The sequence below is a fragment of the Nocardia sp. NPDC059180 genome (genome assembly GCF_042754945.1).
Taxonomy (GTDB): Bacteria; Actinomycetota; Actinomycetes; order Mycobacteriales; family Mycobacteriaceae; genus Nocardia.
The window spans coordinates 1-56,397 of sequence record NZ_JBHZBU010000011.1; the positions used below are offsets into that span (position 1 = coordinate 1).

Sequence of the window (56,397 nt, forward strand, 5' to 3'; positions counted from 1 at the left end):
TTTTTTTTTTTTTTTTTGTATGTCGTTCATCAACGGTGGGCGGGTGGGGGGGGGGGTTCGGGGGGGGGGGCCGCCCCCACTTCTATCACCTACAGCTGACGGGTCTCGCGATCCCCTCGACTTCCAGCCGCGCTACGCCACCGATACACCGGGCGACCACCCGCCCGTGGTCAGTTCTGTCCTTGCGGGATATCCTGGCCCACTTTTGTAACCTGCTGCCCGGTGCTCTGGTCGGTCTCGGTCAGGTTCGCAATCGACTTGGCAACAACCTGTTGGATCAGCTTGACAGTCTCGATGTGCTCCAAGAGCACCGCATCGATCGACTGCGTAGTCCCGCTTCCCTTCTGCGTGAACTTTTCCGTTAAAGCATCGCCAGATGGGAATGTTCCGAAACCCTCGACCCTCGCCACCCTGCCTGCGGTTCGCAGTATCTCGTCCAGTTTGTCGAGGTAGTCCGTGCATACCTTGTCCAAGCCAGCTCCGACATCGGGATCCAACGTCAGCTCGCCGGAATTCGCCTGGTCGAGAAGGTGACGCCACTGTTGTGGGTCCACGCCTCCGAGATCTAACACGCTCATGTCCGCTCCCACTGTGTTCTCGAGCAGTCAGTCGCACTCCAGCAGCTTGTCGAGGAGACCGGGCGGTGAGTGGCATCGTCACCGAACTGCATAGGTTCCCTAGTTCTCGGGTAGGTATTCAGCGAGGTCCGCGACATGTCGGTCCAGCACCGCGCAGGGGTCCTCTTTTGCGCCGACAGAAGCTCGAGCCTGAACGTCGAACATCACGATCCCTTGGCTGACTTCTACTGCTATCGCACACGTCAGATGGGCAGTCGCGCCGGTATCCCGGTACTGCACGGCCTGATGTGAGCCGACAGTGCGCGCTTGGAACGATGTGGAGTCAGGGCGAGCACGAACATCATCCAAGGTTGGTGTCCCCGAATACATCCCGAAGTTGTACCACCCAGCGGTCGCGCGCCAATCGCACGTCTTCCAGCCCGCATCAGTGAAATCCACGTTGGCGATTCCGGATTCCTTACTCGCGGGATCCAGCCCCGTCCCGCTGATCGCCGATTCCGGCAGCGCACACGGATCCCACAGATCCGCGCCCTCCGATGCGGCAGTAGTGCTCGCCGCCGCACTGCCCGTTTCCGAGCCTTGCCCGCTATCAGGACTGTTCGCCACACTCTCCACTGCAGTCGGAGAGCCTTCGGTCGACCCCGAGCACCCGGCTGCTCCGAGCATCGCTGCCGTCAGCAGCACTGCCGCCGGGATCAGACCGGCGCGCCTGATCCTTCTGTATTCCACGGACACAAAGCCCCCTTCAGTACCCACCGGCCGCCCAACCGTCCACACCGGACAGCCAGCAGACCCATTTCACCAGCACGCTACCCGCGCCCACGCACCCTCAACAACCGCAGTCCGGCGCCGGTAGTTCACACCCCAGCTGATGACTTCACACATCTATTTGCCCCACGCGTGGCGGGCGTCTGGTGTGAGGTGCGGTACCGGTGGGAGGTTGGTGCCGAGGCTTCAGGAGAACACCACTGTGCGCCGTCCGTGCACAAGCACCCGGCCCTCCAGATGCCAGCGCAGCCCGCGAGCCAGCACGACCCGTTCGATATCGCGGCCCTGTCGCACCATGTCGCGGACCTCGTCGGCGTGATCGATGCGGATCACGTCCTGTTCGATGATGGGGCCCGCGTCCAGTTCGGGCGTCACGTAGTGGCAGGTCGCGCCGATGAGCTTGACCCCGCGCACGAACGCCTGGTGGTAGGGGCGTGCGCCGACGAACGAGGGCAGGAAGCTGTGGTGGATGTTGATGGCCTTGCCCGCCCAGTGCTCGCACAGTTCCGCAGGCAGCACCTGCATGAAACGGGCCAGCACCACCGCATGCGGATCGTGCGCGTCGACCAGAGCGCGGACCTGTTCGAAAGCGGGACCGCGTTCGGCCGGATCCTTCGGGAACGGCACGTGATGGAACTTCACCCCGTGCGCCTCGGTGATCTCGGCAAGATCGAGATGATTGCCGATCACGGCCTCGATGGTGGCCGGTAGCTCACCGGAGGCCGCCCGGCCGAGCAGATCGTGCAGGCAGTGCCCGTCCTTGCTGACCAGCACGACCGCCCGCCGCCGCGCCCCTGAGTCGAGCAGTTGCCAGTCGGTCTCGGAGCCGAGGCTCGCGGCGACGTCAGCGAAGCGGGTGCGCAGCTCACCGAGATCGAACGGCACCGTCGAAGCCTTGATCGCCTGCCGGGTGAAGAACCAGCCGGTCTCCAGATCGGAGTGATACCCGGCCTCCATGATCGACCCACCGAAACCCGCGATGAACGAGGTGATCTCGGCGATGATGCCCGGACGATCCGGGCAGCCGAGAGTCAGCACGTAGCGACGTTCGTCGGAGACGGATGGTGTAGCACTCATGCGCCCATCCTCGCAGGTGAGAAAGTCTCACCCGCACCGAGTGCGCCACCGGATCGGTAATCAGCTGTAGAACGGTTCGGCGTAGTGGAACTCGCCGAGGATCTGCGCGTCGTAGGCAGTGAGGGAACGGACCTGGAAGTGACTCGCCCAGCTCGGCTCGTCGGGTGCGATGCCGACGCGGGTGCCAGGGACGAAGCCGAAGCGGGGGTAATAGTCGTGGTGGCCGACGAGTCCGATGAGCGGTTCGTCGAGTGCGTCGGCGGCGCCGATGACGGCGTGCATGAGCGCAGCGCCGACACCGTCACCCTGATGGTCGCCCAGCACCCCGACGGGGCCGAGAGCGAGCACCGGGAACGGGCCGACGGCGGCGCGGGTCAGGCAGACGTGCCCGATGACGGCGTCGTGCTCCACCGCGACCATCGACAGCGTCGGTATCCAGCCCGGATCACTGCGCAGGCGCTCGACGAGATCGACTTCGGGGGGTTGTTCGGCGTCCCGGCCGGTGTACTGCGGGCCGAAAGCGCTGCGGTGGACTGCGGCGATGGCGTCGATGTCGCCGGCGCGTTCGCGTCGGATCAGCACGGTTGTCCTCTCTTCCCGAACAATAGAAGTGTGCGTGAACCGATCCTGGCGCGCAATCCGATTCCTGCCCGGCTCGGACGATATCGTCGATATGCCAGACTCGGCGCATGGCAGATTCCGCGTCGCTGACCCGGGCCGTAGTGGCCGACATGATCGACCACACCCTGTTGTCGCCGGAGGCGACCACCGACGATGTGGCGGAGCTGGTGCGCGAGGCTCGCGAGCTCGGGGTGTACGCGATCTGCGTGTCCCCGTCGATGTTGCCGGTGCGGGCGCCGGGGCTCGCGGTGGCGACCGTGGCCGGATTCCCGTCCGGCAAACATCATTCGCTCGTCAAGGGCGCCGAGGCCAGGCTTGCTGTCGATCAGGGCGCGGCCGAGGTGGATATGGTCATCGACGTCGGCGCCGCCGTCGTCGGGGACTATACGGCCGTGCTCGCCGATATCGTGACGGTGCGTGAGGCCGTCGGCGACCGGGCGCTGCTGAAGGTGATCATCGAATCCGCCGCACTGCCGGATGAGGCGATCGTGCAGGTGTGCCGGGTCGCCGAACGCGCGGGCGCCGATTTCGTGAAGACCTCCACCGGATTTCATCCCGCAGGCGGTGCCAGCGTGCACGCGGTCGAGCTGATGGCCGAGGCCGTCGGCGGCCGGCTCGGGATCAAGGCCAGCGGCGGCATCCGCACCGCGGCGGCGGCGGCGGATCTGATCGCGGCGGGCGCCACCCGCCTCGGACTGTCCAAATCCCGTGCGGTGCTGGAGGGTTTCGCGGCCTGACCGCACCCGTGCGGCAATAATGTGCTGTCGGTGTGTGGCCTCGGCGCTCAGCAGGACGAGCTGCCTTGGTCCCCGGCGGGCAACTCGGCACGGCCGCCGGCCAGCTGCACCCGGAGGCCGTCGTCGGTGACCTGCAGGCCGGTCGGCTGCATCTCGAACGGGTAGACCTGCAGGCTCTGCGACAGCACATCGGCGATGTCCTGAACCAGGTCGGTCGGCAAGCCGATGCCGAGCACATGCGCGGATTCGATATCGACCTGCACCGTGCCGTTGGCGACGAGCGGCTGCACCGCGACCTGGGCGAAGCCGCCGAGCACGTCCATGGGCAGTTTGCCGTCGGCGGACGAGGAGCTGACGTTGCTCACCAGTCCGCCGAGGGTCTTGCCGATACCTTCGTTGCTCCAGGTGACGTCCGCGGTGGAGCGGCCGATCGCGGCGCCGCCGCGGCCGTTGTCGGTGACCTCGATATCGTGGAACTTCGCGTGCACCCGCATGCCGACGGCCGGACCGAACTTCACGTCGTCACTGTTGACGTTCACCTCGGGCAATTTGCCGTCGACCCAGGTCACCAGCATCGGCTTGGCGCCGAAACCGACGTCGATCTTGGAGCCCATCTCCTTCTCGAACTGGCTGCTGACACAGCTCGACACCGCGTGCCGCGCATACGCCTCGCCGCCGACCAGCACGGTGGCCAGCAATGCGGCCACCGCGATCAGGGCGATCACCAGGGTGCGGCGACTGACCGTCAGTGCGGAGCGGATCTTCGTGGGCATGCGGCAGATTCTTCCCGACGTTTCTGTGTCGGCTCTGAGGGTGCGGTGAGGGATGTCTTGTAGGCGAGCCGACCCGATTGTGACATGTGCCACAAGATTGCCCGGTAGCCTGGTTCCCATGGCCGGTGAAGCGGCGAGGCGCAGTCCTGGATTCCTTCCCGATCCTCTCGCGCCCGCAAGCGGGGATTCCGGTCGCGGCTGGCGGGTGCTGTGCCGCCTGGCCGGTCGCCACGCCGGCTTCTTCACCACCCGTCAGGTGTTGCGCACCGGTTGCGCCGATCGAGTGCGCGCCTGCCTCGGCAACGGATCGGTGACCAGAACCGGCGTCGGGATGCTGCGCATCGCGGACTGGCCGGAGGGTCCGCTGGACGAATGCGCGATGTGGGCGGCCTGGTTCGACGGCGCGGTGGCGGTATCGCATCAGAGCGCCGCGGATCTGCACGGGATCGGACGGTTGCATCCGACCTTCCTGCATCTGTCAGCGGCCGCCGGCCGTCCGCCCGTCACCCAGCGGGTGGTGGTACTGCGCAGGCGGCTACGGAGCGCCGACCTCGAATCCGCGGGCTCGTTCATGGTGACCACACCCGTGCGCACCGTGCTCGATCTCGCCGAATCCGATATCGCCCAGTCCGCGCTGGACGAGGTGGTGGTCGACGCGCTGGCCATTCACCGCTGCGACGCCGACGAGATCCGCGCGGCGGGAGAAGGTCTCGGCACCTGGGCGTCGGTGCGGGTCCGGCGCGCACTCGCCGCCGGATAGCCCGACGCCGAGTAGTCGGACAAGGTGCATGGAAGCCTCACTCGCCACGAATTCCACAAGCATGCATAGAATTTCCTGAGATCACCTCAATGAATCCCGCGAGATTTAAGTATCTCGAAATCCTCAGCAATCGGCCCCGAGGCTGGAATTCTGAGCCACCACCATCCGCGGTGAGAAATATCAACATCGGCGATAACAGACACTCTCTTGCCCGAGTCGGATACCGTGTACCCGCGAAACCGCTCGTCTACGGGTTCTATCAGGCCCGTCAGCTTGCCTCTCAGCTCCTCGGGCAATATGTCGAGTGCGCCCTGCAGGTAGTCGCGCATCGTAAGTGCTGCTACGAAATCATACTCGGTCCAGACTGTTCGATCGGTCCGTGGAAGCTCTCGGTCTCGGTCAATCTTTTCAACATGAGCAGCCCAAGCCGCAGCAAGATCTAGTACCGTTACTTCGGTGGAACCGAGGCGATGCGTACGACTCTCTATATCGCGAAGACCGTCTTCACTAAAATTCCGGGCCAGATCATCTGGAGTAATCGTCATTTCTGACGCCAGACGGGGAGATACTCTTCCATCGATTGCCTCATTACGACGATTTGGTCAGCTGGAAGCCTGACGCGGCGTTCCTCGCCAAGGATCCCCATACTTCTCGTATGGGTTACCCAGCTCGGCCAACCTTTCTTCACCATCCTCGATCAATTCGGCTCGAAATATTTCGTTCGAGCCGATTTCGTCGTCCGTGATATCCAAATACCCACGAACACCGTTATATCCGTGAGCAATTCGATCGATTGCTTCATCTATCGAAACACCCCACGGTTCCCATGATCTGCCACCCCCGGGGAAGGATCCGAATCGGATGAATCGGCTGGCCGCCAAGCTTCGAATAAGGTCGAGTACCGCATATCGCGAGTAGGACTCTGGCGCGATCCTCGCGAACATCCCATCGAATGCGGCGATAGCAGCCCAATCATCGGACAGCTCATACAGAATGAAGTGTTCGAGTTTCTCGTTCATTTCTTTGGCAGGTGCACTTTCACTGGAACTGGATTGTCCGGGTACTTGATATCAACTGTAACACCACGTGATTTGCTTTCCTCCCTGATTCGCACCTCGGTGCCATCGGGAAGCCGCTTACCTTCTCCCGGGTATGTGCCGACGTCGATCGCCTCGCGAGCCTGATAGTTGTCCGCTGTCACGCCCAGCTTTTCGGCCATACCCGTAAACGCCGCGATGATCTGCACACCACCATCACGCAATTCGGTCCAACCCTCGGTGAACTGGGTCGCTGCACCGCCACGCCAACCACCATCGGTCAGCGAATCGACATCCCGAGCCGCTGACTCCAACGCCGACCGCAGCGCATCCGCCACCCCGTAGACGTATTGACCGACCGCACGCACCTGCTCGGGCACCACCATGACAGCGTCACCGGACACCGGCACATCCCCCGCACTCACGATTCAATACGGTACCGGCCGGCCGATCGCGCGGTCCACTGCGGGCGCGACCGTCCTCCCACGCGGACGACTTGTCTTCATTATTTAGTTGGAGGTCGGATTCCTTCGTCGTCGTTCGAATCCTGCGGGCGAAGTTGGGATTTCGGCCAACTGGGCACGACCTACCGTCCGGGCATGCGTCACCTTGGTGGCGGATTGGATCCCGGTCCGCGTGCGGGAAGATCAGCCGACGGCTTCGACCGGCTGATGCACCGCGTCGAGTACGCGCGCGAGTTCCTCGTTGAACCGCTCGTAGGCCTCGACATTGCCGAGGTGGCCGGTCGGCAGGACCTCGTAGCGGACCAGGTTGCCTGCTTCGGCGAGGATCTCGGCGAGCTGGTCGGAGTGCACGACCGGGGTCATGTCGTCGAATTCGCCGGCCAGCAGGGTGGTCGGGACGACCAAGTTGCGGGCGGAATCGCCGAGGTGCATATCGGCGAGCAGGAAGCCGAATTTCGCTCGGACCGAAGCCGGGCACGTGCGCACGACCGCCATGCTGAAATCGACCAGTTCGCGCGGCGCGTTCAGGGACATGATCTGGCGGGCGAAGACCCAGCGGACCGGGGCGATCGGCGGGAAGACGATCGGGGTGCCGAGGCCTAGGCGGCCGAACCAGAACGGCAGCGCGATGGTGCGGCCGCCGAGCCAGGACAGCGGCTTGTTGAACGGGGGCACCACGGTGGTCTCGGCGACCAGCGAATGCGGGCCGGTATTGCTGAGCAGCACGGCCTCGGCCTGCGCGGTGACCCGGTCGGGGTGCTTGCCCGCCCACGCCTGCAGCGTCATACCGCCGAGGCTGTGGCCGACGAGCACGGCGCGCTGACCGGGACGCAGGGCGGCGTCGAGCACCGCGCACAGGTCATCGGCGAGCAGATCGCAGTCGAGGGGGCTGGACCCGAGCTCGCTCTCGCCGTGGCCGCGCTGGTCGTAGGCGACGACGCGGTAGTCACCGGCGAAGGCATTGATCTGCGGGTACCAGTATTCGATGGCGCAGGTCCAACCGTGCACCAGCACGATGACGTCGCCGTCGGCAGGTCCATACGCGTGCACACGCAGCCGAGCACCATCCGAGGCCGTCACCGGGATGACGTCGTGCGGGACGGTCGGCGGATTCAGCGCGGCGTCGTCGTAGGTGCGCGACCGGAGGTTCGCACGGTGCACATCCAGCAGGCCCCGAAGCTGGTTCGAGACGCTCGCCAACGCATTCGGCAACATTGCACGCATTGGACACTCCTTTGTGTTACTGCGAGATACAGTAACCAATGGAGCGCGTGCTAGCTAGTGCTAGCACCGAGGAAATTCGGGAGAACAGTCGTTCACCAGCGGGGACGGCGCCGAAATTTTCTTCGAACCGGTGGCACGCCCCAGACCGCGCATGGCCGCAGTGGACGCGGAGATCCACCTACCAGCGCGGACCGCGCTGAACCTCGTCCACCTTCGGACGCACATCGGCCAAGTAGATGCCCGTCGCGATGATCGCGATGAACGCGAACAGGCCGAGCCCGGCGAACGACAGCAGCAGCAACAGCACCGCCACGCCGAGGATGGCCAGCCAGATCGGCTTGGTCAGCTTGTCGACCGCCGTAAACGCGTCCGGCCGCTGCCGTAGGGCGTGAATCAGCGCGAACATCGTCGCGCCGAAAGCCAGCAGCCACAGCACGAGCACGATCAGGCCGGTAACACCCTGCGCAATTTCCACTCCACCATGATAGAAGCAACCCCCACTACCAAGCCGTTTCCAGCCCAGGAAGGGCTGCGAACGCAGCGACCCCGCGCACCAGGTGCGCGGGGTCGCGGTGAAGCGTGACCGGTCAGCCCGTCAGTGGGCCCCCAGCCTGGCGATCAAGCCTTCTTGGCGGCAGTCTTGCGCGCCGGAGCCTTCTTCGCCGGGGTGGCGGGGGCCTTGGCAGCGGCGGCCTTGGCGGGAGCCTTCTTGGCCGGCGCCTTCTTGGCGGCCGGGGCAGGCGCGGACTCGGTGGTGACCTCGACGACCTCGGCGTCGACGACAGCCTCGGCAGCCGCGTCGGCCTCGTCCTCGACGGCCGTGTCCGAGCGGCCGATCAGGTCGTTGACCCGACCGAGCACGTCCTCGGCCCGCTCGGCGGCGTCCTTGTACAGCGACTCGACCCGGCCGACCTGCTCCTCGACCAGGTGGTTGGCGCGCAGGCGGTCCACGGTCTCCTCACCGCGCACGGCGAGGTCTGCGTACAGGTCGACGACCTGGCGGTAGTACTGCTCGGCCAGCTTGCGCAGCTCCTCGGAGGTGAACTTCTCGCGCAGTTCGGCGAGGTCCTCGGGCAGCTCGGAGGGCAGGCCCGAGAGCCGATCGCGCAGCGAATCGAACTGGCCCTGCACGTCGGCAGGCAGGTTGGCGATGCGCTCGCGGGCTTCATCGACCCGGCCGGTCACATCGGCGGACTGAGCGCGCTCGCGGACCTGGGTCACGGCATCGAGGACGGCGGTGTAGACGGCGTCACCCGCACCGACGGTGGCGTAGAGCGGCTTGGTGGTGGCGTTGTCGGTCATGTTTCGTTCTCCTGGCGTGGCGGAGTGTCGGTCGTAATATGCGGAACGGCGTTGTCCCAGTCATCCCCCCCTGATTCGTTCCCTCCGTTTTCCCGGCGAAACGATTCATAAATTTCCAGCAGGACCTGCTTTTGCCGTTCACTGATCGATGTGTCGGCAAGCAGGGCATCCCGGACCGGGCTGTGCGGCCGCTGCTCGAGATAGCCGGCCCGGACGTACAGCACCTCCGAGGACACACGCAGTGCCTTCGCGATCTGCGCGAGCACCTCGGCGGACGGGTTACGCAATCCGCGCTCGATCTGACTGAGATACGGGTTGCTCACCCCCGCCAGTTGCGCGAGCTGACGCAGTGAGACCTGAGCGGCCTCACGTTGCGACCTGATGAAACCTCCGATGTCGTGCGCCGCGTTGGTCACGCGGCCCGCCCGTTCCCCGAGACCGGTGCCATCGTCCGGATCCTCGGCGTGCTGGGCGGAAACCTCGGGCTGGTCTGCCATCACTCACCTTCTGGCGGTAGTACGTAACCAATGCTAGGACAGGGTGCTAACTATTGCAAGCACTTGTGTTAGCACGCTTCGGGCAAACGTCCGGCGCTGCTGTCTCAGCCGCCGAACATCAGATGCGAAATCGTGTAGATCGCCAGCCCGGCAAGCGAACCCACCACCGTGCCGTTGATCCGGATGAACTGCAGATCGCGCCCGACCTGCAATTCGATTTTCTTACTCGCTTCTTCCGCATCCCACCTGGCAACGGTATCGCTGACGATCGTCGCGATCTCGTCCGCGTAGTTGGCCGCCAGATACCGTGCGCCACGCTCGATCCAGCCGTCGACCTTCGCGCGGGTCTGTTCATCATCGCGCAGTTGCTCGCCGAGCGCCTGGACGTTTTCGGCAACCTTGCGCCGCAATGTGCTGTTCGGGTCGTCGGCCGACTCCAGGATCAACCGCTTGGCCGCGCGCCAGGTGGCCTCCGCCATCCCGGTGATCTCCTCGCGGCCCATGATCTGGGACTTGATCCGCTCGGCCTTGGCGATCATCGCCTCGTCGTGTTGCAGATCGTCGGCGAACTGCTCGAGGAAACGATTGGCCGCCAGCCGGACCTCGTGATCGGGTGTCGAACGCACCTTCCAGGTGAATTCGACCAGTTCACGGTAGATCTTCTCCGACAGCATGATGTTGACGAACTTCGGCGCCCACTGCGGCGCATCCCGCAACACCACGCGATCGATCGTTTCCTGGCTACCGAGCGCCCACTGATGCGCACGCTCTGCGAGCAGATCCAGCAGCGGCAGCTGACGGTTGTCGGCCAGCAGTTCCGTGAGCACCCGCCCGATCGGCGGCCCCCACTGCGGTTCGGCGATCCGCTTGACGATCGTGTTGTCGATGACCTGCTCGACGTCCTCATCGCGCAACACCCCGACCACGGCGCGCAAGATCGTCGAACTCTCCTGCGCCACCCGGGCGGCATTGCCCGGATCGGCCATCCACCGGCCGACCCGCCAGGACACTTGCGCCGAATTGACCTTCGCGGTCACCACCTCGGGCGAGAGGAAGTTGGTGCCGACGAAGCTGCCGAGGCTGGCGCCGAGCTGGTCCTTTTTGCGTTTGATGATGGCCGTGTGCGGGATGGGCAGCCCGAGCGGATGCCGGAACAGAGCCGTTACCGCGAACCAGTCGGCAAGTGCGCCGACCATGCCCGCCTCGGACGCGGCCCGCACATAGCCGACCCAGTCACCACCGCCGCCGCGCGACTCGAGCCAGCGGCAGCCGAGATATATCGCGGTTGCCAGCACCAGCAGGCCGGTGGCCAGCGATTTCATCTTCCACAGGTCGCGCCGTTTGCTCGCGTCATCGGTGAAGGACGCGAAGCTGCTCGGCATCTTCGCCTGCGCATCGGCGGCGTCGGAACGGCGGTCACCGAGGACCGCGGTATCGCCGGGAGCGTTCTGCATGCCCTCCATTCTGCTGGCGTTTTCCGGTTCCGGACCGGCGCCGTGACCAACCGGAGGGTCGCGAACGGCCGCAGAGGCGTGACTTAGCTCGCATCGACCCCCCGAATGCGGTGATCGGCACCCCAAACCGGCCTGCCGGGAGGTAATGCGACCTAAGCTGGACCAAAGGATCCGCCTACGAACGAGGGAGCCCACCCTGTCCACCGAAGACCTTGTCGACGTCGGCGAGCGCGCCGAGCGACCGGCGGCGGTGCGCACCGGCCATACCGATGGCCGCAAACGCCGGTGGCGACAGCACAAGATCGACCGCCGCGAGGAGCTGGTCGACGGCACCCTCGCCGCGGTCCGCGCCCGCGGCAGCAGCGCGGGCATGGATGAGATCGCCGCCGAGATCGGCGTCTCCAAGACCGTGCTGTACCGCTATTTCGCGGACAAGAACGATCTGGTCCACGCCACCATGCAGCGATTCATCGAGATCACCCTGATGCCACGCGTCTACGGCGCGATCAGTCTCGACGCCGACGAATACCAACTGGTCCGCACCGCCCTCGGTGAGTACGTCGGCGCGGTCGACGAGGACCCCGAGGTCTATCGCTTCATCATGGGCAACGGCTCGGCCGACCAGTCCTCGCTCGCCGAGTTCGAGAAGCTGTTCGCCGAGGTCGTCGCGGCCGCCATCATCAGCAGGGCCGCCGATCTCGACCTCGAGACCGAGGGCGCGATGCTGTGGTCGTATGTGCTGGTCGGTGGCATCCAGCTGGCCACGCACTGGTGGACCACCGACAAGACCATGTCGCGTGAGGAAGTCATCGACTACCTGTCGATGATGGCCTGGAGCGCTATCGAGGGCATGGCGCGCGCGGGCGGTTCTCGCAGCAAATTCAACGCGATGCCGCATGTGCTGCCGGAGCAGGCAGCCACTGCCGAGACCGCCGCGGAATCCGCCGAAGGCACCGTCTGAGCCAGTACCGGCGCCGACGCGTACCGGATGTGACACGGGACTCGACATCGTCGCGCGTTTGGTTAGTCTGAACCCCTAGCGGGGCGCCGCAGAGGGGTTGCGTCTCCGTTCGCGCGTCGGCACCAACGGAGGTACCTCGATGGCGAAGCAAGTGCCGACATCCCGGCTCGCTCGCGGGACGAAGCTCGGTGCGGTCGCGGCCGGATCCATGCTGCGCACCCAGCGCGCGCGCATGTCCATGCGCGGCCGCTCGGAAGCAGTGCGCGCGAAAATGGCCGAGGAATCGATGATCCGCACCACCGAACAGGTGGTCATGGTGCTCGGCACCATGAAGGGCGTGGCCATGAAACTGGGCCAGATGATGTCGGTGCTCGATATGGATCTGGTGCCGCCCGAACATCGCGAACGCTTCCAGAAACGTCTCGCCGTGTTGCGCAACGCCGCGCCGACGGTGTCGTTCGAGGCCATGCGCGCGGTGATCGAGGAGGATTTCGGCCGCCCACTCGAGGACGTGTTCGCCGAATTCGAGTCCGAACCTGTGGCGGCCGCCTCGATCGGCCAGGTTTATCGTGGGCGACTGCACGACGGACGCAGGGTCGCGGTGAAGGTGCAGTATCCGGGCATCGATATTGCCGTCCGCGCGGACCTGAAGAACCTCGCCATGTTTCGCCGGGTACTGCAATCGGCCATGCCGTGGGTGACGCCCGCGGTGCTGGACGAGCTGCGGCTCAATATGGAGGCCGAGCTCGACTATCACGCCGAGGCCGAGACCCAGCGCCAGATCTCCGAGCTCTACGCCGGCCATCCGTTCATCGTGGTGCCGCAGCCGGTGCTGGAGTTGAGCACGCGGCGGGTGCTCGTGAGCGAATATCTGGACGGCAGCGGATTCGAGGAGATCAAGGAGCTGCCGCAGGCCGATCACGATCGGATCGGCGAGATCATCTACCGCTTCTATGTCGGTTCGCTGTTCGTGTTCAACGAATTCTGCGGTGATCCGCATCCGGGCAATGTCATGCTCACCACCGACGGGCGGGTCGGTTTTCTCGATTTCGGCCTGTTCAACCGGATGGACCCCGACCACGTCCGGTTCGAGGCGGCCTGTCTGCGGGCGGCCGCAGAGGATCGGGCCGAGGATCTGCGGCAGTTGATGATCCAGCGCGGGGTGATCGACTCCCCCGACGAGATCGGGCCGGATGAATGCCTCGAGTACGTGCTCGCCGCCTCGGAATGGTGTCTGATCGACGAGGAACTCACCATCACTCCGGAGCTGGCCAGCGGCGCTTTCCTACTCGCCGTCGACCCTCGGGCCAGCGAGTTCACCGGGATGAAGCAACAGAATCTGCCACCTGAGCACCTGTTCTCCCGGCGCGCGGACTTCCTCACCTTCGGCATGCTCGGCCAGCTCGAAGCGACGGCGAATTGGCATCGCATCTCCCGTGAATGGCTGTACGACGAGCCGCCGGTCACCGAACTCGGCAAGGAACATCAGCGTTGGCTGGCCGAGCGCACCGGCGGCGACCAGTCCGGTAAGACTCGACACAACAAGGCATGAGGGCACCCATGGCGGACAACCGCGAATTCGATCTGACTCTCTTCGGTGCGACGGGCTTCGTCGGAAAGCTCACCGCGCAGTATCTGCTGGATGCGGCGCCCGCGGGCGCCAAGATCGCGTTGGCCGGGCGCTCGGTGGACAAGCTGAGCCGGGTGCGCGATGAGCTCGGCCCCGCTGCCGCGGGCTGGGAACTGGTGGTCGCCGACGCGGCCGATCAGCCCGCACTCGACGCACTCGCCGCCCGCACCACCGTCGTGGTGACGACGGTGGGTCCGTACCTGCGCTACGGTCTGCCGCTGGTCGCCGCCTGCGCGAAGGCGGGCACCCACTATGCCGATCTCACCGGGGAGCCGCTGTTCATCCGGGAGGCGATCGACCGCAATCACGACGAGGCCGCGCGCACCGGCGCCAAGATCGTCAATTCCTGTGGCTACGACTCGATTCCGTCGGATCTGAGCGTGTATCAGCTGTATCGGCGTTCGGTAGAGGACAACACCGGCGAACTCACCGACACCACCTTGATCGCCTCGCTGAAGGGTGGGGTCAGCGGCGGAACCATCGATTCCGGGCGCGCGATGATGGAGGCGGTGGCCGCCGATCCGTCCAAGCAGTCCGTGCTCAGCCACCCGTATTCGCTGAGCCCGGACAAGTCCATGGATCCCGATGTCGGCAGGCAGTCCGATCAGGCCTTGCAGCGCGCCAGTGCCATCGACCCGAGCCTGGACGGCTGGGTGGGTACGTTCGTCATGGCGATGCACAACACCAAGATCGTGCGCCGCTCCAATGGTCTGCTCGGTTGGGTGTACGGCAAGAACTTCCGCTATCGCGAGGTGATGAGCGCGGGCAAGTCGGCGGCCGCACCGCTGGTGGCGGCCGGTATGTCCGGTGGGATCGTGGCCACCATGGCGGCGGGTGCACTGCTGTCGCGGGTGGGCGCAGGTCGCAAGCTGCTGGATCGGGTGCTGCCCAAGCCGGGGACCGGGCCGAGTGAGCAGGCGCGCACGAGCGGCTGGTTCACCATGAAGACCTATGCGCACACGACCTCGGGCGCGAAGTACGTCGCGACCTTCGCCGGTCAGGGCGATCCGGGGTACCAGGCGACGGCGGTGTTGCTCGGTGAGAGCGGCTTGTGCCTGGCGTTCGACGGTGCGAAGCAGCCGGAATTGGCGGGTGTACTCACCCCCGCGGCAGCGATGGGTGACGCGCTCACCGAGCGTTTGCGCGCAGCCGGGATGACGATCGAGGTGGACCGGGCCTGAACGCACGCCCCTGATGACGGATCTCTCGCGGACAACGGAGTCGGCACGATGAACCTCGCTCGGCGCACCATGAACAATCCGGCCTTGGCCGCGGTGTACGAGCGGGCGTGGCGGCCTGCGCTGTTCTATCTGGCCAGTGGCCGCACGACCGAGTCGGATCGTCGTTTCGCGGCCGAATCGCTGCGATTGCCGAGCGCGCACCGGGTTCTCGATATCGCGTGCGGGCCCGGCAATTTCACTCGCTATCTGAGCGAGCAGTTGCCCGGTGACGGCTATGCCGTTGGTGTGGATTTCTCGCCGCCGATGCTGGCCAGAGCCGTCGCCGACAATTCGGGGCCGCGGGTGGGCTATCTGCGTGGTGACGCGCGGTTTCTGCCGTTCGCGGATGGATCTTTCGACGCGGTGTGCTGTTTCGGCGCGCTGTATCTGATCCCGGATCCGCTGGCGGCGGTGCGGGAGATGATCCGAGTGCTTGCACCGGGCGGGCGGATCGCGATCACCACGAGTCATCGTGGTGATTCGACATTCGGGCAGGCGACGCGGATCGTCGGCGGCTGGTCTGGTTTGCGGGTCTTCGATACCGATACCTTTCCCGTGCTGTTCGCCGAGCACGGGTTGATCGATATCGATCAGGAGATCCATCGGCTGTTGCAGTACGTATCGGCGACGCGTCCGGGGTGAGTTTCGTAACCCCCACTATCGTGCGCGACATCACAGCCGGGGCCCGGTTCCGGCCTGCGAACGGGCCGCCGCCGGGTATTTCGGACCGGTAGAGTCCGAATCGGCGCGGCGGGGATGTAGACCTAGGGGAAGGGGGAGCCAGATGGCGGTACCGGAGACCGGGCAGAGCCGGGCTCGGCAGTTGTATGTCGCGGCACTCGACGGTGGGACGGCATCGTTCGAACTCGCGGAAGACGTGGCATCGAATCTGGCCGCGGCCTGCGACTTACTCGTCGACGATCTACAACGCGCCAGAGCCGAATCACATCTGATCACCGAGGTTTCCGGCTTCCCGGATCTGCCCACCGGCCATGCGCTCGCCAGGGGATTCGGCGCCAAGGGACGCGAATACCTGGACACATTGACCGCACTGCAGGAGACCGCGCTGCTCTACAAGGCTGCCTATCTGGCGGCCGGTAAGAAGTTCGCCGACGCCGACGCCGCCAACAAGGCCGCGATCGACCTCGTCGCCGCACATCTGGCGCCGCGATGACGCCGGGCATCGAGTGAGGAGCGTAGCGCCCCATGGCAGATCACGCCGAACCCGCAGGCCCCTCCGGTGACATCGACCCCGCCTACGCGCCGGAGCGTGAACACTTCATCGGCTACACCCACCAGGAGATCTGGGATCGCGTGCACGAGGTGATGGACCCGGCCGCACTCGACCGGGCCGCGGCCGTATGGCAGGCGAACGCCGTCGCACTCGGCGAGGCGTTCCGCGCCTTCGGCGACGCCACCAACCGCGAGTTCGCGCGCTGGTCGGGCCACACCGCCGACGCCGCGGCGCAGGCCACCCGCGAGTTCGTCGCCGCGGGCGCCGACGCGCACGACGTCTGCACCGCGGTCGCCGCACTGCTCGAGCTCGATCGCGATGCGGCACAAACCGTTCGAGCTGCGATCGCGCCGCCACAGCCGTATCGTCCGCTCGACGATCCGGCCGCCGAAGCCATCCACGGCGGACAACGGAGGATGGATCACGACATCGCGGCGGCGGCCGTCACCGCCGACGTCCAGGACCTCATGACTCACGTCTACTCCCCCGCCATCCCCGCTTCGGGAGATCGGGTGCCCCGCTTCGCGGTAACCCGCATCGACCCCACCGGCGGCGGGAGCCAACCACTGTGAAATGGGTACTCACCCCGGACGAATTCAGCTACGTCTGGCAGAACGAAACCGATCTCGATCGCCGCCCCTACCCGGTCAATATGGCACCCGGCGCCACCGTGCGCACCGATGCCGAACACCTCGGATTGCGATTACCGCAGCGGTTCGCCAGACAGGCCGACCCCGATCTGGCTGCCGCGCTCATGTTGTGCGCCCGCGCCGACGCCACCACCATCACCGTGTCCGGCGAGCGCACCGCCTCCGCAGACGGAGGCGGCCCCGAACGCATCCTGGCCTTCGCCGCCCTGGTCCATCAGCACGCCGCCATCCTGGTCGCCGCGCCGACCGGCGTGACGGTGCTGATGTGCCACGCGCGCGGCCTCGGTGAGCACCTGGTCGAGGTCATCGGGCCGGCACAACCGGGCCGATCCGGCACCCTGCGCGAACCACAGGACGCGGTGCTCGGCGCCACCGACCACGCGGGCAACGGTCAGGCTTTCTCCGCCAACGGTGAGCGCGGCGCCGCCCGATTCCGCCGCGCGCTGCGCAAACCGGTCGACGGCCGCGGCTTCATTACCGTCACGGTGGAGCCGGACAACCCGATGTCGCCGCCCACCCGTCATCGCACCTGGCTCGACGTCACCGGCGACGGCCGCTATCTGCTCACCACCGCCGACGAGCTGACCCTCACCCCGGTGACCGACGCCGATTTCGCCTGTCAGCTGCTCAGGCTGGCGCAGATCCGCTGATCACGGCCACGAATGTGGTAGGTCTGACAGATGGCGAAGCATTGGTCGATTCCGGCACGGCAGGCATTGAAGGCAGACGGCCTGCACATCGCCGATCTGGATACCTCGGCCCGCCCCGGTTTCGAGGGCGATAAAAAGCTCGGCGAGGCGCTGCTCGCCGAGCGCGGCAAGGTGCTGTCGGATCTGCAGGAAAAGCTGTATGCCAATGGCCGATCCGGCGATTCGCGCAGCGTGCTGCTGGTGTTGCAGGGTATGGACACCGCGGGCAAGGGCGGCATCGTCCGCCATGTGATCGGTTCGGTGGATCCGCAGGGCGTCGACCACGCCGCCTTCGGTGTGCCGACCGAGGAGGAGAAGCGCCACCATTACCTGTGGCGCATCCGCAAGGCGCTGCCGCGCGGTGGGCAGATCGGTGTCTTCGACCGTTCGCACTACGAGGACGTCCTGGTGGTGCGGGTACACAATCTCGTTCCCGCCACCGTCTGGGGTGAGCGCTACGACGAGATCAACGCTTTCGAGCGCGAACTCACCGACGAGGGCATCACTTTGGTGAAGGTCGCGATGTTCGTCTCACTGGAAGAACAGAAGAAGCGGCTGCGCCAACGCCTGGAACGCCCCGACAAGTACTGGAAGTTCAACCCCGCCGATATCGACGAGCGCGCCTTCTGGCCCGCCTATCAGGACGCCTACCAGGCCATGCTCGACCGCACTTCCACTGAGAATGCCCCCTGGCACGTCCTGCCCGCGGACAACAAGTGGTACTCGCGCCTCGCCGTCACCGAACTGCTCATCGAGGCCCTGAAGACCCTCGACCTGGATTGGCCCCCTGCCGATTTCGACGTCGAGGAACAACTCGCCCGCCTCGACCAGGCCTGATCGCACGAAAGAGCCCGTCATCGCCTGCGCCCGGGCAGCCGCAGGCGATGACGTCGCCTACCGCCGTTCCATACACTCTTGTATGGAAGTGGGCGAGCGTCTACCATTTACTGAGACTCCGGGTCCCAGGTAATTTTCCCGGAAGCTGGAACGAGGGAGACACCGATGACGCTGTCCGCTGTATCGAAGCCGGAATCCGCTGATCAGGCGTACCGCGAGGTCCTGCAGGGGCTGTCCGAGGGGTCGGTGAACCGGCACTTCGACCCCTATGTGGATATCGACTGGGACTCCCCCGACTACGGGGTCGACAAGAACGATCGACGCTGGGTTCTGCCCGAGGCGGATCCGCTGGGCCGCCACCCCTGGTACAAGGCGCTGCCCGTCGAGAAGCAGATCGCCATGGGAATGTGGCGGCAGGCCGGAATCGCGAAGGTCGGGCTCGACTTCGAACAGCTGCTGATCCGCGGGCTCATGCAGTACGTGGTGTCGCTGCCCAACGGCGATCCGGAGTTCCGCTTCATCACCCATGAGGCGGCCGAAGAGTGCAACCACACACTCATGTTCCAGGAGATGATCAATCGTATCGGCGAGGACGTCGTCGGCATGGGGTCGATCGACCGCAAGCTGACGATGATCATCTGGCCCGCGGTGAAGTACTTCCCCGAATTCTTCTTCACCATGGTGCTCGGCGGCGAGGAACCCATCGACCACCTGCAGAAGTCGATCCTGCGTGGTGGCGACGAGATGCATCCGATGGTGCAGCGGGTCATGCAGATCCACGTCGCCGAAGAAGCGCGCCATATTTCATTCGCGCACGAATACCTGCGCCGCAACGTCCCGAAGATGCACCCCGCCACCCGATTCGCGCTGTCGCTGCTGTTCCCGACAGCGATGCGAATCATGTGCGAAATGATCGCGACCCCGCCGAGGGAATTCATCGAGAAGTTCGAGATCCCGCAGTCGGTGGTGAAGGACATGTACTGGCGCAGCGAGGAATCCAGCAACGCGCTCAGCGATATCTTCGCCGACGTGCGAGCACTCGCCGAGCAGAGCGGGCTGATCAACCCGGTATCGAAGCTGGTGTGGAAGGTGCTCGGCATCGACGGCAGGCCATCGCGGTACCGCAGCGAACCCGTCCGGCGCGCGGCCGCCTGATTCGGCCCGGGCGCTCGCCCCTGAACGCAGACTGTCACCCGAAGCCGAAAGTCGATATCCCACCGCCGAGGATACTGCCCGGCGGTGGGACGTCGGGCTCAGTCGGCGACCAGGCGGGTGCGGAAATGGGAGTGTTCGCGCTGCCGTCGAATGACGTAGGTGCCGGGAACACTGCCGGTACCGCCGTGTTCGGGATGCATCAGGTAGGCAACGGTATCCGCGGAGAAGATACCCAACGCGAGGCCGCTCGGATCGGTGACATCGGTGGTCCACCGGCATGTACCGGGTTCTGCCACCAGCGCGTGTGGGTTACCGCCCGCGGCGCCGCGCAGCACCTCGACGCCCTCCGGCGGGACAGCGCGCCAGCTCGCGCCGGGGGTCGGCGTGACCGAGTCGAGCAGGTAGAGCGGGATGACGATCAGGTCACCCTGTGCATGCATGCCGCGGATTACCGGAATGCGAACGGACTCGTCGAGTTGGTCGAGGACAAGGGATTCGGTCATGGGTATCACCTCAGGTGCGGTGTAGGAGTTGGGAATACTGCCCGCCGGTGAGGCCGTAGGTCCAGGCCGCGGCGTCGACGGGATCGGCGAGATAGCCGGGAACGGTGAGTCCGTAGCGACGACGGGTGCCGTCGCGTTCTACGGATCCATTCACCGCGACCAGCACCCGCTGATTGTCCGGCAGGTCGTAGAGCATCAATTCGAAGCCGTGGTTACCGGGATCGGGTGCGCAGGCCAGCAGTTGCATCCCGGCCTCTTCGACGTAGGCAGGCCAGCCGAGACGTTCGATGGCACAACGCCGGATCTCGATATTGGTTTCGCGGTCGATGGCTTCCGCAGTGGGATCTGTGATCACCCACCTGGGCACCTGGGTTCCATGCCAGAAGTACAGTTCCCAACCATCGGCGTAGCGGACGGCGGGACCATCGGCGCAGTGCAAACGCGGTCGGCCCAGGTCTCCCGCCTCCTCTGTCGCCAGCCTCTCGGGACGTTCCGAGACGACGCACAGATTCTCGTCCGGCCACCACGGGCCGCAGGTCGCCGCCACCGTTGCCCACAGCTCCCATGCACGGGCCGGACCGCGAGCTCGATTGGGCGGGAATTCCGACCACACGGCCGAGCCCGAGGCGAAGTGTATGTTTTGCCGGAGCCAACCCGGCCCGCCACCGGCGGCCGTGATGATTCTGCCGAAGGTATTGCCCCAGGAGGTATTCAGCGCACTGGTGACGTATTGCTCGAAGGGTGCGAGCACGCCGGCCCAGTCGTCACATTCGCGCCGTGACATCCCGACGGTGACCCGCATGCCGCTCAATACGCGCGAAAGATACTGCACTACTGGATGTTCCGGTCTCGCATCGGCACCGAGCTTGCCCTTGGCTCCGGGTTCGCCCGTCGCATAGGCGATCAGCGGTGATGATACCCATCGAAAGCGAGGTGGCCCGAGGCCCGCGAGTTCGTAGATTTCGGATATCGCCGCCTCGGCGGCTCGACGATCGGCCGGTGCGGTGGACAGCATCCGACCGAGCCATTTGTTTCGGATTTCCGCAGCTTCCCGCTGCCCGAGAACACTCACCGGATGACGGTGGTGTCGTCCTTTCCAACGATCATGTGCTCAACAGTGACAGATCAGCGGCGAATGGGCAATAACCGACCCGGCCTGGAGCATCGGACAGTCGCACTGGACACCGCATCATTTCCCGGATGCGGTTACGGAATCTGCTGGGCCGCAGTCGAACCCGATGCGTGCCGCGACCACCCCGGTTCGCCGGAACACACGAAGGAGCCCCAGCAGCTCCGTGTCGACTTACCGAGCGCACGGACCTCGGCAGGCGTCAGGGGGCTCAGCATCGCCGCGTCATGCCAGGCGGAGTCGTCGCCGAACAGCAGCGGCAGCTCGAGGCAATGGCAGGCGCCGAACGGGTTGTCCGGATCCAGGGTGTGGACCCGGTAGCGGTAGACATCAGCGCCGTGCGATGCGAGCAGATCGGCGAATTTCGTGGTGCCGTCTTCGAACGCTTTGCGTCCGACCAGCTTCTGCACGCGCGCGGCAATGCGCGGGCCCATTCCCGGGATCGACCGGATGCGGGAGAACACCGGGTGTGGCCCGCCATAGAACGCTCCCATCTCATCGGCAGTCGCGCCGATCATCACCTGGAGCCCGTTCGCACGGTCGACGACTTCCCGGCGCCAACGTGACTCGTCCGGCAGCGGAGCGACGCCCGCGATCGGGAGATACGGTGGCGCCGAATTGAGCCCTCCGGGCCCGGCGAGTTTCGTCGCCGCCCCGGCCTGGGCGGCCAGCACATCGGACACCGACGCGTCCCGCGGGTCACCACCGAGCGCGGCGAGGAAGGCCTGCGCCGCCCGCTGCGCCTTCGCTTCACCATGGAAGCCGATCCCGAACGGTGCACTCTGCACTATGGCGCGGCGAAATAGCGTGCGCGTGGACTCGATACCGAGCAGGGCAACGATCGAATGCGCGCCCGCCGACTGGCCTGCGACGGTGATCCGGGCGGGATCGCCACCGAACTCGGCGATGTGGTCACGCACCCATTGCAGTGCCGCGATCTGATCGAGCAGCCCGAGGTTGCCGGGCGAGACGCCCGGTATCCGCGCATAGCCGAGGACGCCGAGCCGATAGTTGATCGACACGACCACGATGCCGGTTTCGCGGACCAGCTCGCTCGGGTCGTACAGGTTCCATGCCCCACCACCGGCCAGATATGCGCCGCCGTGGATCCACACCATGACCGGACGGCCTCCCGGATCGGGCGCGGCGGGTGCGGTGATGGTCAGCTCCAGGCAGTCCTCGGATTGCGGTAGCCGCGCCGGCGCCCCCATCACCGGCTCCAGCCGGCCAGGATTTTGCGGCGCCGTCACCGGCTGCCGGTGCGAGTCAGGCCCCGCATAGGGAACCAGTATCGGTGCTCCGAATCGCTCTGCCCGCGCGAACGGGATACCTGGGGACACCACGACGTCACTGCCGACCATGTCTCTCCTTCTGCAAATATCGCAAGTCGACTTGCGTTATCGCCACGCTAGGTCCCGAATTCGATCAACGCAAGACGACTTGCGATAATCGGCGCCATGGCCGAAGCGGCGAACCGCACCCCGCAACTGCGCGGCGCACGGCTGCGTCGAGCTGTGCTGGACGCGACGCTCGCCCGGATCGAGGCCGTCGGCATCGACGACGTGCGCATCGCCGATATCGCCGCCGCCGCAGGCGTGCACGAGACCTCCATCTACCGCCGCTGGAAAACCCTGCCCCGCCTGCTGCTGGACGCGCTGCTCGCACGAATGGAATCCCAGATACCCATCCCGGACACCGGTTCGGTGCGCACCGACATGCTCGAATTCATGACAGTGCTCGTCGGATTCGCGCGCACCCCGTCCGGCGCTGCCCTCATTCGCTCCACCGATACCGACGCCGAGGCCGAGGCGGTCCGGCGTGAATTCTGGGCGGTGCGCCTGGCCGCCTCGCAGGAGATCGTCCGACGTGGCATCGAGCGCGGCGAGATCGCCGAGGCGGTCGACCCGCGGCTCACCATGCTGACACTGGGCGGGCTGGTGCACATCTACACAAACCAGCTCGACGGCAACATTCCCGACGATCTGGCCGAGACCTCCGTTGACATGCTGATGGCAGGGCTCGCCCCACGGTGACCGATTCCGGGCGAGAACACGCCGGGTATTTCGGAAACTCTCAGGTTCACCGACCATGATGTGGCTTGCCGCTGAGGCCGGAAACCCGCGTCCGGCTCTACCATCAGGGCAGCAGGCAACGCGAAAGCGAGCGAAAGGCGTGGTGAACGCACGGTGAGCAACAAACCGGGTCGGAAGAATCCGCTGGCGGCAGCCGAGCGCGCCGACCGCAACCGCAAGATCGCGATTCAGGTGGGTGTCGCGGCGGTGCTCGTCGCCCTCGTTGCCGCGATCGGCGTCGGTATCGCCATGCGCGGCGACGACGACGAGGATCTCGGTGCGATCCCCAGCGTGATCGCCGGAAACCCGACCGCGAGTCCGGGCGCCGCGCCCGTTGAGGCGCAGGATCCGGTGGCCTCCACCGGCGCCATCCGCGTCGGCAATCCGGATGCGAAGGTGACCGTGCGGGTGGTTGCCGACATGCAGTGCCCGATCTGCAAGCTGTTCGAGGAAGCCAACGGCCAGGTGCTTGCCGACGGCGTCGCCAACGGCACCATCAACGTCGAATACAACATCGCCTCGTTCCTCGACCAGATGTCGACGACCGACTTCTCTTCCCGCAGCGCCAACGCGGCCTACTGCGTCACCGACACCGGAGTCGACAAGTTCCAGTCCTGGCTGCAGGCCATGTTCGCCCAGCAGCCGCCCGAGGGTGGTGCCGGTCTCCCGGACGAGAAGTTGATCGAGATCGCACAGTCGGTCGGATATACCGACCCCGGTATCGCGCAGTGCGTCACCGACCGCAAGTACGACAAGTTCGTGCAGGCCAAGTCGAAGAAGCTGCTGGACGAGGGCATCAAGGGCACGCCGACCGTGTTCGTCAACGGTGAGCAGGTCCAGACGCGTGAGGCGCTGTTCACGCCGGGCGGGTTGGCGCCGGTGATCGCGCAGGCCGCGGGCCAGTGATCGCGGCGGCCCCAAGATCCGCCTGGGTTCTGCTGATCGGTGGTCTGGCCGGCTGGATCGCGTCGTTCACGCTGACCGTCGAACGGTTCAAACTGTTCGTCGATCCCGCTTATCAGCCGTCGTGCAGCCTCAACCCCATCCTGTCCTGCGGTTCGGTGATGACCACCGATCAGGCCGCGCTGTTCGGGTTCCCCAATCCGATCATCGGCGTGGCAGGTTTCGCGGTGGTCGTCACTCTCGCCGTGCTGGCGGTCGCCGGGGTAGCGATGCCGCGCTGGATCTGGATCGGGCTGTGGCTCGGCACCATCGCAGGCACGGTCTTCATCTGCTGGCTGATCTTCCAGAGCCTGTACCGGATCGGCGCGCTCTGCCCGTACTGCATGGTCGTGTGGGCCATCATCACCCCGCTGCTCGCCGCGGTCACCCAGACGCTGTGGGGCGGTTCGCGTGGGCCGATGCGGGTGGTCGCGGAATGGCGGTGGACGTTCGTCGCGCTGTTCTACGCCGTGGTGCTGCTGCTGATATTCCTGCGGTTCCAGGACTACTGGCTGTCGCTCGTCTGAGCTACACCTGGCGCGGCGGCGTGGACCGAGTTCCACGGTTGCCGTATCGGGCTGGTATCGCCGACGCGACCATGGCGCGGTTGGGCGGCTGAGCCGGATCGCACCGACGATCGGCTAGTTCGGGGTCCCCGCGCCAAGGACGACGCGAACGGTCCGTTCACCACCCGGCCCGGTGACGCCAAGCTGCACGACATCCTGCGGTTTGTGTTTGTTGATCGCGGCGCGCAGGGCGCGGGCGGTGGTGATGGCGCGGCCGTCGATCGAGGTGATGATCTCGCCGTCGGCCAGTCCGGCATCGTGCGCGGGAAGACCGTAGATGGCGACGTCGACCCGTGCGCCGCTCGGACGGGCATCGGAGATCAATACGCCGAGGGTGGCGGTGGGGCCGATATGCACGGTCTCGGTGGGTGTGCCCGAGCGAATCTGGCGGACCACCCGCATGGCGGTATCGATCGGCACGGCGTAGCCGATCGGCGGGCGTTGGGCCTGCGCACCGGGATCCTCGTCTTCCTCATGGTCGCCGGAGGCCGCCGCGATCACGCCGATCACCGCGCCCGCGTGGTCGGCCAGCGCACCACCGGATTGGCCCGAACTCACCGCCGCGGTGATCTCCACCATGCCGGTGAGCGCCTTGCGGGACAGATCCGCGGAATTCAACGCCAGGATGGTGCTGTCGAGATCGGAGATGTGCCCGGACACCGCGGTCGGTGCGCCGGTACCGCCGGCATTGCCGATGGCGAGGACTTCATCGCGCAGCCGCAACCCCGACGAACTGCCGATCCGGGCCGTGGTCAGGCCGGTCGCGCCGACCAATCCGAGCAGGGCGATATCGGTGCTGGAGTCGTATCCGAGCACCTCTGCCTCGTAGACCAGACCGTCGGAGACCCGGGTGACCTTCACCGCCTCGGCCCCCTTGACCACATGGTGGCTGGTGAGGACCTGGCCGTCGGCGGTCAGCACGATGCCCGACCCCGCGGCGCCCACCCCGAACGGTTTGGTCGAGGCGTTGATGTTCACCAGCACCGGTTCCATCCCGGCCGAGACAGCCACCGGGTCCAGCGGCGGGCGCGGCTCGACCACTGCGGGCGCGGCAGCGGGCACCCGTTCCAGCGAGGGCCAGCCTGGCAGCTCACCGCGATATCCGAGGAAGGCGGCGACGGCCAGGATCGCCGCGACGATCGCAGCGCTGACCCGGCCCGCACCACCCCGCCGGCGGGGGCGTTCATCCCGCTGGTAGTCGCGCGAATCCTGCCAGTCGCCGTCCATGCGCCTCCCGCTTCACCCGCAGCCGATCACTCTATTGTCTCCCGAGCGCAACCGTAGCGGCCCGCTATTTCCTGGGGATGGGTGGTGAGCTGCGGAAATCAACCAGTGGCGACGAGGATTCGATGCTGCTCAGTCGGACTTGCCGCGCCGCAGCCGGATCAGCCGGTGATGCGGCCGTTCGGGTTTGGGCAGCGGCGGCGGGGCGTTCCCCGTCGGAACCTCGACGTCGTAGCGGCGGATGTAGGCGCCCGCGAAACCCTGCAAGGTGGCGGTGACCGGGATCGCCAGCAGCGCCCCTGTCGGCCCGAGGATGGCGGCGCCCGCGAGCACCGCACCGAAGGCGACGGCCGGATGCATATCGAGGGTGGTGGCGGTGATCCTCGGCTGCAGCACATAATTCTCGAACTGCTGGTAGAGGATGATGAAGCCGAGCACCCACAGGCCGTCGGGCGGGTTGTTGACCACGGCGACCACCACCGGCAGCGCACCGGCGAGATAGGTGCCGACGGTCGGGATGAACTGCGAGACCACCCCGACCCACAGCGCCAGCGCGAACGCCGACGGTACGTCGAACACCCGCAACATGATGTAGTGCGCCAGCGTCGACACCAGCGCGAGCAGGCCGCGCGAGTAGATGTAGCCGCCGGTCTTCTCCACCGCGATATCCCAGGCCCGCAACACATGCCGCTGTTTGCTCGGCGGCAGCAACGAGCAGACCGCATTGCGGAAACGCGGACCGTCGGCGGCGAAGTAGTAGGTGAACAGCAGTACGCCGAGCGCCTGGAACAACGCTGCCACCGCGGTGGTGCCGATGCCCCACACGTTGCCCGCCAGCCCCACCGCATAACCCTCGAGGTTGGAACTCCACTCGGTGGCGTACTTCTCGATATCGTCGCCGGACATATCGGTCTTGAAGGTCTTGTTGAACAGGTCGACCGCCTCGTCCGCATAGTGCGGCGCGTTCTCGACCAGCGTGGTGACCTGCTCGACCAGCAACGACCCCAGCGTCCACACGAACGCGACGACCACGAGCAGCAGCGTCAAGAACACCACGCCGGTAGCCGGACCGCGCCGCCAGCCATGTCTGGCCAGCCAATTCACCGACGGCTCGATGGCGAAGGCGAGAAACAGCGACACCACCAGCACCGTCAGCAGCCCCTGCAACTGCTGCAGCAGCCAGAACGCCGCGACGAACCCCGCCACCGTCGCCGCCGCGAGTAGGAACGCACGCAACAGCCACGGTGGCGGATTCATCGGGCCCGCGGAATCGGGCCTGGCTCCTTGCGGATCATCCCCGCCTGCGCGGGGAGCATTCTCATCTGCGGCGCACATGCCTGCCTCGGGATCGAATCATCCCCAGCACGCTCGGAACTCGGCAGCCGGGACCATGGGTCAAGATACCCAACTGCCGCGCAGATCAACCACCGACATGGCCGCCCCGACGCGTCACATAGTCGCGGCGTCGATCACGAAGCGGTACCGCACATCGCTGGCGACCACGCGGTCGTAGGCGCCGTCGATCTCGTCGGCGGCGATGACCTCGATCTCGGCGCCGATGCCGTGCGCGGCACAGAAGTTCAGCATCTCCTGGGTCTGGGCGATGCCGCCGATCATCGAACCCGACAGTGAGCGGCGGTAGCCGGCCAGCGTCATCGGGCGGACCGAGAGGGGCTGCTCGGGCAGGCCGAGGATTACCAGGGTGCCGTCGAGGGCGAGCATGCGCATGTAGGAATCGATCGGCAGATCGGCCGAGACGGTGTTGATGATCAGGTCGAATTTCCCGCGCAGCTCGCGGAAGGTCTGCTTGTCGCTGGTGGCGTAGTAGTGGTGCGCGCCGAAACGTTTGCCGTCGTCCTGCTTGCTCAGCGAATGACTGAGCACCGTGACCTCGGCGCCGAGTGCCGCGGCGATCTTCACCCCCACGTGCCCGAGCCCGCCCATGCCGATGATGGCGACCTTCTTGCCAGGACCGGCCTGCCAGTGCCGCAGCGGGGAGAACAGTGTGATGCCCGCGCACAGCAGCGGCGCGGCGACATCGAGGTCGATGCCGTCCGGGATGGCGAGGACGAAGTTCTCGGTCACCACGACCTGGGTGGCGTAACCGCCCATGGTGAACCCGCCGGGCTGCACGTCCTCCGGCACCGTCGTGTTGTAGGTCATGGTCGACCCGCCGGTGCAGTACTGCTCCTCACCGGCCAGGCAGGCCGGGCAGACCCCACAGGAATCCACCATGCAGCCGACGCCCACCCGATCGCCGACCTTGTGCCTGGTCACCGCCGACCCGACCGCCGCGACGAGCCCCGCGATCTCATGTCCGGGCACACACGGGTAGTTCGCCCCGCCCCACTCGTTGCGCGCGGTGTGGATGTCGGAGTGACATATCCCCGCGTACTTGATGTCGATCAGCACATCGTGCGGGCCCAGCTCACGACGTTCGATGGCGACCTTCTCGAACGGCGCGTCCGGCCCGGCCATTGCGTAAGCGGTAGCAGTACTCATGCGTCCATGCCTACCGCCGCATGCGTCGGTTTGCCAACCTCGCCGTCCTCGCCACGGCGCCGGTAGGGCCTCCCAGTGGCCCAGACCCTAGCCCGCCGCGCGGGTGGCGCGACGGGGGCGACGCTGCTGGCGAGTGCCCGCAGCGGCCGGGGACGAGTCCTCGAACCGACGATGGCTGTCGGCGTTGTGGCCGCGCGCGCTGGTACCACGCGCGGCAGTGGTTCGGTCCGCACGACCGGGCGCACGGTGGCTTCCAGCGGCGTCATGGGCGTGGTCGCTGTGGCGGCCGGGCTGCCTGGTGCGGCCCTGTCCGTCGGCGTGGCGGGCTTCCCCTGCGCCGCGGACACCACCGCGCCGGTTGCCCTGTCCGGCTGCCCGGTTGCCGTGATCGGTGGAGCGGTTGCCGTGGTCGCCCGCTTCGCGGCCGCCGTTCAGCCGGTGCTCGGTGGTCGAGCGGCCCGCCGCCGGGCGACCACGGCGAGCACCGCCGTTGCGTCGTCCGGAGACTGCGGCGCCACCGCCGCGATGCTCGGCGGCCGGGCGGCTGCCGCGTCGCGACCCTCGGGCACCGGAGGTGCGGTTGTCGTCGCGATCGTCGGCCGGGGCCGTGGCGCGGTGCTCGGTCGGGGCAACGGTGCCGATGAGGGCGGTCACGGCCGGCGAGGTCGCGCTCGCGCGCTGCGGGGTCGCGGTGATTCCGGCCTTGCGCAGCAGGACGGCGACATCCTTGCGCTGCTCGGGCAGGACAACGGTGACGACGTCGCCGGAGCCGCCCGCGCGGGCGGTGCGGCCGGATCGGTGCAGGTAGGCCTTGTGCTCGGCGGGCGGATCGACATGAACGACCAGCTCGACGTCGTCGACGTGGACGCCGCGGGCCGCGATATCGGTGGCGACGAGCACGCGGGTGGAACCGTCGGCGAAGGCGCTGAGATTACGGTCGCGGGCGGCCTGGGAGAGGTTGCCGTGCAGGTCGGCGGCCGGAATCCCGGAGGCGGTCAGCTGCTTGGCGAGCCTGCGGGCATGGTGTTTGGTCCGCATGAACAGGATGCGCCTGCCGGTACCGGAGGCCAGCGCGCGCACCAAATCCTTCTTCGCGTCGGCACCTGCGACCTCGAAGATGTGGTGGGTCATCGTCGGGACCGGGCTCGCGGCCGTGTCGACGGAGTGGGTGATCGGATCGCGCAGGAAGCGCTTGACCAGCCGGTCCACCTCGTTGTCGAGGGTGGCCGAGAACAGCAGCCGCTGGCCATTGGCGGGTGTCGCGGTCAGGATGCGGGTCACGGCGGGCAGGAAGCCGAGGTCGGCCATGTGGTCGGCCTCGTCGAGGATGCTGATGCGCACGGCGTCCAGTGAGACGACGCCCTGCCGCATCAGGTCCTCGAGCCGGCCCGGGCAGGCGACGACGATATCGGCGCCCGCACGCAGCTCACGGGTCTGCCGGTTCACCGGCACCCCGCCGAACACCGTGACCACACGTAGGCCACACGGTCGGGCAAGCATCTCGACTGTGGCCGCGATCTGGGTGGCCAGCTCGCGGGTCGGCGCGAGAATCAGACCGGCCGGACGCCCGGGCTTGCTGGTGCCGCCGGCGAGCCGCTCGACCATCGGAATGCTGAACGCGAGGGTCTTGCCGCTGCCGGTCTTACCGCGTGCGAGCACGTCGCGTCCGGCCATGGTGTCGGGCAGCGTGGCGGCCTGGATGGGGAACGCGCCGGTGATACCGGCGGCGTTCATCGCCTCGACCAGCGAGGCACGCACACCGAATTCGGCGAACGAGGAGGTCGTGGGCGCGGCAGTAGAAGGTTTGTCAGACATGGGGATAGCAGGTGCCTTTCCGGCATCGGAGCGAGCCGCAGCGTCGCGCAGGACAGGAGTCCTCACCCGATGGTGGCAGCGCCGCGATGACCGGCGCGAAAGGTGCACATCCACGACGGAGTTGGGGGACGTGCGCGAACGATCAGCGCACGGAACCTCCGCAACCCTACCCCATCGACGCCGCGACCCGCTCCGCACGAGCTGTGCCACATCGCACGCACGTTCGGCTGCTCACCTCCGCCAGAAGACCCGGATTTGGTGTCCCGACGACGATCTGGGCGAGGTCTGCCTGCCTCGTTCGTATCGTCGCGGTCCGACCTGCCGAGCCCACAGTGACATCACTCACCCACGCAGCGCTCCCGACTCGACGCTGATGCTCTGCAACACCTGAGCCAGCGCCGTCCGCAGCCGCGCTTGCCGCGCCCTGCTGTACAGCGCGGTATCGAATTCGACCTGAACGGTCATGCGGTCGCCGACGGTGAAGACGGTCAGTTTCGGCGGCAGCGTGGGCGCCATCGCAAAGATGTCGTCGCGGACGAACGTCAGACCGGCGGGCAGCGAATGTGCAGGCAACCGACCGATATTCGACAGCGTGAGGGTGGGTCGAGCCGACAACAGGGCGGCCATGACCGGGTCGTCGCCGATCGTCTGCGCGGCCAGCATCACCAGGGCGTGTTCCCGGCGGCCCAAGCTTGCCTGCACACCGGCCTCCACCGATCGGCCGAGCTCACAAGGATTCGCGCCGTCATCGACCGGCAGCACTGTTCCGATGCCGGAAGCCCAGTTGACGACCGTGGCGGCCGGCAGCGGCGGAACCAGCTGCGAACGCAGATCGGCGGCGTGCCCGAGGTTCAGCAACAGCGGGCCGTCCGCATCGAAGAGCGCACGAAGCGCGACCATCGCAGCCCCGCTGAACAGGCTGTTGACCGAGATGCAGTGCGCACGAGCCGAGTTGACGAGTGCTCGCGTGTCGTCGGGGTCGAGTTCGATACGCACCATCGCGAAGCGGTCGAGCGGATCGCCCGCGCCGACCCCGTCATGCGGCAGCGCGGCGGGAACGGCATCCGGACCGGCCATCGCCACCTGCGCAGCAATGTCCTCCGACCACTCCGCCACGGCGGCACGATCGACAACATCGGCCATCCGCACATCGGCCGCCGCGGGGAGGTCGCGCTCGGTCGCGGGCCGCGGCGACGGCGAACCGGTCAGGTGGGCGCAGTAGCGCCGCCACAGCTGGTCGAGCAGCGCGAACGCGGACCGGCCGTCGGCGATGCCGTGGTGGATGACGAGCACGATCTGCTCGCGGTCGCCCTCGCGCAGCAATCGCGCCGAGAACAGCCCGTCCGACCAGGTCCGCTCCTCGTTGACCAGCCGGAAGTACTCGCGCTCACCACCGGCGCCCACCTCGAGGCGCGGGCGGAAACCGTCGTCGACGACGAAAAGCTTGGCCTCTTCCGCATCGTGTACGACCCGGCTGCGCAGCAGTGGGTGCGCAGCCGCGAGCTCGTCGAGCACGAGCTGGAGGATCCGTTCGTCCACCCGGCCGGTGACGGTGGTTCCGATGTAGAGGGGCATGCCACCGGTGACGACGCTGCCGAACTTGGCGCCGTCGGTGAAATAGGCGGCTTCGAAGGGTGAAAGCGGACGTTGAGCGGTCATCGTCGGTCTCGTTTCCGTGCGTCGAAACAGGTACAAGGCTCAACATACAGATGTTTCAAACGCTTGTCACAGACGTTTGTTTGGAACATACGTCACAAACGCCTGTATGGAACTTGCTAGGGTACGGAGGTGGGAACACGCGAGGCGCTACTGGACGCGGCGAAGACATGCCTGGCCGAACGCGGCTACGCGCGCACGACAGTGCGCGATATCGTCGCGGCCTCCGGCACGAATCTGGCCGCCATCAACTACCACTTCGGCACCCGCGACGCCCTGCTCTACCAGGCGATGATGGAGTCCAGCGGAGACGCGGTACAGGAGATTCTCGATTCACTGCCCGCCGACGATCCGGACGACCGGACCGCGCGGCTGGATGCGTTCCTTGCCGCACTGATCGGCTCTTTTCGCACGAATCCTGGCCTGTGGTCGGCCAATATGGAAAGTCTTGCGCAGGCCCTGCACTCCCCCGAACTGCGCGCCGAGATCAGTACGGCGCAGGACCGGGCTCGCCGCGGGCTGGCGCAGTTCGGCCGCGGCGACAACGGTGATGCCGTCGGGGCCGTCCTACAGACTCTGATGTGCGGCCTGCTGGTGCAGTGGGTGATCGACCCGGACGGCGTGCCCGCTCCCGATGAGCTCACCGCGGGCTTGCGCGCCCTCACCGATCGGCTCGCACCGGCTCCGCCACCACAATGAGACGCCTGCCGATCGCGACCACCTGAGTCCGCACGAATTCTCGCCGCCGCGGGCTCGGCACCCGCGCACGACAAAGGCCGCCTCTCCGCGAACGGAAAGGCGGCCTTCGAATTTCGACTATTCGGCTGCCGACTCGGCCGCAGCCGCTTCGGCCCGCCGCCGCACGCGCCGCGCCGCGGCGACCATATTGCGCAGCGACGGCTCCAACTGCCAGTAGTGCCGGGTCTTCAGACCACCGTCCGGGTTGGCCCACAGGCGTTGCGGAGTGACGGCTTCGGCTGCCGCGGTGAGTAGTTCGTCCAGCTCATCGATATCGGGGATGCGCGCCGAACGGCTTTCGTACACACCGGGTCCGACGCCGTGACTGAGCCCGTGACCGGAGGCGCAGTCCTCGTTGAGCGCGTTGAGCACCCATTCGATCGAGCGAGTGGCCACGATCGCGGTGACGTCGGCGTCGAGCTGTTCGATCGCCTCGACCACTTCGGCGCGACCGGAATACCCGATGTGGGTGTGGATCTGGGTCTCCGGCTTGACGCCCGAGGTCGCCAGCCGGAACGCGCCGACCGCCCAGCGCAGGTACTCCGCACGGCCCTCGGGGCGCGGCGGCAGCAGTTCACGGATGGCGGGCTCGTCGACCTGGATGATCGAGATCCCGGCCTTCTCCAGATCCACCACTTCATCGCGAATAGCCAGCGCAACCTGGTCGGCGGTCTCGTACAGCGGCTGATCCTGCCGCACGAACGAGCGCGCGATCATGGTGACCGGCCCGGTGACCATGCCCTTGACCGGCCGGTCGGTGAGCGACTGCGCGTAGCTGATCCACTCCACCGACATCGGCGCCGGACGGGCGACATCGCCGTAGATGATCGGCGGACGCACACACCGCGAACCGTAGACCTGCACCCAGCCGAAATGCGTGGTGGCGAAGCCGTCGAGCAGTTCGGCGAAGTACTGGATCATGTCGTTGCGCTCGTGCTCACCGTGCACGAGCACATCCAGGCCGATGTCCTCCTGCAAACGGATGGTCGCCTCGATCTCGGCTTCGATCCGCTTGCGGTATTCGTCGTAGGACAGCCGGCCTTCACCCAGGTCGTAGCGGGCTTGGCGGATCTTGGCGGTCTGCGGGAACGAGCCGAGCGTGGTCGCGGGCACCGGCGGCAGATTCAGCTTCTCCTGCTGGGCGGCGCGACGCTCGGAATACGGTGCGCGCTCACGCATTTCCGGCGTGATGGCGTAAACCCGTTGCCGCACGGCGTGCTTCTGCTTGAAATGCACCTCGGTCGGGCGCTTGCGCCATTTGTCCGACGGACCTTCGGTGAGCGCCTTCGCCAACGAAACGACCTCGCCCACCTTCTGTTTCGCGAAAGCGAGGCGGTCGGCGACATTGCCTTCGATGTCGTACTCGGCGAGCACGTCGTAGGGCACGTGCAGCAGCGTGGTACCGGTGGCGACCACCAGGTCGGGGCAGACCTTGGCCAGCTCGTTGAGGTATTCCAGCGTCACGTAACGGTCCGCACGCCAGACGTTCTGGCCGCTGATCACACCGGCGTAGAGCCGCTTACGGCGGATGCCGGGGATCTGCGCCAGATCATCCGGGCGCATCCGGAACGAGGCCAGGTCCAGGCCGATCGCCTCGACATTGGTGCGCGCCAGAATGGTCAGCGCCTCACCGAAATCGCCGTACTGGCCGGTGACCAGGATGCGCGGACGCAGCGGCGCCTTCGACAGCCGCTCGTAGGCGCGCTCGAAAAGGGCCAGTTCGCTCTCGGACCGCTCGCTGGTGAAGCACGGCTCGTCCAGCTGCACGCAGGTGGACCCGCGCTTGGCCAGGATCTCGAACAGCTGCTCGTACACCGGCAGCAGCTTGTCCAGCAGCGTCAGCGTGTCGAAGCCGCCCGATTCACCGGGGATGTGGCCGGCCTTGGACAGCAGCAGCAGCGACATCGGACCGAGCACCACCGGCCGTAGTTCGATGCCGCGGGCCATGGCGCGATCCCATTCGTCCAGCAGCGCCTCGGGGTGCAGCGAGAACTCGGTGGACTCGTCCAGCTCGGGCTGGCGGTAGTGGTAGTTGGTGCCGAAGAACCGCACCAGCTCCAGCGGCGGCAGATCTGGGCGTCCGCGCGCCATCAGGAAGTAGAAGTCGAGGGGATCCATCCCCTCCTGCAACTCCTGGAACCGAGCCGGGACCGCACCGAACAGCAGCGCGTTGTCCAGCACGTGATCGTAGAAGGAGAAGGTGTTGCCCGGCACCTGGGTCAGCCCGGTGGCGGCCAGCTCGTTGAACTGACGCTCCTGGATATCGCGGCCGACGGCGAGCAGTTCGTCGCGGGAAAGGGCGTCGCGCCAATACGCCTCGAGCGCTCGCTTCAGTTCCCGGTGCGGCCCGATCCGCGGATATCCGAGAACGCTCGACCCGAAACCATCGGTGACGTTGACCATGAGCGGAAACTCCCTTTCGATCACCTGACCGGCTTCCACCAGCAACGATGGATGCCGTAGAACGCTGCGCTCGGTGTCGGCCGGTCCAATGGACGGCCGTTATGCAGCTTATGCCCGGCAGCGGTGGCAGCTACCGGATCCCGCCGAAGTACATCTATGGGTCACAACGCTAGCCGCCGCGAGCTCCGTGTCAGGCGATCCCGACGAACCCGACCCAACGCGACAACTGATCTCGTGAGGGCCGGGTAACTCGTCGGGTATGCCCAGAATCGGTTCGGCACCCAACCGTCGGCACGGGTGCCCGACGCCGACGGCACTACGCCGCCCGCAAAAAACCCGGAGAGGCGGTCCAGCCAGCTCTACTTGCTGTTGTACTGGTAGAAACCCGCGCCGGTCTTCTTGCCGAGCAACCCGGCCTCAACCATGCGCATGAGCAGCGGCGGGGCGGAGTACAGCGGCTCCTTGAATTCGGCGTACATCGAGTCGGCGATGGACTTGACGGTGTCGAGGCCGACCAGGTCGGTCAGTGCCAGCGGGCCCATCGGGTGGGCGCAGCCGAGCACCATGGCCTTGTCGACGTCTTCCTTGGTGGCGAAGCCGGACTCGACCATGCGGATCGAGGACAGCAGGTACGGCACCAGCAGCGCGTTGACGACGAAGCCGGAGCGGTCGGCCGAACGCACGACCTGCTTGCCGAGCACCTCTGCGGCGAACGCCTCGGCCCGCGTGGACACCGACTCGCTGGTCTTGAGCGTGGTGACCAGCTCGACCAGCGGCAGCACCGGCACCGGGTTGAAGAAGTGCATGCCGACAACCCGCTCCGGGTTGTTGGTGGAGACGGCGACCTTCATGATCGGGATGGAGGAGGTGTTGGAGGCCAGCACCGCGTCCGGGTCGGTGACGACCTTGTCCAGCTCGGAGAAGATGGCGGTCTTGACCTTCTCGTCCTCGAGCACGGCCTCGACGACCAGCTGGCGATCGGCGAAATCGCCCAGGTCGGAGGTGAAACGCAGCCGCCATGCGGCCTGCTCGCGTTCGCGCTCGGTGATCTTGCCGCTGCTCACACCGCGATCCAGCGAGCGCAGGATGCGCGCGCGACCGGCGGCGGCCAGTTCCCGGGTCTGCTCGTAGACCAGCACGTCGACGTGCGCCCGTGCGCACACCTCCGCGATTCCGGCACCCATCTGTCCGGCGCCGATGACTCCGACACGTTGAATCTTTTCGCTGCTCACGTCCAGCTCCTGGGGTAGGTCTTGGCTGTCGGGTTTGGCTTGGTCGGCGGCCGGGGTGACCGGCACCTTCAAATGATCAAGGTATAGGGATGCCCTCCCGCCCGGGGCTGTTCGGGCGGGAGGGCGGTACACCCCTACCGGGGTAGAGGACTCGCTATGGAGTTGGCCTCACGGCGCCACCCGAGGGTGGCGCCGTCAGACACAGATCAGTGGAACTGACCCTCTTCGGTGGAGCCCTTCAGGGCGGCCGTCGAGGTGTTGGGGTCCACGGTGGTCGCGATGCTGTCGAAGTAGCCGGCACCGACCTCACGCTGGTGCTTGATGGCGGTGAAGCCACGCTCTTCGGCGGCCTTGAACTCGCGCTCCTGCAGGTCGACGAAGGCGGTCATGCCCTCGCGGGCGTAGCCGTGGGCCAGGTCGAACATGCCGTAGTTGAGCGAGTGGAAGCCGGCCAGAGTGATGAACTGGAACTTGAAGCCCATCGCGCCGAGCTCCTTCTGGAACTTCGCGATGGTCGCGTCGTCCAGGTGAGCCTTCCAGTTGAAGGACGGCGAGCAGTTGTAGGCCAGCAGCTGGTCCGGGAACTCGCTGCGGACGGACTCGGCGAACTTCTTGGCGACCTCGAGGTCCGGCACGCCGGTCTCCATCCAGATGAGGTCGGAGTAGGGGGCGTAGGCCTTGGCACGGGCGATGCAGGGCTCGATGCCGTTCTTCACGCCGAAGAAGCCCTCGGCGGTGCGGGTGCCGTCCAGGAACTCGCGGTCGCGCTCGTCCACGTCGGTGGTGAGCAGCGTGGCGGCCTCGGCGTCGGTGCGGGCGATGACGACGGTCGGCACGCCCGCGACGTCGGCGGCCAGACGGGCCGAGGTCAGGGTGCGGATGTGCTGCTGGGTCGGGATCAGCACCTTGCCACCGAGGTGGCCGCACTTCTTCTCCGACGCGAGCTGGTCTTCCCAGTGCGAACCGGCGACACCGGCCGCGATCATGGCCTTCTGCAGCTCGTAGACGTTGAGGGCGCCACCGAAGCCGGCCTCACCGTCGGCGACGATCGGGGCGAGCCAGTTCGCGACCGAGTCATCGCCCTCGACCTTGGCGATCTCGTCGGCACGCAGCAGGGCGTTGTTGATCCGGCGCACGATCTGCGGCACGGAGTTGGCCGGGTACAGCGACTGGTCCGGGTAGGTGTGGCCGGACAGGTTCGCGTCACCGGCGACCTGCCAACCGGACAGGTAGATGGCCTTCAGGCCGGCGCGGACCTGCTGCACGGCCTGGTTACCGGTGAGGGCGCCGAGCGAGTTGATGTAGTCCTCGTTGTTGACGAGATCCCAGAGGATCTCCGAGCCGCGGCGAGCGAGCGTGTGCTCCTCGACGACGGTGCCCTGCAGCTTGACGACCTGATCGGCCGTGTAGTTGCGGGTGATGCCCTTCCAGCGGGGGTTGGTGTCCCAATCCTGCTGGATTTCGGCAGCGGTCTTCGGGGTGCCGACAGTCGACATCTGTGACTCCACTTCCTCGTTCGGTCGGTGCCGCGCCGTCCGTGCTCCTCCGGAGGAGGTTTCGCTCGAACTGCTGGAGCGGCAATTTGCAGGCTTGCTAGGCCCAAGGGGTGTACTTCCACACGATGGCATATCCAGAAATAGCCGTCTACCTGTTGGAACTGTGAATCTCAGCTAGGTTTCACCCGCACGTTGCTAACTCTGCGAAATTTGCGGGCTAATTGCAAGCATGGAATCTACTCACGGGTAGCGCTGACATGCGGTTTTAGCGTAACGCTCGTACTGTTTGAGATCGGAGGGTGGTACGGCGCCCTGCCCAGCCGACGCGCCGGGCTGTGAGCACACTCACAAGGCTTACGGCCGCGACATTGTGCGACCCATCACGCAACGACACGCGAGTGCCGCGGAGCCCGGAAGCGACGGGCCCGCGGACCGTGTGCCCACTCGTCGAAATCATCCGGCCGATCGCCATCGCACGGTGCGCGGCGCGCCGACGATCACACGATCTGCGACCAGCACCGATGCCGGTCGGGCAGGATTCCGGGCGACCGATCAGGCACACTCGGAAGCAGCCACCTCCAGGACAAGCGTCCAGTTACATTCTCTCGCGACGATGCGGAGTTCTTCAGACAGGAGCACCATGCGGACCACCAGGATCACCGCCGCCATCGCCACCGGCTGCGCGACGGCGGCCCTGCTGTTGCCCGGCGCGAACGCCGCACCGGCCGGTACCGGCGTCGTCGATTCAGTCCAGCCCCTGGCGCCCGCGGCGACGCTGCCGGGTTCGGTGGATTCGGTCCGCATCACCTATTCGTCCACCGGAGCGGGCGAGGTTCCGACCCAGACCAGCGCCGCGGTCTATTTCCCGCCGGGCGAGGCGCCCGAGGGCGGCTGGCCGGTCATCGCATGGGCGCACGGCACCGTCGGCCTCGGCGACGACTGCGCCTACAGCGTCGCCGGTCCCGGCGCGGTGGAACGGGACTGGGCATACCTCGGCACCTGGCTCGAGCAGGGTTACGCCATCGTGGCCGCCGACTACGCCGGACTCGGCGGTCCGGGCGAGCATCCGTACCTCAACGGTGTGGTCGAGGCCCATAACGTGGTCGACGCCGTGAAGGCCGCGACCAGGCAGTTCGATTCGCTGTCGAACAAGTGGGTGGCCGTGGGCCAGTCCCAGGGCGGCGGCGCGGCGGTGTTCACCGCGCGCTACGCCACCGAGTTCGGCGGTCCGGAACTCGATTACCGCGGTGCCGTCGGCACCGGCGTGCCCGCCTATATCGAGGACATCCTGCTGCCGCTGGGTCCAGGAATGCCGCCGATCGAGTTGAGCCCGCACACCACCGCGTACGTGCTCTACATCCTCAACGGCCTGCGCACCACTTATCCCGAGCTGGACATCGAGTCCTATCTGACCGACTCCGGCCGCGACTGGCTCGCGCGCGCCCAGCAGGCCTGCATCGGTCCCTTCGGTGACGAACTGAGCGCGAACAACGTCATCGTCGGCGACCTGTTCGCCCGCCCGCTCAACCAGATCCCCGACCTGCACGGTCTGCTCGGCCGCTACATGGGCCTGCCCGAATCCGGCTACGACAAGCCGCTGTTCCTCGGCCAGGGCCTGCGCGACACCGACGTCATCACGCCGCAAACGCTGCGCTTCGCCGCCGTCCTGGCCGCGGCGGGCGAGCCGGTCACCCTGCACACCTACCCGACCGGCCACGACGGCGCAGTCAACGATTCGCTTCCCGACTCACTGCCGTTCGTGCGGAATCTGTTCGCCTGATCGGCCCGGCCCGGCAAACTCCGCGCAGCATTCATCCTCCGGTCACCGTGATGTCATTCGGCTCGGCAACGATCGCCGGAATTCTCGCCGCGGCGAGAAGGCGCGCCAAGCAGGAAGGGGCCGATGGTGGCCAGGATGAGACGGCAGTGGCTATTCGCCACGGTGGCAACGGTTTCGGTGGCGGCGGTCGCGTGCGGATCCGATGACGGCAGTGCGGGCCTGCCCGCAGCAGACGGCTGGCAACGCGATGCCGCGACCAGTTACCACCGGTTGGCCACCTATCCGGTCTTCCGCAATCTGCCCGAAGGCGTCGCACCGGACACACAGACCGTCGCGGAGATATCCACGGTCACCGAGGACGGCAAGACGCTGATCTACACCGATGCGCCGGGTAAGCGCATCGGTTTCCTCGACCTCAGCGATCCGGCCGCCCCGGCGGGCGCGGGCTCGATCTCGCTCGAACAGCTCGGCCACGCCGACGACCAGCCGACCTCGGTCGCGGTGTCCGGTGACTACGTCCTTGTCGTGATCGACAGCAGCGGAGGCGATTTCGCGCACCCGTCCGGTCGAGTGGACATCGTCCGGATCAGCGACCGCACCAAGGTGCACAGCATCGATCTCGGCGGCCAGCCCGACTCCATCACGGTGAGCAAGGACGGCACCCGCGCCGCCATCGCGATGGAGAACCAGCGCGACGAGAAGTTCACCCCCGCAGGCGGCGAGCAGGGAGATCTCCCCCAACCGCCCACCGGATTCGTACAGATTCTCGAGCTGAACGGCGCACCGGACCGATGGTCGGCGACACCGGTCCGCATCGATGAGGCCGCCGCCCGCGAGGCCGGTCTGGACACTCCGCAGGATCTCGAGCCCGAGTACGTGAGCATGAACTCGCGCGGCGAGGTGGCGGTGACGCTGCAGGAGAACAACGGCATCGCCATCATCGACACCGCGACCGCGACGGTCCGCACCGTGTTCTCCGCGGGCACGGTGAGCGTCGATGGCATCGACACCGCCGAGGACGGCGTCATCGACCAGTCCGGATCGATCGCCGATGTCCCGCGCGAACCCGATGCCGTCGGCTGGATCGGCGACGGCCACATCGCCGTCGCCAATGAAGGCGACTGGAAAGGCGGCGGCCGCGGCTGGACCATCTTCGACGCCGCCACCGGCGAGGTGGTGTGGGATGCGGGCAACTCCTTCGAGCAGCTGACTGTCCGCGCCGGCCTGCACACCGAGGGCCGCGCCGAGAAGAAGGGGCCCGAACCCGAGGGCCTTGCCGTTACCGAACTGGACGGCAAGCCGGTCGTCCTTGTCGGCTCCGAGCGCAGTAATTTCGTCGCGGCCTACGACGTCGCCGATCCGGCCGCGCCGAAATTCCGGCAGATTCTCGCGACGAACGCCGGGCCGGAGGGGATCCTGCCGATCCCGTCGCGCAATCTGCTGGCGGTGTCGTCGGAGGAAGACGATGCCGAGAAGGGTCTGCGCGGTGCGGTGACGGTCTTCGGCTACGGCAGCGAGTTCGCAGGTAGGGGCGCACCGGAGTTCCCGTCCGTCGTCTCCGCCGATGGCGCGAACGGCGCACCGATCGGCTGGGGCGCGCTCGGTGCGCTGAGCGCCGATCCGGCCGCCGCCGACCGCCTCTACACCGCCACCGATGCCGCCTACGGCCCGTCCCGGATCCTCGGCCTCGATGTTTCGACGCAACCTGCCGTCATCGATTCCGAGCTGGCGGTCACCGAGAACGGCGCTGCGGTGAGTCTGGATATCGAAGGCATCGCCGCTCGCGCCGACGGCGGTTTCTACCTCGCGGTCGAGGGCGAAGAAGGCCCGGGCAACGCCCTGGTGCAGGTGACAAAGGATGGCGCCGTCGAACAGCGCATCACCCTGCCCGAAGACATCAGCGCAGAGCTGGGTAAATACGGTCTCGAGGGTGTCGCCGTGCAGGGCTCGGGCGCCGAGGAGACCGTGTGGGTGGTGCTGCAGCGCGAACTGAAATCCGACCCGAAGGGCGTGACGCGGATCGGCAAGTACTCCCCGGCCTCGGGCGAGTGGCAGTGGTACGGCTACCAGCTCGAGACCACCTCGACCGAGGGCGACTGGATCGGCGTCTCGGAAATCGCGGTCGACGGCGATTCGCTGCTGCTACTCGAACGCGACAAGCTCAGCGGGCCGGCAGCTACGGTCAAGGCCGTCTACCGGGTCGCGATTCCCGGCGAGCCCGGCGTCACGGGTACCGCGGCGCCGACCGTCGCGGCCAAGACTCGCGTGCACGATGTGCTGCCTGACCTTTCCGCAACCAACGGCTGGGTGCAGGAGAAGGTGGAGGGGATGGCGATCGCCGGAAACGGCGGCCTGTACGTCGTGACAGACAACGATGGTGTCGATGACGCCACCGGCGAGACCGTGCTGTTGCGCGTCGAGCTTTCCTGAGTTCCCCACAAGCGGGCGGCGTCGATTCATTCGACGCCGCCCGCCGTGCTGTGGTGCACACCACTTCCCGCGAGTGGTTGCAGTGTGGCGAATACCACTCCACACAGACCGGGCGTCCGGAGCCGAATTCGGCAGCCGCACCGTAGCGCATTCCATGGTGTGAAAACGCCACGACCAGGGCGCTAACCCGTTGATATGTCTCGCATTTCACAGCGAACACCGGTGTCCATGGTGAACACACACAACCATTGGTGTGCCGTTCACGCGAGCGCTACTCGAGATTCCGGCGCGCCCACCTATTTGTATGCCGGGGACGATATGGTGTGCGTCACGTGCGCCGGATTCGGCGACGGGCGTCGTCCGGTGAACGCCCGCGCGAGGGCGCACGGTGGATCGGAGCTGTGTGATGCGGGACATCGTCGACGACCTGTTGCGGGTATGGCATTCGGGCCGGACCGGCGGACTTGCGACCATTGTGCGCACCAATGGTGCGACCGAGCTACCGATCGGGGCGGCCATGTTGGTCGACCCCGACGGCGGCGTCTTCGGCTCGATCACCGCGGGCGGCATCGAAGAAGCCGCATACGAGGCCACGGCGACCTCGGCCCGCACCGGGCAGCGCGGAATGCACCGGCTGACGGTCACCAATTCGCTCGAACCCAGCCGTGAGGGCGGGGTGATCGATGTTTTCACGGAGCCGTTCTCCCGCGATCACTTCCCGGAGTTTCCGACCGTCGCAGCGGAAGTCGCCGCGAATCGGCGGGTCACCGTATTCACGGTGGTGTGGAATCCGGAGCCGGAGGTGATCGGGCAGCACCTCATCACCGATAAACGGCACAACACCGAACTGGTATCGCTGCCGCAGTCCGATATCTTCGTCTCCTCGTTCGCACCCGCGCCGCGACTGATCATCTTCGGCGCCAATTCCTTCGCCGCGGCGCTGTCGATTCAGGGGCAGCTGCTCGGCTACCGCGTCACCGTCTGCGATCCACGGCCCAATTTCGCCACGGCGGAATCATTTCCGGGCGCCGAAGTGGTGGCCGACTGGCCGCACCGCTATCTCAATACGCTCTCGGCGGCCGGTGAGATCGGGGCCGACACGGGCATCGTGGTGGTCGCCCAGGATCCGAAATTCGAGATTCCGCTGCTCACTGTTGCGCTACGGCTGCCCGAGGTCGGCTACCTCGCCGCCCTCGGTTCGGCCCCCGTGCACGCCCGTCGCATGGACGATCTGCGCGCGGGCGGCTTCGACGAGACCCTCCTGGCCCGACTGCACTCACCCGCCGGGCTGGGTATCGGCGCGCGCACACCGGCCGAAACCGCCGTCGCGATCGCCGCGGAGCTGCTGTCGGACCGCAGCAGCCGGGCAGCAGGCCGGACCGCCGAGCGGCGCCAGTCGTTCGACCCGTTGACCCGTCAGGCGATCTGAACCTCTCCGCGACCAGCGCGTTCTTCCCGAAGCGCGGCGCCGGATCATGTCTGGCGACGAGCGGCCGGACCGCTGCTCGGTCGCGGACATACCGCAGCTCGTGCGCACAAGGCCGCATTCGCATCCCGCTGACCGGACCGGCCGGATACGGGATGGATGAGATCGCGCCCGCCCCCGGTTACATCCAGGGTGAACCCGTTCCTCACCCTGCTCGATGCCAAACTGCATATCGCCGGCTCGGAGATTCTGTGGCGAGAAATCATCGGCAACGGCTTCGGCATGGCGTCGGCAATCGGCGGTATGCGGCGGCGGGTGTGGGCGTGGCCGATCGGCATGGCGGGCAACGCGCTGCTGTTCACGGTGTTCGTCGGCGGGGTGTTCAATACCCCGCAGCAGCTGAACATGGCAGGTCAGGCGGGCCGCCAGCTGATGTTTGTTGCGGTGAGCGCCTACGGGTGGTGGAGCTGGTACCGCTATGCGCGCGCCGAAACCGGGCTCGAGCATCGCGGCGTCGATCCGCGCTGGGCGACGGTGCGCGAGCGCTGGTTCCTCGTCGCCGCCATGGCGGTCGGCACCGTCGCCTTCGCGCAAGTTTTCGCCTGGATCGGTTCCTACGGGCCCTGGGCCGAAGCATGGATCTTCACCGGCTCGGTGCTGGCCACCTACGGGATGGCGCGCGGCTTGGCGGAGTTCTGGTTGATCTGGATCGGCGTCGACATCGTTGGCATCCCGCTGCTGGTTCGTGCCGGGTATTACCCCTCGGCCGTGCTGTATCTGGTTTATGCCGGATTCGTCGCGTGGGGCTTCACGGTCTGGGCGCGGACGCTGCGCAGTCCGGCCGACCCGGAAATCACCGCCGAAGTGCCGGTGCGTCGCTGAATCGCGGTCACGTCATCGGGCCATCCCACAATGTGCGCCGGCAAACTTCGGGACCGCTGATAAACCGGCCGTGAATGCACCCCTGCGGTTGCGCAACCCGCGTAGACGTGGACAGTGGGTGTCGTGATCCTCACCGTGACAATGAATCCCGCCTACGACATGACCTATCGGGTCGAAGAACTCGAACGCGGTCGGGCGCACCGGGTGCGATCGGTCGAGCAACGGATCGGGGGCAAGGGAATCAATGTCACCAGGGTCCTCAACCAACTCGGCAAATACGCACGCGCCACCGGTTTCGCCGACCACGCCTTCGCCGCCGCCGCCGAACTGGAGTTGCCGGTCGATTTCGTGCACGCCCTGCCCTGGGTGCGCAGAACCGTGGTGATCAGCGAATCCGGCTCCGGCACGGCCACCGCGCTGTGGGAGCCGGGCGCTCGAATCACCAACCCCCATGCCGCCGAACAACTCGCCGTCCGCGTCACCGGACTGCTGCCCGATATCGCCGGGCTGGTGATCGCCGGATCGCTGCCCGGCGGCATCGATCCGGAACTGCCCGCGCACATCGCACGCAGTGCACTCGACCACGGCGTGCCCACCATCTGCGACCTCGACGGCGAGGCCATGCGCCTTGCCTCGAGGCTGCCCGGCGTCGTGCTCACACCCAACCGCGGTGAGCTGCGGCGACTCACCGACTCAGACCCGCACACACCCGCCGAAGTGGTCGAATCGGTCCGCCCGTTGATCGATAACGGCGTGCGGGCCGTGCTGGCCAAACGCGGAGCCGAGGGCATGGTCGCGGTGACCGCGGAAGGCGCCTGGTCGGCCGCGCTACCCGAACCGCTGGCAGGCAACCCCACCGGCGCGGGCGATTCTGCGACCGCGGCCGTCATCGCGGCGCTGTCGACCCGCGCCGTTCCGGACTGGCCCGCGATCCTCACCGACGCCGTCGCCACCTCCGCCGCGGCCGTCGTCATTCCGGTCGCCGGCGAGATCGACCGCAGGCTGCGCAATCATCTGGCGCCGACGGTGCGCATCGAGGAGATCACCGACGACACCGTCGCCGTCTCCGTGGAATAGGTTCCGCCACAGGGAAACTGCTATTTGAGTACGTAAGGGGAGACCGAGCTGCGGTGCTCACTGATATCGAGCACCTTGCCCAACGGGGGAAATGCGCGCTGGGGACAATTGGTGCGTTCACAGACCCGGCAACCCGCGCCGATGGGGGTTGCCTTGGCTTCACCGAGATCGATACCGTCGGCGTAGACCACCCGTCCGGCATGGCGTAGTTCGCATCCGAGCCCGATGGCGAAGGTTTTGCTCGGCTGCCCGAAAGCCGTGGCACGGCGCTCGACGGTGCGCGCCACCCACAAATACTTACGGCCGTCGGGCATCTGCGCGATCTGGGTCATGATCTTGCCCGGGTAGGCGAATGTCTCGTACACATTCCACAGCGGGCAGGTGCCACCGCTGGAGGAGAAGTGGAAACCGGTGGCGGACTGCCGTTTCGACATGTTCCCCGCGCGATCCACCCGAACGAACGAAAACGGCACACCGCGCAGTTCCGGCCGTTGCAGCGTGGACAGCCGATGACAGATCGTCTCGTAACTCTGGGTGAAGAACGCCGAGAGCCGTTCGATGTCGTAGCGGAAATCCTCGGCGATGTCGTGAAAGTGCGTGTAGGGCAGGACCGTCGCCGCGGCGAAATAGTTCGCCAAGCCGAGCATGGCCAGCTTCCTTGTGTCCTCGGAGGCGAAATTGCCTTCGTCGACCAGCTTCTCCAGTAGCGGACCGCATTCGAAATAGGCGAGTTCGGCGGCGAGTTTGAAGGTGCGCTGACCACCGGACAGGTGCGGGGCGATCTCGAGTCGCAGGTGCTCCGGATCGTAGCGGTGCAGCACACCGTCGCCGAGATCGATGCGTTCGAGAATGCGCACACCATGCGCCCGCAGCATGCGCCCGATCTCGCTGTTGACGTCACCGCCGTGGAAACGGATGCGGTTGGCGAGTTCCTCGGCAGCGGTATCCAATTCGTGGATGTAGTTCTGCCGCTGATAGAAGTAATCGCGCACTTCCTCGTGCGGTTTGCTGATCGTCGCACTGCCCGCGCCGTCGGCGAAGCGGTCCTCGGTGGCCGCAGCCAGCTGGGCGCTGGTGTTGCGGTATCGGCTGTGCATATTGACCAGGGCACGGGCCATGCTCGGGTGCGCGGAAACGATCTCGGCGATCTCCTTGGCATCGGCTTCGATACCGAGTTCGGCGTCCATCACCACTTCTTGGAGTTCGGCGATGAGCCGGGTGTCGTCCTGGGACGAGAAGAAGGTGGCATCGACCCCGAACACCTCGTTGATCCGCAGCAGCACCGGGACGGTGAGCGGGCGCACGTCGTGTTCGATCTGATTGAGATAACTCGCCGAGATCTCCAGTTGCTGAGCGAGCGAGACCTGGCTGAGCCCGCGTTCGGTCCGCAGCTGACGAAGCCGCGCCCCGACGTAAGTCTTGGCCATATGTCCAGTTTATGGCTGATTTCGCAAACCTGCCAATAGCAGAATTAGCAGCGGGTTCGAGCGATATGTCACACCTGCGGGTTACCGTCGTCAGGTGCTGTTCACCGATGTCGTGCGAGCCTCGGAGACCGTCCGCGCCACGCGGTCGAGGAAAACGAAGATCGCCGCCTTGGCCGAGCTGCTGAGCGCCGCCGATCCAGGCGAGCTCGCGGCCGTGGTCGCGTGGGTGTCGGGGGAATTGCGGCAAGGCCGCATCGGCACCGGCTGGCGCACACTCACCGCTCTCGGTGAGGCCGCGGCCGACATCCCCACCCTGACCGCGTCCAGGGTGGACAAACTGCTCGACGAGCTGGCCAACACCTCCGGACCCGGCTCGGCGAACCGGCGCAAGGAACTGCTGAGCAGTCTGTGGCGTGCGGCGACCGCCGATGAGCAAGCGTTTCTGCTGCGCCTGCTCACCGGTGAACTACGCCAGGGCGCGCTCACGGCCGTCGTCACCGAGGCGGTCGCCAGGGCCGCCGACGTCCCGCTCGAACTCGTACGCCGGGCCTACATGCTGTCCGGAAAACTGCCCGTCACCGCTATCGCCGCGCTGACCGGCGGCGAAGCGGCATTGCGCGAATTCCGGCTCGAGGTGGGCCGCCCGATCCAGCCCATGCTCGCCTCCCCCGGCGCCGCGCTGGACGAGGCCCTCGCCGAATTCGACGGCGGCGTCAGCCTGGAGCACAAACTCGACGGCGCCCGCATCCAAGTCCACCGCGACGGTTCCGACGTGTGGGTTTTCACCCGCACCCTGCGCGATATCACCGCGAACGTTCCCGAACTCGTCGAGCTGGTCGCGGGCCTGAACTGCACCAGCGTCGTGCTCGATGGTGAAACCCTCGCCCTCACCGACACCGGACGACCGCGGCCTTTCCAAGAGACGATGGCGCGGTTTGCGTCGGGTGAACCCGGCCTCGCCGGCGTGGCGGCAGGAACAGCGGGCGACGCCTCCGCGCTACCCGCCGAGCCGCGCCGGGTGACCATGGCGGTCGAGCCTTCGGATGCCACCACATCACCGACACCACCCAGCGCGCAGCCGCCGGTACCCACCGAGATCCAGCCCATCCCGACCTCCACCCGCGAGCTCCTGCTGCACCCGTACTTCTTCGACTGCCTCCACCTCGACGGCCGCGACCTGCTGGACGAGCCGCTACTCGAGCGGCGCGCCGCGCTCACCAAGGTCGCCGGCGAGCACAGCATCCCGGCATTGATCCGCCCTGGCGCCGAGGCCGCGGCAGAGTATTTCGACGGTGCGCTGGCGGCAGGCCACGAGGGCATCATGATCAAATCGCTCGACGCGCCGTACGCGGCGGGCCGCCGCGGACGCTCCTGGTTGAAAATCAAGCCCACCCACACCCTCGACCTGCTGGTACTCGGCGCGGAATGGGGTTACGGCCGCCGCACCGGCTACCTGTCCAACCTCCACCTCGGTGCCCGCGACCCCGAATCCGGCGAACCGGTAATGGTCGGCAAAACCTTCAAAGGCCTCACCGACGCCCTACTGCACTGGCAGACCGCCGAATTCCCTCGCCACGAACGCACCCGCGACCAGCACACCGTCTACCTCTGGCCGAAACTGATAGTCGAAATCGCCCTCGACGGCGTCCAAACCAGCACCCGCTACCCCGGCGGCGTAGCCCTGCGCTTCGCCCGCGTAGTCCGCTACCGCCCCGACAAAACCCCCGACCAAGCCGACACCATCACCACTGTCCGCGCCCTCCTTCCGTGAGGTTTCAGCGAGTGGTACCTGGCTGCGGGGTCTACTCGACGTTTGCCGCAGCCATGTTCCACTCGTGACCTCAGCCTGGGGATGGGTTGGCTGATGGCGGAGTGGCTGGGGCTCGGGGCAGGCATGATCTGAGGGTATGGGGGAACTGAATGAGCCCTTTCCAGGGAGCTGGGCTGTGCGCGCGGGGTTGATCACGACATGGGAGTTGCGCAACAACTACTCCCGGGTGCATCCGGATGTCTACGTACCCAAGGGCATTCGGCTCGATGCACGCGGCCGTGCCCTCGCGGCAGGGCATTGGACGAAGGGCGAGGGAATCCTCGCCGGATGCTCAGCGGCTGCCATGTACGGCACCCGATGGCTGAACGATCGCCCGGCGGAAATCGTGATGCCGCGTCGTATGCGCCCACTCCCGAACGTGCGGGTCTATCGCGACCGCATACCCGATGATCAAGTGTGCGAGATCGCTGGGTTTCGCTGCACCACCCCGGCTCGGACCGCCATCGATCTGGCGAGGCGACTCGACTTCGACAATGCCGTCGAGGTGATCGATGCGCTGTGCCACGCCACGCGCACGCAGCCCGCCATTGTCTGCGATCTGCTGTCGCGCCTACCCCCTGTCCCCGGTAGCGCAAAGGCACGAGCGTTGCTGCCATTCATCGACGCAGGTGCGGAGGTCACCGCGCGAAACCCGGACCAGACTGCTGTTGGTCCGCTCCGGACTGCCGGCGCCCGAAACTCAGATCAGCGTCAAACATGAGGGAATGACACTCGCGCGACTCGATATGGGCTGGCGGCGGTGGCATGTGGCAGTCGAATACGACGGTGCACAACATTGGACTGACCGCAGCCAACGATCCTGGGATATCGACCGCCAGGCAATCTTGAACGCGCTTGGTTGGACCATCGTCCACGTAGGCGCCGACCAACTCGACCACCGCCCCGATACCATCGTTTCCCGCACCACCCACGCCCTCCGCGCCCACGGCGCCGAACTCCCGGACCGATGATCCGCGTGTGGTACCTGGCTGCGGGGTCTACTCGACGTTTGCCGCAGCCAAGTACCACTCGTCAAGCGATGGGCGGGTTGGACTTGATGGTTGTGAGGAACGTGGCCCAGGCGGTGGCGGCGTTGCAGGCTGCGGAACTGGTTGGCGATATGGATGAGCTGGCCACACATGTGGGCCTGACGTCGTTGGAGATGTTCGGCCTCGCTGTTGTCGGAATGCCGTGGGACACGAAGGCTGACCCGGCATCAGGCGAGGTAATTCATTAGCGGATCGAGGATCGAAAACTCTTGTCCGGCACCATGAATAGAGGGGGAATCGTGTCGACCCTGCCGACCAAGGAATTGCTGCTCGCCGCCTGCCGTGCCATGCCGCGCGGCGATCACCCCATTCTCGGCGCCGCCCATCTGCTCGCCGGGCTGCACACCCGCCGCTCGCGAGCCGCATTCGGCGCGGCCACCGACATCGACCGGCAACGGGCCCGGCTCGTCCTTGCCATAGACCGCTGGATCGCCACCGATCTTCCGATCCCACCCGGCGGCGCCCATATGCGCACCGAGACCGTCGGCACCGTCGTCGACCGCATGGCCATGCTCTCCGGCCGCGCACACGACACCCTGGCCACCGCGCCGGCCTGGCTGATCCACGGCGCCTGGGAATGCCTCACCGAACTCGCCATCGGCTACGAGGACCTCGCCTACGAGCTCGGCACCGGACGCCGCAGGCTGCCCCGCCGCGCCGAACCATGACGTCCTCTCCGAACCCGGACAGCCGTCAGGCGGCCCACGGCCGAGGTGCGGCAAGCCTAGATGAACACGGCAAGGCCGCGATTTGGCATCCGTATGAAAATCGTCAAAACGGATACCGCACACTGGACGGCGTGACCGTTGAATTGCTGGTTCTGCTCATCGTCATCGTCACGGCACTCGCATTCGATTTCACCAATGGCTTCCACGACACCGCCAACGCAATGGCCACCTCCATCGCGACCGGTGCGTTGCGCCCGCGGATCGCGGTCGCGCTGTCGGCGGTGCTGAACCTGATCGGTGCGTTCCTGTCGGTGGCGGTCGCGGCGACAGTGGCCAAAGGAATCGTGCAACTCGACGCGGTGTCCGGGCACGACCTGCTGATCATCGTGTTCGCGGGTTTGGTCGGCGGCATCCTGTGGAATCTGCTGACCTGGCTGTTCGGCCTGCCCTCCAGCTCCTCGCACGCCCTGTTCGGCGGACTCATCGGCGCCACCCTGGCCGCCCTCGGCTGGAGCGGCGTGATCTGGGCCGACGGATCCAACGGTGTACTCGCCAAGATCGTGATCCCCGCGGTACTCGCGCCGATCATCGCGGCCATGGTCTCTGCGACCGGCACCTGGCTGGTCTACCGGATCACCCGCGGCATCGAAGGCGACAAGGTCAACGAGGGTTTCCGGTGGGGCCAGGTGGGCTCGGCCTCGCTGGTCTCGCTGGCGCACGGCACCAACGACGCGCAGAAGACGATGGGCGTCATCTTCCTCGCGCTGGTCGCGCACGGCAGCCTCACCAAAGACGACGAAATGCCGCTGTGGGTGATGGCAGCCTGTGCGGTCGCCATCGCGGCAGGTACCTACCTCGGTGGCTGGCGCATCATCCGCACCCTTGGCAAAGGGCTGGTGGAAATCGATTCACCACAGGGTCTTGCCGCCGAGTCGTCCTCGGCGGCGATCATCCTGACCTCGGCGCATTTCGGCCTGCCGCTCTCGACCACCCAGACCGCGACCGGCTCCATTCTCGGCACCGGCCTCGGCAAAGGCGCCGAGGTGCGCTGGGGTGTGATGGGCCGGATGGTCGTGGCCTGGCTGCTGACGCTGCCCGCCGCCGGAATCATGGGCGCCATCTGCTGGGCCATCGCCCACCTCATCGGCGGACTGCCCGGCGTGCTCGTCGTGTTCGCGCTGCTGATCGGGCTCGCCGGACTGATCTACCTGCGGTCGCGACGCAACCCCGTCGACACCAGCAATGTCAACGAATGGCCTGGTGACGGCCCTGATGGCGCGGTCGGCACCGCGGAGCCGGAGATCATCGAGGACGTGCGCCACAGCGCCTCACCCGGCCCGGACACCGGACACAATCGCTCGGCGCAGGTTTAGGAGAAGCAGTGCAGACTCTTGTCACGAATCTGAACTCGCTGTGGCGGGTGGTCGCGGCCGGCCTGGTGTTCGGCGCGGGCCTGCCGATGATCTTCGCGTTCGGGGTCCGGTTCTGGTCGGTGTCGGAAACCCGCACCGAGGGCGGCGCCGTCCAGCGCAACTATCCGGCACTCGCCGGTGCTCTGGCATGTCTGGCGTTGGTGATCGCCGCGGTGGTGGCGGGCGTGCTCTACACCGCGAAGGCATTCCTCGCCGCAAGGTTCGGCATTCATCTTTTCGGCGAGTCCTGAAGGGCGTGCAGTGACCGATTCGACCAACCCCACCCAACCCGGACCGGTGCGGCCGAAACTGCTCGGCCGGATCATCGGATGGCTGCGCGCGGGCTATCCGCAGGGCGTACCCCGCTCCGACTACGTCGCGCTGTTCGCGGTCCTGCACCGGCACCTCACCGACTACGAGGTGGCCGCCGTCGCGGAGGAATTGGCGCGGGAGAACCCGGAGCGCGAGATCACCCACGCCGATATCGAGGATGCGATCACCCGGATCGCCAAGGAACAGCCCGCGGCCGACGATATCTCGCGCGTCGCATCGCATCTGGCGGCCGGTGGCTGGCCTCTGGCCGAACCGCTCACGGACCCCGATTGATGCCGAGATGCCACCCTTCCTGAACGCCATCATCGACTGGTTGCGCGCCGGTTATCCCGAGGGTGTCCCGGAGTCGGACTACATCCCGCTGCTGGCCCTGCTTCGCCGCCGCCTCTCCGACGACGAAGTGCGTCAAATCGCCACCGAACTCCTGCGTTCCGGCGACCACCCCGACCGAATCGACATCCAAGTCCTGATCACCAAGATCACCAACGAAATGCCCGCCGACACCGACGTATCCCGCATCCAATCCCGCCTCGACCCACCCACCTGGCCCGAGCTCTGATCGAGTGGTACCTGGCTGCGGTGTCTACTCGACGTTTGCCGCAGCCATGTACCACTAATCAGCGGCGGTTCGGCTGTTGGGGTCCTGTTGAGGACCGTGGCGCGAGGAGGGTGAGGAGGAGGGCCAGTAGGAGGAGGGTGGCCAAGGTCCAGGAGAGGGCGGGGAAGCCGTGGGGGGCAGCTGCGGCGGCTATGAGGGGGCCGGTGGTTGCGCCAACATAGAAGCTGAACATGGCTACCGAGGAGGCGGCGGCTCGGGCGTCGCCGCCGAGTTCGCCTGCGGATTGGAGGACGGCGGGGGCGATGACGCCGAGGCCTCCGACCAGAATGGCGAGCAGCACCGTCAGCGCGGCGACCTCGGTACCGACGAGGGCGGCGGCGATCATGGCGGCCGCGGCGATGAGGACGCCGAGCACGATCTGGCCGCGTCGCGAGAGCCGAGCCAGCGGGATCGCCAGCAGCGGTAGGGCCAGCATCACCGGGAGAGCGCCTGCCCGCAGGGCCAGTAATTCGCCGGAGCCGTGGACCAGACCGGCAATTTCGATGCCGGTGTAGACGCCGACCATCACCGCCATACTCAGGGCGCCCGCGATCAGCATCGGCAGCAGGGCCCGGATACGCAGCACCGCGGGGATCGCGGCATAGCTGTCGCGCAGTGGCAGATTCGCGGTGCTCGGCGCGTCGTCGAGCATGACCGCGCGCAGCCCGAAGGCGAGTACGGCGAACGCGGCGGCGGAGCCGAGGAAGACGGTGCGCCACGGGAACCAGCCGACCACTGCTTGCGACACGATCTGCGCGAGCACCGTCGCCGCAAGGAACGAGGTGGCCATCGACATGGTGACGACCGGCCGATGCTTCGGCACGATCCGCGTGGCGACATAGGCCATCAGCGCGGGCGGAATCGACCCGACGACCAGGCCCTGCACCACGCGCAGCGGGATCTCTACCGCTGCGCTGAAGGCCATACCGGTCAACAGGGTGACCATCGCTGCGGCGACCATGCCAGTGACGAGAACCCTGCGGTGACCGAACCGGTCCGACAGCGGGCCGAACAGCACGAACCCGCCCGCGTAGCCGAACGCGAATGCGCTGATGATCCAGGTCATCACACCGGAGCCGACCTGCCATTCGGAGGTCATGGCGCCGAACAGGGGGATCGGAAGGTACATCTGGCCGGTGGCCAGCAGGGCGGACAGCACGAAGACCGGCAGGGTGCGTGCGGTGGAGGCGTGGGTGGGCAGATCGGCGGAGGACGTCGGAACCGAATCCGGAACGGCGAGAGGGACTGTCGGCGATGCCATGCCGGGAAGCGTACGGCCGATCCACCGCTATTGTCAACCAAATAGTTGGTTTAATGGAATGGTAATGTCCTCCCCATGACGCCCACCACCAAACGCAGCGACGCCACCAGGCAGGCCCTGTTGCGCGCGGCGCGCGACGAATTCGCCGCGCACGGCCTCGCGGGCGCGCGGGTCGATCGCATCGCCGAGACCGCTGGGGTCAACAAGGAACGCATCTATGGCCTGTTCGGCAGCAAGGACAAGCTGTTCGACGTCATCCTGATCGACAGCCTGCGCGAATTCATGGAGACGGTGCAGCCGCTGGCCGACACCGAGGTCGGCGACTATGTCGCCAAGCTCTTCGACTACCACCACGACAACCCGAAACTGCTGCGCCTGATGCTGTGGGAGGCCCTGCACCGCGGCGCCGACGCGCACGATGTCGACGGCTGGCGTGCCGACTTCTACGAACGCAAATTCGACCGTGCCCAGCAGCAATTCGGTGTTGACGAGCAGCGGGCCGGCCTGCTGCTCATCGCCCTGTGCGGCATCGCGAACTGGGCCAACACCCTCCCCCAGACCGCAAGGCTGCTGCTCGGCCCTGCCGCCGAGGACACCACGACCATCCGCGAGTTCATGGCTGATTTCGCCCGCGCGGCCGTGCGCTACGACCCGGCATCGCCGGTCAATATATTGACCGGACCGGGATCGAGTCGGCAGGCACCCACCTCCGCCGCGGACCAGCTCCCGGATTCGAGCCCCGGGAGGCGAGAGTCGGTCCAACCAGCGTCTGAATCCGAGTACCGGGCCGCCACGACCGGCTCCGCCAGCGCGAGGGCGACCCACGCCGATGACGCCCCCGCTTCGAACAGCACCGGACCTACCCCGTACGTCGGCCCGAACGGCACCGCCGACCCGGCCGATACCGACCCGGTCGCGACAGCCGCCCACCGCCTCCGCACCGCTCGAGCCGCCGCCGAAGCCGCCCGCGCCGAACTGGCCGACGCCCTGCGCGCCGCTCATGCCGACGGCACGAGCGCCAACGAACTGGCCCGCCAGGTCTCGGGAACTCTGTCGCGGCCGGTAGTGCTGAAACTGCTGGCCGACTAACGCACCCTCAGAACGCCGCCTCGTCCAATCCCATGATGTCGGTGTCCAGTGACCCGATCACACCTTTGACCGCGGTCAGCGTAGGCAGCACGTTCCTGGCGAAGAACGTTGCTGCCGCGACCTTCCCGGCATAGAAGGCGCGGTCCTTCTCGCTCACCTCGCCGGCGAGGGCCGCAGCGGCGATGTCGGCCTGGACCAGCAGGCGCCAGCCGATGAGCAGATCGCCGACGGCGAGCAGGAAGCGCACCGAGCCGAGGCCCACCTTGTAGACCTCGTCCGGTTCCTGCTGCGAACCCATCAGGTAGCCGGTGAGGATGGCGGCCATGGCCTGCACGTCGGCGAGTGCGGTGCGCAGCAGGTCGCGTTCGGTGTCGAAGCGGCCGCTCTTCGCGTCGAGATAGGCGCTGATCTGGCCGGTGAGGTGGCCGATGGCCACCCCCTTGTCCCGGACGATCTTGCGGAAGAAGAAGTCCTGCGCCTGGATGGCGGTGGTGCCTTCGTAGAGCGAGTCGATCTTCGCGTCGCGGATGTACTGCTCGATCGGGTAGTCCTGCAGATAGCCCGAACCACCGAAGGTCTGCAGCGATTCGGTCAGGTACTGGTAGGCCCGCTCGGAACCGACACCCTTGACGATCGGCAACAGCAGATCGTCCACGCGATGGGCCAGCTCTTCATCGGCGCCGGAGACCAGCTGCGCCACATCGGCATTCTGGTGCGCGGCGGTGTAGAGGTAGACCGCACGCATGCCCTCGGCGTACGCCTTCTGCATCATCAGCGAACGACGCACGTCCGGATGGTGGGTGATGCTGACGCGCGGTGCGGCCTTGTCGGCCATCTGGGTCAGGTCGGCGCCCTGCACGCGCTCCTTGGCGTAGGCCAGTGCGTTCAGATAGCCGGTCGACAGGGTCCCGCTGGACTTGACGCCGACCATCATGCGCGCGTTCTCGATCACCTGGAACATCTGCGCGATGCCGTTGTGCACCTCGCCGACCAGCCAGCCCACCGCAGGCACGTCGCCACCGAAGGTGACCTCACAGGTTGGCGAGGATTTCAGGCCCATCTTGTGCTCGAGGTTGGTGACGTAGGCGCCATTGCGGTCGCCGAGCTCGAGCGTCTCGGGATCGAAGAGGTATTTCGGCACGTAGAACAGCGACAGCCCCTTGGTGCCCGGACCCGCGCCTTCGGGACGCGCCAACACCAGGTGGAAGA

General features: G+C 66.6%; 57 protein-coding genes (1 of these 57 only partly in view). 30 read left to right on the forward strand and 27 right to left on the reverse strand.

Translation table 11 applies throughout. The features are described 5' to 3' along the window. Positions 1 to 170 precede the first annotated feature (170 nt). The 4 genes from ACFXNW_RS27070 to ACFXNW_RS27085 all read right to left on the reverse strand — a co-directional run bounded on the left by ACFXNW_RS27070 (position 171) and on the right by ACFXNW_RS27085 (position 3,005). Positions 171 to 578: a hypothetical protein gene (locus ACFXNW_RS27070; RefSeq protein ID WP_379420616.1), complete on the reverse strand. Its 408-nt coding sequence runs from the start codon at positions 576 to 578 to the stop codon at positions 171 to 173. 99 nt (positions 579 to 677) lie between these two features. Then, entirely contained in the window at positions 678 to 1,244 is a 567-nt protein-coding gene (locus ACFXNW_RS27075) for a DUF3558 domain-containing protein (RefSeq protein ID WP_379420832.1), read from the reverse strand. 288 nt (positions 1,245 to 1,532) lie between these two features. Further along, complete coding sequence (gene purU / locus ACFXNW_RS27080; protein WP_379420617.1) at positions 1,533 to 2,423, reverse strand: formyltetrahydrofolate deformylase; 891 nt, start codon at positions 2,421 to 2,423, stop codon at positions 1,533 to 1,535. 60 nt (positions 2,424 to 2,483) lie between these two features. Beyond that, complete coding sequence (locus ACFXNW_RS27085) at positions 2,484 to 3,005, reverse strand: GNAT family N-acetyltransferase (protein ID WP_379420618.1); 522 nt, start codon at positions 3,003 to 3,005, stop codon at positions 2,484 to 2,486. 107 nt (positions 3,006 to 3,112) lie between these two features. Here ACFXNW_RS27085 and deoC point away from each other — a divergent pair, with 107 nt between their 5' ends. Then, positions 3,113 to 3,781 (forward strand): deoxyribose-phosphate aldolase, encoded by a 669-nt coding sequence (gene deoC / locus ACFXNW_RS27090; RefSeq protein ID WP_379420619.1) that lies wholly within the window; start codon positions 3,113 to 3,115, stop codon positions 3,779 to 3,781. Between the two features lie 47 nt (positions 3,782 to 3,828). Here deoC and ACFXNW_RS27095 read toward each other — a convergent pair whose 3' ends face one another. Next, positions 3,829 to 4,554 carry a DUF2993 domain-containing protein gene (locus ACFXNW_RS27095; protein WP_379420620.1) on the reverse strand — a complete coding sequence of 242 codons (726 nt, stop codon included), beginning with the start codon at positions 4,552 to 4,554 and terminating at the stop codon, positions 3,829 to 3,831. A gap of 118 nt (positions 4,555 to 4,672) precedes the next feature. On the opposite strand from ACFXNW_RS27095, the gene ACFXNW_RS27100 reads away from it, so the two are divergent. Beyond that, positions 4,673 to 5,314 carry a hypothetical protein gene (locus ACFXNW_RS27100; protein WP_379420621.1) on the forward strand — a complete coding sequence of 214 codons (642 nt, stop codon included), beginning with the start codon at positions 4,673 to 4,675 and terminating at the stop codon, positions 5,312 to 5,314. Positions 5,315 to 5,400: 86 nt separating this feature from the next. Here the strand turns inward: ACFXNW_RS27100 and ACFXNW_RS27105 are convergent, their stop codons facing one another. From ACFXNW_RS27105 to ACFXNW_RS27140, 8 genes are all read right to left on the reverse strand, one after another. Continuing rightward, complete coding sequence (locus ACFXNW_RS27105) at positions 5,401 to 5,859, reverse strand: hypothetical protein (RefSeq protein ID WP_379420622.1); 459 nt, start codon at positions 5,857 to 5,859, stop codon at positions 5,401 to 5,403. Positions 5,860 to 5,916: 57 nt separating this feature from the next. After that, positions 5,917 to 6,333 (reverse strand): hypothetical protein, encoded by a 417-nt coding sequence (locus ACFXNW_RS27110; protein ID WP_379420623.1) that lies wholly within the window; start codon positions 6,331 to 6,333, stop codon positions 5,917 to 5,919. Further along, positions 6,330 to 6,755, reverse strand: a complete 426-nt coding sequence (locus ACFXNW_RS27115; RefSeq protein ID WP_379420624.1) for a WXG100 family type VII secretion target — start codon at positions 6,753 to 6,755, stop codon at positions 6,330 to 6,332. The genes ACFXNW_RS27110 and ACFXNW_RS27115 overlap by 4 nt, the downstream gene beginning before the upstream one ends. Before the next feature lie 243 nt (positions 6,756 to 6,998). Continuing rightward, positions 6,999 to 8,039, reverse strand: coding sequence for an alpha/beta fold hydrolase (locus ACFXNW_RS27120; RefSeq protein WP_379420625.1), 1,041 nt, complete (start codon positions 8,037 to 8,039; stop codon positions 6,999 to 7,001). Positions 8,040 to 8,217: 178 nt separating this feature from the next. Continuing rightward, positions 8,218 to 8,514 carry a DUF2516 family protein gene (locus ACFXNW_RS27125; protein ID WP_379420626.1) on the reverse strand — a complete coding sequence of 99 codons (297 nt, stop codon included), beginning with the start codon at positions 8,512 to 8,514 and terminating at the stop codon, positions 8,218 to 8,220. Between the two features lie 143 nt (positions 8,515 to 8,657). Continuing rightward, complete coding sequence (locus tag ACFXNW_RS27130) at positions 8,658 to 9,341, reverse strand: heparin-binding hemagglutinin (RefSeq protein ID WP_379420627.1); 684 nt, start codon at positions 9,339 to 9,341, stop codon at positions 8,658 to 8,660. Beyond that, the gene (locus tag ACFXNW_RS27135; protein WP_379420628.1) at positions 9,338 to 9,838 is read right to left on the reverse strand and encodes a helix-turn-helix domain-containing protein; all 501 of its coding nucleotides are present in this window, start codon (positions 9,836 to 9,838) and stop codon (positions 9,338 to 9,340) included. Before ACFXNW_RS27135 ends, ACFXNW_RS27130 begins: the two co-directional genes overlap by 4 nt. Before the next feature lie 104 nt (positions 9,839 to 9,942). Beyond that, the gene (locus ACFXNW_RS27140) at positions 9,943 to 11,292 is read right to left on the reverse strand and encodes a DUF445 domain-containing protein (RefSeq protein WP_379420629.1); all 1,350 of its coding nucleotides are present in this window, start codon (positions 11,290 to 11,292) and stop codon (positions 9,943 to 9,945) included. A 250-nt stretch (positions 11,293 to 11,542) separates the two neighbouring features. Here ACFXNW_RS27140 and ACFXNW_RS27145 point away from each other — a divergent pair, with 250 nt between their 5' ends. From ACFXNW_RS27145 to ACFXNW_RS27185, 9 genes are all read left to right on the forward strand, one after another. After that, on the forward strand, positions 11,543 to 12,253 hold the full coding sequence (locus ACFXNW_RS27145; protein ID WP_379420833.1) for a TetR/AcrR family transcriptional regulator: 711 nt from the start codon (positions 11,543 to 11,545) through the stop codon (positions 12,251 to 12,253). Between the two features lie 139 nt (positions 12,254 to 12,392). Then, on the forward strand, positions 12,393 to 13,805 hold the full coding sequence (locus tag ACFXNW_RS27150; RefSeq protein ID WP_379420630.1) for an ABC1 kinase family protein: 1,413 nt from the start codon (positions 12,393 to 12,395) through the stop codon (positions 13,803 to 13,805). Positions 13,806 to 13,813: 8 nt separating this feature from the next. Then, positions 13,814 to 15,064: a saccharopine dehydrogenase family protein gene (locus tag ACFXNW_RS27155; RefSeq protein WP_379420631.1), complete on the forward strand. Its 1,251-nt coding sequence runs from the start codon at positions 13,814 to 13,816 to the stop codon at positions 15,062 to 15,064. Between the two features lie 48 nt (positions 15,065 to 15,112). Beyond that, a complete protein-coding gene (locus tag ACFXNW_RS27160) occupies positions 15,113 to 15,745 on the forward strand; it encodes a class I SAM-dependent methyltransferase (protein ID WP_379420632.1) in 633 nt (210 codons plus the stop codon). A 142-nt stretch (positions 15,746 to 15,887) separates the two neighbouring features. Continuing rightward, a complete protein-coding gene (locus ACFXNW_RS27165) occupies positions 15,888 to 16,277 on the forward strand; it encodes a hypothetical protein (RefSeq protein WP_379420633.1) in 390 nt (129 codons plus the stop codon). 32 nt (positions 16,278 to 16,309) lie between these two features. Continuing rightward, entirely contained in the window at positions 16,310 to 16,909 is a 600-nt protein-coding gene (locus tag ACFXNW_RS27170) for a hypothetical protein (RefSeq protein WP_379420634.1), read from the forward strand. Continuing rightward, the gene (locus ACFXNW_RS27175) at positions 16,906 to 17,637 is read left to right on the forward strand and encodes an ESX secretion-associated protein EspG (protein ID WP_379420635.1); all 732 of its coding nucleotides are present in this window, start codon (positions 16,906 to 16,908) and stop codon (positions 17,635 to 17,637) included. Before ACFXNW_RS27170 ends, ACFXNW_RS27175 begins: the two co-directional genes overlap by 4 nt. Positions 17,638 to 17,667: 30 nt before the next feature. Next, positions 17,668 to 18,513 carry a polyphosphate kinase 2 family protein gene (locus ACFXNW_RS27180; RefSeq protein ID WP_379420636.1) on the forward strand — a complete coding sequence of 282 codons (846 nt, stop codon included), beginning with the start codon at positions 17,668 to 17,670 and terminating at the stop codon, positions 18,511 to 18,513. A gap of 165 nt (positions 18,514 to 18,678) precedes the next feature. Continuing rightward, positions 18,679 to 19,668, forward strand: a complete 990-nt coding sequence (locus tag ACFXNW_RS27185) for a diiron oxygenase (protein WP_379420637.1) — start codon at positions 18,679 to 18,681, stop codon at positions 19,666 to 19,668. A gap of 98 nt (positions 19,669 to 19,766) precedes the next feature. Here ACFXNW_RS27185 and ACFXNW_RS27190 read toward each other — a convergent pair whose 3' ends face one another. The 3 genes from ACFXNW_RS27190 to ACFXNW_RS27200 all read right to left on the reverse strand — a co-directional run bounded on the left by ACFXNW_RS27190 (position 19,767) and on the right by ACFXNW_RS27200 (position 22,661). Continuing rightward, entirely contained in the window at positions 19,767 to 20,171 is a 405-nt protein-coding gene (locus ACFXNW_RS27190) for a hypothetical protein (RefSeq protein ID WP_379420638.1), read from the reverse strand. Positions 20,172 to 20,181: 10 nt separating this feature from the next. Further along, positions 20,182 to 21,243: a DUF6745 domain-containing protein gene (locus ACFXNW_RS27195; protein WP_379420639.1), complete on the reverse strand. Its 1,062-nt coding sequence runs from the start codon at positions 21,241 to 21,243 to the stop codon at positions 20,182 to 20,184. Positions 21,244 to 21,377: 134 nt separating this feature from the next. Next, a complete protein-coding gene (locus tag ACFXNW_RS27200) occupies positions 21,378 to 22,661 on the reverse strand; it encodes a carboxylesterase family protein (RefSeq protein ID WP_379420640.1) in 1,284 nt (427 codons plus the stop codon). 96 nt (positions 22,662 to 22,757) lie between these two features. On the opposite strand from ACFXNW_RS27200, the gene ACFXNW_RS27205 reads away from it, so the two are divergent. The 3 genes from ACFXNW_RS27205 to ACFXNW_RS27215 all read left to right on the forward strand — a co-directional run bounded on the left by ACFXNW_RS27205 (position 22,758) and on the right by ACFXNW_RS27215 (position 24,841). Then, positions 22,758 to 23,333, forward strand: a complete 576-nt coding sequence (locus ACFXNW_RS27205) for a TetR/AcrR family transcriptional regulator C-terminal ligand-binding domain-containing protein (RefSeq protein WP_379420641.1) — start codon at positions 22,758 to 22,760, stop codon at positions 23,331 to 23,333. Positions 23,334 to 23,486: 153 nt separating this feature from the next. Continuing rightward, positions 23,487 to 24,278, forward strand: a complete 792-nt coding sequence (locus ACFXNW_RS27210; protein ID WP_379420642.1) for a DsbA family protein — start codon at positions 23,487 to 23,489, stop codon at positions 24,276 to 24,278. Then, positions 24,275 to 24,841 carry a vitamin K epoxide reductase family protein gene (locus ACFXNW_RS27215; protein WP_379420643.1) on the forward strand — a complete coding sequence of 189 codons (567 nt, stop codon included), beginning with the start codon at positions 24,275 to 24,277 and terminating at the stop codon, positions 24,839 to 24,841. The genes ACFXNW_RS27210 and ACFXNW_RS27215 overlap by 4 nt, the downstream gene beginning before the upstream one ends. 114 nt (positions 24,842 to 24,955) lie before the next feature. On the opposite strand, the gene ACFXNW_RS27220 is transcribed toward ACFXNW_RS27215, so the two are convergent. The 5 genes from ACFXNW_RS27220 to ACFXNW_RS27240 form a co-directional block, all read right to left on the reverse strand. Beyond that, a complete protein-coding gene (locus ACFXNW_RS27220; RefSeq protein ID WP_379420644.1) occupies positions 24,956 to 26,107 on the reverse strand; it encodes a S1C family serine protease in 1,152 nt (383 codons plus the stop codon). A 129-nt stretch (positions 26,108 to 26,236) separates the two neighbouring features. Then, complete coding sequence (locus ACFXNW_RS27225; RefSeq protein ID WP_379420645.1) at positions 26,237 to 27,361, reverse strand: AI-2E family transporter; 1,125 nt, start codon at positions 27,359 to 27,361, stop codon at positions 26,237 to 26,239. Positions 27,362 to 27,553: 192 nt separating this feature from the next. Next, on the reverse strand, positions 27,554 to 28,606 hold the full coding sequence (locus ACFXNW_RS27230; RefSeq protein ID WP_379420646.1) for an NAD(P)-dependent alcohol dehydrogenase: 1,053 nt from the start codon (positions 28,604 to 28,606) through the stop codon (positions 27,554 to 27,556). A gap of 87 nt (positions 28,607 to 28,693) precedes the next feature. After that, the gene (locus ACFXNW_RS27235; RefSeq protein WP_379420647.1) at positions 28,694 to 30,421 is read right to left on the reverse strand and encodes a DEAD/DEAH box helicase; all 1,728 of its coding nucleotides are present in this window, start codon (positions 30,419 to 30,421) and stop codon (positions 28,694 to 28,696) included. 342 nt (positions 30,422 to 30,763) lie between these two features. Further along, positions 30,764 to 32,080 (reverse strand): hypothetical protein, encoded by a 1,317-nt coding sequence (locus ACFXNW_RS27240; protein WP_379420648.1) that lies wholly within the window; start codon positions 32,078 to 32,080, stop codon positions 30,764 to 30,766. A 129-nt stretch (positions 32,081 to 32,209) separates the two neighbouring features. Here ACFXNW_RS27240 and ACFXNW_RS27245 point away from each other — a divergent pair, with 129 nt between their 5' ends. Beyond that, on the forward strand, positions 32,210 to 32,776 hold the full coding sequence (locus tag ACFXNW_RS27245) for a TetR/AcrR family transcriptional regulator (RefSeq protein ID WP_379420649.1): 567 nt from the start codon (positions 32,210 to 32,212) through the stop codon (positions 32,774 to 32,776). 117 nt (positions 32,777 to 32,893) lie between these two features. Here ACFXNW_RS27245 and metE read toward each other — a convergent pair whose 3' ends face one another. The 3 genes from metE to aceA all read right to left on the reverse strand — a co-directional run bounded on the left by metE (position 32,894) and on the right by aceA (position 37,946). Continuing rightward, a complete protein-coding gene (gene metE / locus ACFXNW_RS27250; RefSeq protein WP_379420834.1) occupies positions 32,894 to 35,218 on the reverse strand; it encodes a 5-methyltetrahydropteroyltriglutamate--homocysteine S-methyltransferase in 2,325 nt (774 codons plus the stop codon). 359 nt (positions 35,219 to 35,577) lie between these two features. After that, on the reverse strand, positions 35,578 to 36,450 hold the full coding sequence (locus ACFXNW_RS27255; RefSeq protein WP_379420835.1) for a 3-hydroxybutyryl-CoA dehydrogenase: 873 nt from the start codon (positions 36,448 to 36,450) through the stop codon (positions 35,578 to 35,580). A gap of 206 nt (positions 36,451 to 36,656) precedes the next feature. After that, positions 36,657 to 37,946, reverse strand: a complete 1,290-nt coding sequence (gene aceA / locus ACFXNW_RS27260) for an isocitrate lyase (protein ID WP_379420650.1) — start codon at positions 37,944 to 37,946, stop codon at positions 36,657 to 36,659. Positions 37,947 to 38,586: 640 nt separating this feature from the next. On the opposite strand from aceA, the gene ACFXNW_RS27265 reads away from it, so the two are divergent. The 5 genes from ACFXNW_RS27265 to ACFXNW_RS27285 all read left to right on the forward strand — a co-directional run bounded on the left by ACFXNW_RS27265 (position 38,587) and on the right by ACFXNW_RS27285 (position 45,541). Next, positions 38,587 to 39,726 carry an alpha/beta hydrolase family protein gene (locus tag ACFXNW_RS27265; protein ID WP_379420651.1) on the forward strand — a complete coding sequence of 380 codons (1,140 nt, stop codon included), beginning with the start codon at positions 38,587 to 38,589 and terminating at the stop codon, positions 39,724 to 39,726. 123 nt (positions 39,727 to 39,849) lie between these two features. Beyond that, positions 39,850 to 42,156, forward strand: coding sequence for an esterase-like activity of phytase family protein (locus tag ACFXNW_RS27270; RefSeq protein WP_379420652.1), 2,307 nt, complete (start codon positions 39,850 to 39,852; stop codon positions 42,154 to 42,156). A 406-nt stretch (positions 42,157 to 42,562) separates the two neighbouring features. Further along, positions 42,563 to 43,585 (forward strand): XdhC family protein, encoded by a 1,023-nt coding sequence (locus tag ACFXNW_RS27275; protein ID WP_379420653.1) that lies wholly within the window; start codon positions 42,563 to 42,565, stop codon positions 43,583 to 43,585. Between the two features lie 189 nt (positions 43,586 to 43,774). Next, positions 43,775 to 44,464: a nicotinamide riboside transporter PnuC gene (pnuC, locus tag ACFXNW_RS27280; RefSeq protein WP_379420836.1), complete on the forward strand. Its 690-nt coding sequence runs from the start codon at positions 43,775 to 43,777 to the stop codon at positions 44,462 to 44,464. Between the two features lie 114 nt (positions 44,465 to 44,578). Continuing rightward, positions 44,579 to 45,541 (forward strand): hexose kinase, encoded by a 963-nt coding sequence (locus tag ACFXNW_RS27285; protein WP_379420654.1) that lies wholly within the window; start codon positions 44,579 to 44,581, stop codon positions 45,539 to 45,541. Between the two features lie 20 nt (positions 45,542 to 45,561). On the opposite strand, the gene ramB is transcribed toward ACFXNW_RS27285, so the two are convergent. Further along, positions 45,562 to 46,968, reverse strand: a complete 1,407-nt coding sequence (ramB, locus tag ACFXNW_RS27290) for an acetate metabolism transcriptional regulator RamB (RefSeq protein ID WP_379420655.1) — start codon at positions 46,966 to 46,968, stop codon at positions 45,562 to 45,564. Positions 46,969 to 47,062: 94 nt separating this feature from the next. Here ramB and ACFXNW_RS27295 point away from each other — a divergent pair, with 94 nt between their 5' ends. The 9 genes from ACFXNW_RS27295 to ACFXNW_RS27335 all read left to right on the forward strand — a co-directional run bounded on the left by ACFXNW_RS27295 (position 47,063) and on the right by ACFXNW_RS27335 (position 52,799). After that, positions 47,063 to 48,739, forward strand: coding sequence for an ATP-dependent DNA ligase (locus ACFXNW_RS27295; RefSeq protein ID WP_379420656.1), 1,677 nt, complete (start codon positions 47,063 to 47,065; stop codon positions 48,737 to 48,739). A gap of 136 nt (positions 48,740 to 48,875) precedes the next feature. Continuing rightward, positions 48,876 to 49,499, forward strand: a complete 624-nt coding sequence (locus ACFXNW_RS27300) for a hypothetical protein (RefSeq protein ID WP_379420657.1) — start codon at positions 48,876 to 48,878, stop codon at positions 49,497 to 49,499. Positions 49,500 to 49,503: 4 nt separating this feature from the next. Continuing rightward, positions 49,504 to 49,749 (forward strand): endonuclease domain-containing protein, encoded by a 246-nt coding sequence (locus ACFXNW_RS27305; RefSeq protein ID WP_379420658.1) that lies wholly within the window; start codon positions 49,504 to 49,506, stop codon positions 49,747 to 49,749. Between the two features lie 86 nt (positions 49,750 to 49,835). Continuing rightward, positions 49,836 to 50,015, forward strand: coding sequence for a hypothetical protein (locus ACFXNW_RS27310; protein WP_379420659.1), 180 nt, complete (start codon positions 49,836 to 49,838; stop codon positions 50,013 to 50,015). A 51-nt stretch (positions 50,016 to 50,066) separates the two neighbouring features. Next, positions 50,067 to 50,495 carry a DUF4254 domain-containing protein gene (locus tag ACFXNW_RS27315; protein ID WP_379420660.1) on the forward strand — a complete coding sequence of 143 codons (429 nt, stop codon included), beginning with the start codon at positions 50,067 to 50,069 and terminating at the stop codon, positions 50,493 to 50,495. A gap of 131 nt (positions 50,496 to 50,626) precedes the next feature. Beyond that, a complete protein-coding gene (locus ACFXNW_RS27320; protein WP_379420661.1) occupies positions 50,627 to 51,868 on the forward strand; it encodes an anion permease in 1,242 nt (413 codons plus the stop codon). Positions 51,869 to 51,876: 8 nt separating this feature from the next. Next, entirely contained in the window at positions 51,877 to 52,158 is a 282-nt protein-coding gene (locus ACFXNW_RS27325) for a hypothetical protein (RefSeq protein ID WP_379420662.1), read from the forward strand. A 10-nt stretch (positions 52,159 to 52,168) separates the two neighbouring features. After that, positions 52,169 to 52,513: a DUF3349 domain-containing protein gene (locus ACFXNW_RS27330; protein WP_379420663.1), complete on the forward strand. Its 345-nt coding sequence runs from the start codon at positions 52,169 to 52,171 to the stop codon at positions 52,511 to 52,513. Between the two features lie 7 nt (positions 52,514 to 52,520). Beyond that, a complete protein-coding gene (locus ACFXNW_RS27335) occupies positions 52,521 to 52,799 on the forward strand; it encodes a DUF3349 domain-containing protein (RefSeq protein WP_379420664.1) in 279 nt (92 codons plus the stop codon). Positions 52,800 to 52,857: 58 nt separating this feature from the next. On the opposite strand, the gene ACFXNW_RS27340 is transcribed toward ACFXNW_RS27335, so the two are convergent. After that, positions 52,858 to 54,099, reverse strand: coding sequence for an MFS transporter (locus ACFXNW_RS27340; RefSeq protein WP_379420665.1), 1,242 nt, complete (start codon positions 54,097 to 54,099; stop codon positions 52,858 to 52,860). Positions 54,100 to 54,174: 75 nt separating this feature from the next. Between ACFXNW_RS27340 and ACFXNW_RS27345 the strand changes: the two genes are divergently transcribed. Continuing rightward, positions 54,175 to 55,188, forward strand: coding sequence for a TetR/AcrR family transcriptional regulator (locus tag ACFXNW_RS27345; protein WP_379420666.1), 1,014 nt, complete (start codon positions 54,175 to 54,177; stop codon positions 55,186 to 55,188). A 7-nt stretch (positions 55,189 to 55,195) separates the two neighbouring features. On the opposite strand, the gene ACFXNW_RS27350 is transcribed toward ACFXNW_RS27345, so the two are convergent. Next, on the reverse strand, positions 55,196 to 56,397 hold the 3' portion of the coding sequence (locus ACFXNW_RS27350) for an acyl-CoA dehydrogenase (RefSeq protein WP_379420667.1). The gene runs 625 nt beyond the window's last position; 1,202 of the gene's 1,827 nt are visible here — the last part of the coding sequence; its start codon lies off the right edge, out of view; its stop codon occupies positions 55,196 to 55,198.

Bases quoted from the DNA above. Each gene is read 5' to 3' on its own strand.
- ACFXNW_RS27070 (WP_379420616.1), bottom strand. From the start codon at position 578: ATGAGCGTGTTAGATCTCGGAGGCGTGGACCCACAACAGTGGCGTCAC.
- ACFXNW_RS27075 (WP_379420832.1), bottom strand. From the start codon at position 1,244: ATGCTCGGAGCAGCCGGGTGCTCGGGGTCGACCGAAGGCTCTCCGACT.
- purU (WP_379420617.1), bottom strand. From the start codon at position 2,423: ATGAGTGCTACACCATCCGTCTCCGACGAACGTCGCTACGTGCTGACT.
- deoC (WP_379420619.1), top strand. From the start codon at position 3,113: ATGGCAGATTCCGCGTCGCTGACCCGGGCCGTAGTGGCCGACATGATC.
- ACFXNW_RS27095 (WP_379420620.1), bottom strand. From the start codon at position 4,554: ATGCCCACGAAGATCCGCTCCGCACTGACGGTCAGTCGCCGCACCCTG.
- ACFXNW_RS27100 (WP_379420621.1), top strand. From the start codon at position 4,673: ATGGCCGGTGAAGCGGCGAGGCGCAGTCCTGGATTCCTTCCCGATCCT.
- ACFXNW_RS27105 (WP_379420622.1), bottom strand. From the start codon at position 5,859: ATGACGATTACTCCAGATGATCTGGCCCGGAATTTTAGTGAAGACGGT.
- ACFXNW_RS27110 (WP_379420623.1), bottom strand. From the start codon at position 6,333: ATGAACGAGAAACTCGAACACTTCATTCTGTATGAGCTGTCCGATGAT.
- ACFXNW_RS27120 (WP_379420625.1), bottom strand. From the start codon at position 8,039: ATGCGTGCAATGTTGCCGAATGCGTTGGCGAGCGTCTCGAACCAGCTT.
- ACFXNW_RS27130 (WP_379420627.1), bottom strand. From the start codon at position 9,341: ATGACCGACAACGCCACCACCAAGCCGCTCTACGCCACCGTCGGTGCG.
- ACFXNW_RS27135 (WP_379420628.1), bottom strand. From the start codon at position 9,838: ATGGCAGACCAGCCCGAGGTTTCCGCCCAGCACGCCGAGGATCCGGAC.
- ACFXNW_RS27140 (WP_379420629.1), bottom strand. From the start codon at position 11,292: ATGCAGAACGCTCCCGGCGATACCGCGGTCCTCGGTGACCGCCGTTCC.
- ACFXNW_RS27150 (WP_379420630.1), top strand. From the start codon at position 12,393: ATGGCGAAGCAAGTGCCGACATCCCGGCTCGCTCGCGGGACGAAGCTC.
- ACFXNW_RS27155 (WP_379420631.1), top strand. From the start codon at position 13,814: ATGGCGGACAACCGCGAATTCGATCTGACTCTCTTCGGTGCGACGGGC.
- ACFXNW_RS27160 (WP_379420632.1), top strand. From the start codon at position 15,113: ATGAACCTCGCTCGGCGCACCATGAACAATCCGGCCTTGGCCGCGGTG.
- ACFXNW_RS27165 (WP_379420633.1), top strand. From the start codon at position 15,888: ATGGCGGTACCGGAGACCGGGCAGAGCCGGGCTCGGCAGTTGTATGTC.
- ACFXNW_RS27170 (WP_379420634.1), top strand. From the start codon at position 16,310: ATGGCAGATCACGCCGAACCCGCAGGCCCCTCCGGTGACATCGACCCC.
- ACFXNW_RS27180 (WP_379420636.1), top strand. From the start codon at position 17,668: ATGGCGAAGCATTGGTCGATTCCGGCACGGCAGGCATTGAAGGCAGAC.
- ACFXNW_RS27185 (WP_379420637.1), top strand. From the start codon at position 18,679: ATGACGCTGTCCGCTGTATCGAAGCCGGAATCCGCTGATCAGGCGTAC.
- ACFXNW_RS27190 (WP_379420638.1), bottom strand. From the start codon at position 20,171: ATGACCGAATCCCTTGTCCTCGACCAACTCGACGAGTCCGTTCGCATT.
- ACFXNW_RS27200 (WP_379420640.1), bottom strand. From the start codon at position 22,661: ATGGTCGGCAGTGACGTCGTGGTGTCCCCAGGTATCCCGTTCGCGCGG.
- ACFXNW_RS27205 (WP_379420641.1), top strand. From the start codon at position 22,758: ATGGCCGAAGCGGCGAACCGCACCCCGCAACTGCGCGGCGCACGGCTG.
- ACFXNW_RS27220 (WP_379420644.1), bottom strand. From the start codon at position 26,107: ATGGACGGCGACTGGCAGGATTCGCGCGACTACCAGCGGGATGAACGC.
- ACFXNW_RS27225 (WP_379420645.1), bottom strand. From the start codon at position 27,361: ATGAATCCGCCACCGTGGCTGTTGCGTGCGTTCCTACTCGCGGCGGCG.
- ACFXNW_RS27230 (WP_379420646.1), bottom strand. From the start codon at position 28,606: ATGAGTACTGCTACCGCTTACGCAATGGCCGGGCCGGACGCGCCGTTC.
- ACFXNW_RS27235 (WP_379420647.1), bottom strand. From the start codon at position 30,421: ATGTCTGACAAACCTTCTACTGCCGCGCCCACGACCTCCTCGTTCGCC.
- ACFXNW_RS27240 (WP_379420648.1), bottom strand. From the start codon at position 32,080: ATGACCGCTCAACGTCCGCTTTCACCCTTCGAAGCCGCCTATTTCACC.
- metE (WP_379420834.1), bottom strand. From the start codon at position 35,218: ATGGTCAACGTCACCGATGGTTTCGGGTCGAGCGTTCTCGGATATCCG.
- aceA (WP_379420650.1), bottom strand. From the start codon at position 37,946: ATGTCGACTGTCGGCACCCCGAAGACCGCTGCCGAAATCCAGCAGGAT.
- ACFXNW_RS27265 (WP_379420651.1), top strand. From the start codon at position 38,587: ATGCGGACCACCAGGATCACCGCCGCCATCGCCACCGGCTGCGCGACG.
- ACFXNW_RS27270 (WP_379420652.1), top strand. From the start codon at position 39,850: ATGGTGGCCAGGATGAGACGGCAGTGGCTATTCGCCACGGTGGCAACG.
- ACFXNW_RS27275 (WP_379420653.1), top strand. From the start codon at position 42,563: ATGCGGGACATCGTCGACGACCTGTTGCGGGTATGGCATTCGGGCCGG.
- ramB (WP_379420655.1), bottom strand. From the start codon at position 46,968: ATGGCCAAGACTTACGTCGGGGCGCGGCTTCGTCAGCTGCGGACCGAA.
- ACFXNW_RS27300 (WP_379420657.1), top strand. From the start codon at position 48,876: ATGGGGGAACTGAATGAGCCCTTTCCAGGGAGCTGGGCTGTGCGCGCG.
- ACFXNW_RS27305 (WP_379420658.1), top strand. From the start codon at position 49,504: ATGACACTCGCGCGACTCGATATGGGCTGGCGGCGGTGGCATGTGGCA.
- ACFXNW_RS27310 (WP_379420659.1), top strand. From the start codon at position 49,836: ATGGTTGTGAGGAACGTGGCCCAGGCGGTGGCGGCGTTGCAGGCTGCG.
- ACFXNW_RS27335 (WP_379420664.1), top strand. From the start codon at position 52,521: ATGCCACCCTTCCTGAACGCCATCATCGACTGGTTGCGCGCCGGTTAT.
- ACFXNW_RS27340 (WP_379420665.1), bottom strand. From the start codon at position 54,099: ATGGCATCGCCGACAGTCCCTCTCGCCGTTCCGGATTCGGTTCCGACG.
- ACFXNW_RS27345 (WP_379420666.1), top strand. From the start codon at position 54,175: ATGACGCCCACCACCAAACGCAGCGACGCCACCAGGCAGGCCCTGTTG.